Source organism: Paenibacillus sp. CCS19 (assembly GCF_033239625.1).
Classification (GTDB): Bacteria; Bacillota; Bacilli; order Paenibacillales; family Paenibacillaceae; genus Paenibacillus_T.
Genome location: NZ_BTCK01000046.1, coordinates 1 through 51,240, shown reverse-complemented (window position 1 = coordinate 51,240; position 51,240 = coordinate 1). Strand labels below are relative to the sequence as shown.

The 51,240-nt window shown below is 53.0% G+C and carries 38 protein-coding genes; 36 read left to right on the top strand and 2 right to left on the bottom strand.

Annotated elements, in window-relative coordinates; all coding sequences use genetic code 11:
• Positions 1-670: 670 nt before the first annotated feature.
• The 27 genes from SBI19_RS24195 to SBI19_RS24065 all read left to right on the top strand — a co-directional run bounded on the left by SBI19_RS24195 (position 671) and on the right by SBI19_RS24065 (position 39,225).
• Positions 671-2,242 carry a DUF2339 domain-containing protein gene (locus tag SBI19_RS24195; protein ID WP_317972093.1) on the top strand — a complete coding sequence of 524 codons (1,572 nt, stop codon included), beginning with the start codon at positions 671-673 and terminating at the stop codon, positions 2,240-2,242.
• 120 nt (positions 2,243-2,362) lie between these two features.
• Positions 2,363-3,442 carry a 3-isopropylmalate dehydrogenase gene (leuB, locus tag SBI19_RS24190; RefSeq protein WP_317972092.1) on the top strand — a complete coding sequence of 360 codons (1,080 nt, stop codon included), beginning with the start codon at positions 2,363-2,365 and terminating at the stop codon, positions 3,440-3,442.
• Between the two features lie 112 nt (positions 3,443-3,554).
• Positions 3,555-4,103 carry a peroxiredoxin gene (locus SBI19_RS24185; RefSeq protein ID WP_317972091.1) on the top strand — a complete coding sequence of 183 codons (549 nt, stop codon included), beginning with the start codon at positions 3,555-3,557 and terminating at the stop codon, positions 4,101-4,103.
• A gap of 219 nt (positions 4,104-4,322) precedes the next feature.
• Positions 4,323-4,736, top strand: a complete 414-nt coding sequence (locus tag SBI19_RS24180; RefSeq protein WP_317972090.1) for a hypothetical protein — start codon at positions 4,323-4,325, stop codon at positions 4,734-4,736.
• A 160-nt stretch (positions 4,737-4,896) separates the two neighbouring features.
• A complete protein-coding gene (gene sigI / locus SBI19_RS24175) occupies positions 4,897-5,727 on the top strand; it encodes an RNA polymerase sigma factor SigI (protein WP_317972089.1) in 831 nt (276 codons plus the stop codon).
• Positions 5,721-7,193: an anti-sigma factor domain-containing protein gene (locus SBI19_RS24170; protein WP_317972088.1), complete on the top strand. Its 1,473-nt coding sequence runs from the start codon at positions 5,721-5,723 to the stop codon at positions 7,191-7,193. The genes sigI and SBI19_RS24170 overlap by 7 nt, the downstream gene beginning before the upstream one ends.
• Positions 7,194-7,436: 243 nt before the next feature.
• Entirely contained in the window at positions 7,437-7,841 is a 405-nt protein-coding gene (locus SBI19_RS24165) for an ATP-binding protein (RefSeq protein WP_317972087.1), read from the top strand.
• Positions 7,842-7,843: 2 nt separating this feature from the next.
• A complete protein-coding gene (locus SBI19_RS24160; RefSeq protein ID WP_317972086.1) occupies positions 7,844-9,217 on the top strand; it encodes an ATP-binding protein in 1,374 nt (457 codons plus the stop codon).
• Between the two features lie 333 nt (positions 9,218-9,550).
• Positions 9,551-11,062 carry a leucyl aminopeptidase gene (locus SBI19_RS24155; RefSeq protein ID WP_317972085.1) on the top strand — a complete coding sequence of 504 codons (1,512 nt, stop codon included), beginning with the start codon at positions 9,551-9,553 and terminating at the stop codon, positions 11,060-11,062.
• Between the two features lie 242 nt (positions 11,063-11,304).
• Complete coding sequence (locus SBI19_RS24150) at positions 11,305-12,636, top strand: MDR family MFS transporter (RefSeq protein WP_317972084.1); 1,332 nt, start codon at positions 11,305-11,307, stop codon at positions 12,634-12,636.
• Positions 12,637-12,760: 124 nt separating this feature from the next.
• Entirely contained in the window at positions 12,761-13,762 is a 1,002-nt protein-coding gene (locus tag SBI19_RS24145) for a LacI family DNA-binding transcriptional regulator (RefSeq protein WP_317972083.1), read from the top strand.
• Positions 13,763-14,268: 506 nt separating this feature from the next.
• Positions 14,269-15,657 carry an extracellular solute-binding protein gene (locus SBI19_RS24140; protein WP_317972082.1) on the top strand — a complete coding sequence of 463 codons (1,389 nt, stop codon included), beginning with the start codon at positions 14,269-14,271 and terminating at the stop codon, positions 15,655-15,657.
• A 137-nt stretch (positions 15,658-15,794) separates the two neighbouring features.
• Positions 15,795-18,731, top strand: coding sequence for an extracellular solute-binding protein (locus SBI19_RS24135; RefSeq protein WP_317972081.1), 2,937 nt, complete (start codon positions 15,795-15,797; stop codon positions 18,729-18,731).
• A 117-nt stretch (positions 18,732-18,848) separates the two neighbouring features.
• The gene (locus SBI19_RS24130) at positions 18,849-19,721 is read left to right on the top strand and encodes a carbohydrate ABC transporter permease (protein WP_317972094.1); all 873 of its coding nucleotides are present in this window, start codon (positions 18,849-18,851) and stop codon (positions 19,719-19,721) included.
• A 4-nt stretch (positions 19,722-19,725) separates the two neighbouring features.
• The gene (locus SBI19_RS24125) at positions 19,726-20,598 is read left to right on the top strand and encodes a carbohydrate ABC transporter permease (RefSeq protein ID WP_317972080.1); all 873 of its coding nucleotides are present in this window, start codon (positions 19,726-19,728) and stop codon (positions 20,596-20,598) included.
• A gap of 18 nt (positions 20,599-20,616) precedes the next feature.
• Positions 20,617-22,080 carry an NHL repeat-containing protein gene (locus tag SBI19_RS24120; RefSeq protein ID WP_317972079.1) on the top strand — a complete coding sequence of 488 codons (1,464 nt, stop codon included), beginning with the start codon at positions 20,617-20,619 and terminating at the stop codon, positions 22,078-22,080.
• Positions 22,070-22,690 (top strand): Yip1 family protein, encoded by a 621-nt coding sequence (locus SBI19_RS24115; RefSeq protein WP_317972078.1) that lies wholly within the window; start codon positions 22,070-22,072, stop codon positions 22,688-22,690. The genes SBI19_RS24120 and SBI19_RS24115 overlap by 11 nt, the downstream gene beginning before the upstream one ends.
• Positions 22,691-22,711: 21 nt before the next feature.
• Positions 22,712-25,285 carry a DUF5696 domain-containing protein gene (locus tag SBI19_RS24110; protein WP_317972077.1) on the top strand — a complete coding sequence of 858 codons (2,574 nt, stop codon included), beginning with the start codon at positions 22,712-22,714 and terminating at the stop codon, positions 25,283-25,285.
• Entirely contained in the window at positions 25,282-26,184 is a 903-nt protein-coding gene (locus tag SBI19_RS24105; RefSeq protein WP_317972076.1) for a carbohydrate ABC transporter permease, read from the top strand. The genes SBI19_RS24110 and SBI19_RS24105 overlap by 4 nt, the downstream gene beginning before the upstream one ends.
• 29 nt (positions 26,185-26,213) lie before the next feature.
• Positions 26,214-27,242 (top strand): carbohydrate ABC transporter permease, encoded by a 1,029-nt coding sequence (locus SBI19_RS24100; RefSeq protein ID WP_317972075.1) that lies wholly within the window; start codon positions 26,214-26,216, stop codon positions 27,240-27,242.
• A 39-nt stretch (positions 27,243-27,281) separates the two neighbouring features.
• On the top strand, positions 27,282-29,543 hold the full coding sequence (locus tag SBI19_RS24095) for a DUF5060 domain-containing protein (protein WP_317972074.1): 2,262 nt from the start codon (positions 27,282-27,284) through the stop codon (positions 29,541-29,543).
• 32 nt (positions 29,544-29,575) lie between these two features.
• Positions 29,576-30,673, top strand: coding sequence for an SGNH/GDSL hydrolase family protein (locus SBI19_RS24090; RefSeq protein WP_317972073.1), 1,098 nt, complete (start codon positions 29,576-29,578; stop codon positions 30,671-30,673).
• Positions 30,674-30,732: 59 nt separating this feature from the next.
• Complete coding sequence (locus tag SBI19_RS24085; RefSeq protein ID WP_317972072.1) at positions 30,733-33,171, top strand: beta-mannosidase; 2,439 nt, start codon at positions 30,733-30,735, stop codon at positions 33,169-33,171.
• A 234-nt stretch (positions 33,172-33,405) separates the two neighbouring features.
• A complete protein-coding gene (locus SBI19_RS24080) occupies positions 33,406-34,371 on the top strand; it encodes an aldolase catalytic domain-containing protein (RefSeq protein WP_317972071.1) in 966 nt (321 codons plus the stop codon).
• Positions 34,372-34,570: 199 nt separating this feature from the next.
• Entirely contained in the window at positions 34,571-34,750 is a 180-nt protein-coding gene (locus SBI19_RS24075) for a hypothetical protein (RefSeq protein ID WP_317972070.1), read from the top strand.
• Positions 34,751-35,286: 536 nt separating this feature from the next.
• Positions 35,287-37,032, top strand: coding sequence for an ABC transporter ATP-binding protein (locus tag SBI19_RS24070; protein ID WP_317972069.1), 1,746 nt, complete (start codon positions 35,287-35,289; stop codon positions 37,030-37,032).
• A gap of 93 nt (positions 37,033-37,125) precedes the next feature.
• On the top strand, positions 37,126-39,225 hold the full coding sequence (locus tag SBI19_RS24065) for an ABC transporter ATP-binding protein (RefSeq protein ID WP_317972068.1): 2,100 nt from the start codon (positions 37,126-37,128) through the stop codon (positions 39,223-39,225).
• A 49-nt stretch (positions 39,226-39,274) separates the two neighbouring features.
• Here the strand turns inward: SBI19_RS24065 and SBI19_RS24060 are convergent, their stop codons facing one another.
• Positions 39,275-40,813, bottom strand: coding sequence for a hypothetical protein (locus SBI19_RS24060; protein ID WP_317972067.1), 1,539 nt, complete (start codon positions 40,811-40,813; stop codon positions 39,275-39,277).
• Between the two features lie 225 nt (positions 40,814-41,038).
• On the opposite strand from SBI19_RS24060, the gene SBI19_RS24055 reads away from it, so the two are divergent.
• Positions 41,039-41,389: a winged helix-turn-helix transcriptional regulator gene (locus tag SBI19_RS24055; protein WP_317972066.1), complete on the top strand. Its 351-nt coding sequence runs from the start codon at positions 41,039-41,041 to the stop codon at positions 41,387-41,389.
• Between the two features lie 106 nt (positions 41,390-41,495).
• Here the strand turns inward: SBI19_RS24055 and SBI19_RS24050 are convergent, their stop codons facing one another.
• The gene (locus SBI19_RS24050; RefSeq protein WP_317972065.1) at positions 41,496-41,804 is read right to left on the bottom strand and encodes a hypothetical protein; all 309 of its coding nucleotides are present in this window, start codon (positions 41,802-41,804) and stop codon (positions 41,496-41,498) included.
• Positions 41,805-41,920: 116 nt separating this feature from the next.
• On the opposite strand from SBI19_RS24050, the gene SBI19_RS24045 reads away from it, so the two are divergent.
• The 8 genes from SBI19_RS24045 to SBI19_RS24010 all read left to right on the top strand — a co-directional run bounded on the left by SBI19_RS24045 (position 41,921) and on the right by SBI19_RS24010 (position 50,291).
• Positions 41,921-43,222, top strand: a complete 1,302-nt coding sequence (locus SBI19_RS24045) for a VWA domain-containing protein (RefSeq protein WP_317972064.1) — start codon at positions 41,921-41,923, stop codon at positions 43,220-43,222.
• A 162-nt stretch (positions 43,223-43,384) separates the two neighbouring features.
• Entirely contained in the window at positions 43,385-44,110 is a 726-nt protein-coding gene (gene pxpB, locus SBI19_RS24040) for a 5-oxoprolinase subunit PxpB (protein WP_317972063.1), read from the top strand.
• Positions 44,111-44,356: 246 nt separating this feature from the next.
• Entirely contained in the window at positions 44,357-45,436 is a 1,080-nt protein-coding gene (locus SBI19_RS24035; protein ID WP_317972062.1) for a 5-oxoprolinase subunit C family protein, read from the top strand.
• Positions 45,437-45,510: 74 nt separating this feature from the next.
• The gene (locus SBI19_RS24030) at positions 45,511-46,278 is read left to right on the top strand and encodes a LamB/YcsF family protein (RefSeq protein WP_317972061.1); all 768 of its coding nucleotides are present in this window, start codon (positions 45,511-45,513) and stop codon (positions 46,276-46,278) included.
• A gap of 24 nt (positions 46,279-46,302) precedes the next feature.
• The gene (locus tag SBI19_RS24025) at positions 46,303-46,722 is read left to right on the top strand and encodes a gamma-glutamylcyclotransferase family protein (protein ID WP_317972060.1); all 420 of its coding nucleotides are present in this window, start codon (positions 46,303-46,305) and stop codon (positions 46,720-46,722) included.
• A 287-nt stretch (positions 46,723-47,009) separates the two neighbouring features.
• Complete coding sequence (locus tag SBI19_RS24020) at positions 47,010-48,671, top strand: copper resistance CopC/CopD family protein (protein ID WP_317972059.1); 1,662 nt, start codon at positions 47,010-47,012, stop codon at positions 48,669-48,671.
• A gap of 50 nt (positions 48,672-48,721) precedes the next feature.
• Entirely contained in the window at positions 48,722-49,570 is an 849-nt protein-coding gene (locus SBI19_RS24015) for a sensor histidine kinase (protein ID WP_317972058.1), read from the top strand.
• A complete protein-coding gene (locus SBI19_RS24010) occupies positions 49,560-50,291 on the top strand; it encodes a response regulator (protein WP_317972057.1) in 732 nt (243 codons plus the stop codon). The genes SBI19_RS24015 and SBI19_RS24010 overlap by 11 nt, the downstream gene beginning before the upstream one ends.
• Positions 50,292-51,240 lie beyond the last annotated feature (949 nt).

Sequence of the window (51,240 nt, the reverse complement as noted above, 5' to 3'; positions counted from 1 at the left end):
GGACGGCCTACATAATCAAGGCTGCGTCCTTGTGAGGAGTCCAGAGGTCACACGACCTTTGGGACCCTCCCTTGCAGGGAGGGATTGGGTTGTAGAAGAAACGAAAGCTGTGCCCGATTATATTATCCCATGTGTGCCTCTCATCGGCGTAACATCAATGGGCGGTGACAGGTGAACACGTGCGAAATAAGTATGCATTCGATTGACCGTATCTAGGTACAGTGAACAAAAGCTTTGCCGCGGATGCGGCAAGAGCGAGCGGACGGCCTACATAATCAAGGCTGCGTCCTTGTGAGGAGTCCAGAGGTCACACGACCTTTGGGGCCCTCCCTTGCAGGGAGGGTTTGGGTGGGTAGAAAATCAACGGTAGGAAGTCGGGGTGAAAGGGGCAGCGCCCCAACGTCATTCATCGGGGTCCCAGGGGCAGCGCCCCATAGTCACTTCGGGGTGATAGGGGCAGCGCCCCAATATCAAACTCCGGGGTGTAGGGGCAGCACCCCAATGTCTAACCTAGGGGTCCCAGGGGCAACGCCCCTGGAATCCTCCTGAAGGAAGGACTTAGTAGGGTACCATACAAAGATGGTACTATTCCGTCTCGCTTGCGTGAGTAGAATTAAGGTTGTTAGGACCTGATCCTAAACAATCATCCCAAGTAGGGGGCGCTTGCGTAATGGAAGCATGGAAGAAGCATTGGACGACGGTGCTGGGCGTAATCTTCGTTCTAGTATCCTTTATAACGTTATTGAAATATGGTTCGGATCAAGGCTGGCTGAACGATCCGATCAAGATTGGCGCTGGGCTTCTGGTAGGCGCGGCAGCCGGAGCAATCGGCCTAGCTCTTCACAAACGGGGCGGTACGGCGGCATTGGCAGGTGAGATCGGCGCCGGCTTCGGCGCTGCGGTGTGGTATACGACATCGGCTTATGCTGGCATCTATACGACGCTGTGGGAGCCGATGCTCGTATTGGTCGTTATGTCGGTTATTACTGCAGCGATTGCGGTCTACGCTTATGTTCACAATTCCCGCATGCTCATGATTGTCTCGCTCGCAGGCGCTTTGCTGGCGCCGCTCGTTATGCGGCCGGAATCGGATCAAGTGCTGCAGCTGTTCTTATATTTGCTGGTCATCAACACGGTTATGTTTGCTGTAAGCATCGCTAAGAATTGGGTAGAGCTTCGCTGGACGTCGTTCGGATTTACCTGGCTGCTGTACGCCGTCTACTATGTCCACTTCGATCCGATTTCGGACGGCTGGTGGAGCATGCCGATGCGTTATTTGATCGCAGCATTCGTTTTCTACCTTATTGCCTTCTATGCCGCTGCTTGGCGGACGCGCAACAGCTTCTTATGCACCGATGTGTATGTCAGCTTCGCGAATACCGTCATGTTCGGCGCATGGGCGGCCGGATTGCTGCACAGCAGCTCAAGTATGACGATTCTAATGCTTGTAATCGGGGCAGCGTATAGCTTGTTGGCTCTGCTGTTGCACCGCATGAGGGGCGCTGTGGCGAAGCCTGCAGCAGCCGGTTATATCCATGGAGCGCTTGGCGCTGTCGCGCTGCTCATCGGAGCTTCCGGGCTTGGTACAGGTTCGGTGTACCGTCCGCTCGCTGCCGTATTCATCTGGGTTGGTATTGCGGCAGCTGCCGTATGGCTGGGACGCAGACTTCATAACAATTGGCTGCTTTCCTCCGGTTCTTTCATCTGGCTAATGACGGGCGTTTACTGGTTCGGCAAAGCTTGGGATGTTCCGCGGCTGAATTGGTTCGGCGATGTCTATGTACCTTTTATTAACGGAGGAGCACTGGCATGGGTCGCACTTGCAGCACTTGGCTTCTACATGTCGAGGAAGGTGATATTCAAATCCCTTTCGCAATTTGACCAGTCGCTTGTCTCTGTTCTGTATGCGATCGCGAGCCACTTGATTGTAGGCGGACTGCTTACGATTCAGGTCATGGATTGGTTTGACGAGAATCATTGGTCGGGCCATGCCGATTTGTTCCTGTCGGTCGTATGGGCGATTCATGCGCTGCTGCTCTTCGTCTGGGGCGCGTACAGCAGCCAACGCGTTTTCCGCTGGTTCGGGTCGATCGTGCTGATCATTGTCGCCTTGAAAGCGGTACTGCTTGATCTGAGCGGCGAAGATACCATCTACAAAATCATCGTATTCCTGCTTCTCGGACTGATCTCGATGAGCATTAGCTGGATAAATGCGAGATGGAGCACGAAATCGAAAGCGTGATAGGCGTAGACTATAATCCCGATAGCTTTTATATCTTTCCTCCGAGCAGCGGTTTAGGGTAAACTGTAGGGAGCATGAAATTTTCATAGTGTATATTAGAAGAGGAGTGTCTATACGATTATGGCAGACGTGAAAAAAATCGCGGTTATCGCCGGTGACGGCATCGGACCAGAGGTTGTCGGCGAAGCGCTTAAAGTAATGAAGAAGACGGAGGAGCTGTTCGGCTACCAATTCGAGTTCGAACACGGCCTGTTCGGCGGCATCGCGATCGACGAGAAAGGCACGCCGCTTCCGCAAGAAACGCTTGATATTTGTAAAGCAGCCGACGCTGTTCTTCTCGGTGCGGTTGGCGGTCCTAAATGGGACAACAACCCGAAAGAGCTTCGTCCAGAAACAGGTCTGCTCGGCATTCGCAAAGCGCTCGGCCTGTTCTCCAACATTCGTCCAGCTAACGTATTTGACTGCTTGATGGATGCTTCGACGCTGAAACCAGAAGTTCTCGAAGGCACGGACCTGATCGTTGTTCGTGAGCTGACTGGCGGTATCTACTTCGGCGAGAAGTTCCGTCGTGAAGGCGCTAACGGCCAAGAAGCAGTCGATACTTGCGTATACAATGTACAAGAAGTTGAGCGCATCGTTCGCCAAGCGTTCGAAATCGCACAAACGCGCCGCAAGAAACTGGCGTCGGTTGACAAAGCGAACGTACTCGAGACGTCCCGCCTGTGGCGTGAAGTGGTTATCCGCATCGCTCCCGAGTATCCGGACGTTGAGCTTGAGCATGTACTCGTAGACAACTGCGCAATGCAATTGCTGCGCCGTCCTGCAAGCTTCGACGTTATCGTAACGGAGAACATGTTCGGCGACATCCTGAGCGACGAAGCAGCAATGCTGACGGGTTCGATCGGCATGTTGTCGTCCGCATCGATGGGCGAAGGCAGCTTCGGTCTGTACGAGCCAGTACACGGCTCCGCTCCTGACATCGCAGGTCAAGGCATCTCCAACCCAATCGCAACGATTTTGTCGGTTGCACTCATGTATCGCCTGACGTTCGGCTACCATGAAGCAGCACAACTGATCGAAGACGCTGTTAAATCGGTTCTCGATGCAGGCCACCGCACGGGCGATATCGCTGTCGATAAGAGCAAAGCGATCGGCACGACGGCAATGGGCGATCTGATCGTTGCTGCAATGGTGAAGTAGTTTACGCCAGTTAATCATCAATTCGTACTAGCAGTCGCATTGACCGGCTTCCAATCGTGATGATACCATTCTTGTTGACGGGAATTCGCGGCAGTAGGGAGGTTGTTCGATTATGGCGGAGCGCATGGTAGGCCGCCAGGCGCCACCTTTTATAATGGAAACGGCGTCTGGCGATGGCGAGCGATTCGGCAAAGTATCCTTAACCGATTACCGAGGCAAATGGCTCGTATTTTTCTTCTACCCGCTTGATTTTACGTTCGTATGTCCAACGGAAATTAAAGCTATGAGCATGGCTTATCCGCAATTCCAGAGTCTGAACACAGAGGTGCTTGGTGTCAGTACGGACAGTGTCCACAGCCATCGCGCCTGGATTCGTACAGACCCTAGCGATAACGGAGTGGGTAAGCTGAACTTTCCGCTCGCCTCGGACATTACGAAGAATGTTGCCCGTGCGTATGGGGTGTTGATTGAAGAAGAGGGGGTCGCGTTGCGCGGCCTGTTCATCATCAACCCGGAAGGCGAGCTTATGTACCAGGTTGTGAATCATAACAACGTGGGACGCAGCGTCGATGAGATCTTGCGGGTGCTGCAAGCTTTGCAATCCGGCGGCCTATGCCCGATCAACTGGAAGCCCGGTCAGAGTACGATAAGTACGAATTAATGGTTTGAATGAGTCGAAGGCATTGTCCATTTAACGATGGATAATGCCTTTTTTTGTATGCAAAAAGCCGTCTTCAGCGACTTCCAACAATTGCAATTAAGATTTGGCAGGAATTTCGTGTGGTGGAAGCGAATACGTTTAGGGTAAGTTTCAATTTGCGCAACCTTAAAGCCTTAATGATCGTCCAATAATTGGACGAACGCGAAGAGGTGAGAGTCGATGAGTTTTTGCTGTGGAGCAAGCATGATCGGCGCGAAAGGAACACTCAAACATTTCCGCACACACATTCATAACGTTCCGATTACGTTCTGTCCGGTATGCCAGCGTGTTGAAGTTCATCATATGGTAGAGAATGAGTACGAGGTGTTGGCTGATTTTGCACACGGTGATGGAGCGTCCGAAATCGATTTCCAGGATTATGTCGACAAAGACCCGAAGGTACTCTTCGAGAATTGCGTAAACAATGAGAATGAAGATCCACTCGACATTGTAATCAGTCAGATTGATATGGCGCTCGATCTTCTATCCGTTGCGAAGCAAATCGACGATTCAGATTGGGAAAACGACCTGAAGAAGCGGCTCAGCATCCTAAGCGAAAGACGCACGAAGCTGCGTCAACGGCTAACGTCTTAACGGATAAGTTGTAAGTTGGATCGCGAGCCTCCGTTGCCGGGGGCTCTTTTCATTTCAAATCGCAGAGAAGAGCTTAAGGATAAAAAGGTTTTCTCATTTTTACATAAATAAGATTAGAACCCCCTAATTATTTTGATCATAAACGAATGATGTAAGTGAGGTGACACGGTTGCTGCTTGTTCTCTTCCGTAGGTTCATCAGCAAAGTAAGCGGCGAGAAGTCTTCTAAGAAACAGGAGACAGATCTGCCGGAACAAACAATCGAGCGGATTCGCAATGGTGATGAGCACGCGCGTGCGGAGCTTATTGCCCAATACGAGCCCTACATCCTCAAAGTAACGAGCAAATTTAGCAAACGTTATATCAATCCGCAGCAGGATGATGAATACAGCGTTGCGATAATTGCTTTTAACGAAGCGATCGATGGCTTCTCGGCATCTGCAGGCCGGTCGTTTCTGGGCTTCGCCGAGACGGTCATTCGCAGACGTCTGATCGACTATGTCCGCAAGGAACAGCGTCATACCCAGTCCGTGCCCTACAGCGCATTCGATATGGAGGACGACGAGCAGACCGTCACGAACAAGGTCGAGACGAGTCAGGCCCAGCAGCAGTTCTCTCGCGATCGGGAGAAGGAAGAGCGGAAACAGGAAATATTGGAGTTGTCGGCTAAGCTAGCGCAATTCGGTATTTCGTTCTCCGATCTGGTCGATCAAGCTCCGAAACATACGGATACGCGGTCGATGCTCTTCGGTATTGGTCGGATGGCCACGGAAGCTCGTTTCTATGATTCCATAATGGACAAAGGGAGGCTGCCGGTTACAGAGCTGGCTGAACAGGCTGGCGTATCGCGCAAGACGATTGAACGCAATCGCAAATACATTATTGCACTCGCCATTATTCATAAGGGCAGCTATCCATATATTCAGGCTTATGTTCAACAAATGCCACCACAGGCAATCAAGCAGCATACAGCGCAGGAGGTGAAATGGTGAGCAGACGAGCGATCGTAATGGAGATGAGCGAGAAGCATCTCATCGTTCTAACGCCAAGCGGCGAGTTTCGGCGCGTGCCGCGTTCCGGTCGAGCAGAGGTCGATATCGGCGAAGAGATTGAGCTTGCAAGCAGGCGGAGACGTTTGCCGCGCCGTGCAGGGGCATGGACAGCGGCAGCGTTGGTTGTGCTGCTCCTGTTTCCAATCGTTATGGTGCCAACTTCGAAGGCGGCGCCAATCGTTGCTTATGTCACGCTTGATGTCAACCCGAGTGTGGAATTAGGGATTAACGATGAGGAAGAAGTGCGGGAGCTTCGTGGGCTTAATGAAGAAGGCAAGGAGCTCGCGAGCGGTATCGACTATAAAGGGAAGCATGCTGCAGATGTTGTGGCATCGCTGGTGGAGAAAACTTCAGAAGCCATCAGTACGCTGGATGCAGCGGACCATGATATTGTCATTGCAAGCGTTGTTGTCGGCGATAAGCTGGATGATCCGGATCAGTTCGAAGTGCAGCTGGAATCGGAAATTCACGAGGCGGTCACGAAGGTGGTACCTTCCAATGATAACGTAACGGTGCTGTCCGTTCCGAAGGAAGTGCGGGACGAGGCGGAGAAGAGCGGTGTATCGACGGGTAAAATGGCAGTGTATTTGATGGCCAAAAGCAAAAACCCGAAGGTGAAGCTTGACTCGTTGAAAGATCAATCGATTCACGATTGGACGGCATCGGAGGGCGGCATCCAGTCTGTTGTGCCTTCGGACGATAAAGCTGCAGCTGCAGCGTCATCGGCGCCTGCATTGAAAGCGGCGGATGCAGCAGATACAGATGCAGCAGCCGATAAGGACAAGGAGCTGAAGAACAAGGCAGCTTCTAATAAACAAGCAAAAGAAGCGCTGAAGGAGCTGCTCGAACGCGAGAAGCGAGCTAAAGCGAAGCGCACGGAGAAACATCAAGGCGGCAAGCGTGAAGACGATAAGTCAGCTGCATCTAATACTAATCCTACAGGAACCACGCCATCGGGGCAGAAGCAAGGTGAAGCCGAAATAAATAATCGTCCGAACATGGTTAAGCCTGGCGCCAATAAGGGTAATAGTAATGGGAATGGCGGAATTAACAATAAGTGGAATGACGGAACTCGCTGGAATCCTAATAAACCTACAATGAATAACGGTGTTAACAATAGCAGCCAGCAGGGCAATAACAGCTCTAAAGGCGGTAAACAAAGCAGTAATAACAGCGGCAATAAGAACGGCAATAGCAAAGAAGAAGACGGTAAGTATAGCGGCAATGACAAGGGCTCTGGCAAGAGCAATACGAGTAACAACGACAAAGACAAGAGCGATAACAATAAGAACGGCGGCAATAGCAAAAATAACGATAGCAAGTACAACGACAGTAAGAACAACAGCAGCAACAGCGACAAAAATGACAAAGGGCAGAGCACAAGTCATTATAACAGCAGAGATTGAAGCAGCATAAACGAGACTTTATTGCTCGGTTGCAACAACGGCGAGCAGCAGTAGCGTTTCCTCCACCGAGGAGGGCTGCTGCTTTTCGTTTTGCTGCAGTGCATGAGGCCATCATTTTTCGACAAGATCTCCGATTGACAACTATTCCAGTTTCATACATCATAAAAGTTACAAGTCGCACAATGTAATCATCTGTCTGAAGCGGTGCAGGAGTGACGAATAAGACGGGAGCGCGATGCCAGGATGGACATGTTCCTCATGAACGAGCTGACAGATGCTATCAAAGCTAGACAGCAGGGGAGAGAGCTTGCCGTAAGCGTTGGGTTCTCCATTGTAGACCAGACTCGCATTGCATTCACGATCTCAGAGTTAGCCTATCAATTAATCGAATCCATGCATCATGGACATATGGTTATGAAGTCGATTCATCGGAACTGGTTCGAGACAGGAATCGAGGTTCGTCTCTATGACCATTCGACAAATGCCTGTAGGATCAATTCGAACTGGCTGCAGCATTGGGTGGATGATTTTGAAGTGCACTATCACGATACCAGAGGAACGATAATTGTATTTCGCAAATGGCTGATATCTTCTAAAGGGTCGGAGAAACAGACTGATCCGTATGTTCTTGCTGTCGGGGAGGAATAAGTATGCAGGCGATTCGTAGGCGCTATTTTCCGGCGCTTGCCGAATATATACGCAGCGAGAGTGAAGCTTCCCTGTTCCAAGCAACCGAGCTTGGCAAGATGTTGGGGAACATTCATCCAGAAGAGATTGTCGCGGTTCATGCCGAATGTGTACAAGCGCTGGCGATGAACATGGAGCAGGAGGATGTAGGCAAGCTCCATAATCGAGCATTCAGCTTTTTGATCGAGTTAATGGTCGCTTATCGGTTCCGCAACGATACCGAGAAATCAACCGAGCAGAAAATTACTGAAATGAGGGAAATGCTGTTCAAGTCTCACCGATCATCGGAAAGAGTAAGAAGCAAATATGAGAATGTGCTTCAGCATATGGATTCCGGCATTGCGTTATTCGATAGCAGCGGTACGCTGACCTTCGTTAACTTGATGCTTGCCCGTATGCTCGATTTGCCGCGTAAAGCGTTGGTTGGCTGCACGCTTCGCGGACTTATGCTGCATCCGAAGTTGAAGCGCAGCATGCGTAAAGTGATCATTCGTCTTTACAAGGAAACGATTATGCGGCGCAATCCGTATTTTGAGTTTCAAGACAATAAAGGACGACATTTTCTGACAACGATTACATACGGGGATCAGCTCGAAGGCGATTTTCTGATCAGCGTTAAGGATGTCTCCGAATATAAAGCGATCGAACATACCGCCTATCAGAACGATAAGCTTGCTATGCTTGGCAAAATCGCAGCGGCGATCGCGCACGAGATCCGCAACCCGTTAACTTCGATCCGTGGATTTATCCAGCTTCTGCGCCCTCATCTGCTCCAACTGGGCAAGGATGAATATGCGCGCATCATTGTGGCGGAGATCGACCGCGCTAATGATATTATTTATGAGTTTCTTAATTCATCCAAACCGACTGCGCCAATGAAGCAAGAGATATCCATTACGGCGCTGCTGAAGGAAGTTATTCTGCTCACGGAGAGCGAAGCGTTGATGCGCGGCTGTATGATTCAGCTCGAATCGTACGAAGAATCGATGATGGTGTCGATTGATGTGAAACAGGTCAAGCAGGTCATATTGAATATTGTCAAAAATTCGCTGGATGCGATCGAAGAGGTAAGCGGCGACCGCAACGGGCGTATCGATATTGTCGTTCATCGATCAAGCAGCGGCGTTGAAATAATCGTCCGTGATAACGGTAAAGGAATGGACCGCTCGACACTGAATCGGTTGTTTGATCCATTCTTTACGACGAAGGAAGCAGGAACAGGACTAGGTCTGTCTGTCAGCTATCGAATTATACGGAATCATGGCGGTTCCATTGGCGTAGACAGCAAGCCTGGCGAAGGAACCGCGTTCACGATTCATTTGCCATTGGTCGGATAAAGCTTTAGAATCGGGATAGATGTATCCCGATTCTTTTTTTTATAGTGCGTGTTCACAAAAGTTCGGTTGTCAGCACCGAGAAGATTGCGAGAACAGAAGTTATTTGCTCACAGGCAGTAACACTTGAAATATCGCAAATAACTTCAGGAGGAACGGAGCGTAGGCAACGCCTACATGTACAAGGTTTCCAGCGGAAACCTACATCGGAAGCATAACCTCCGGACTCCGAAGGTGAACGCAAGCTTCGACGTCGAATACACTTCCTGACTTACTTCGTGATCACAAGCGGACTTTTTGAACAACCTCTTATTGGGAATGAAAGGATGATAGAGAATGATATTTCAGTTTACATACGGGGCGAATCCGGGGCAAGCGGCGGACATAGTCGTGAAATTTGTATCGCGGGCACAGCTTGAGAATAATGCTTCGCTCATTCAGCCGCAATTGGATGCAGAGCTGAGAAGACTGCATGCTAGAGGGCTGTTTACGGGAGAGAAAGGGCAGAAGGAAACGATCGCTACGCTCGGTCTCTACGAGGGAAGCAGTGTACTGGCACTTGGCTATAGCGGCAGCGCTTCTGCCGATGAACTGCGCGATGCGGGCGCATCTGCGGCAAAGAGTCTGAAGAAGCTTCGTACACGTTCCGTGAAAGTGCTGCTGCCTGAAGCGCTGCTTCAAGGGACGGCTGATTGCCAGCCGGAGCGTTCGTCGCAATCGTTCGTTGAAGGGCTCGTTCTCGGCTGGTATGAACGTCCGAAACGCAAAGGGAAACATGACAGCGCGGATACCGAGCCGGTTGTTGTTCAGTTCGTGCCGGAGTCCGGCGTGAATGAGGACGATTCGGCGGCAGCGCGCTGGTCAGCTGGCATGAAGCGTGGCGAGCTGTTCGCGGATGGCGCGATATTCGCGCGGGATCTCACGAATCTGCCGGGTAACGAGCTGGTGCCAGAAGGGCTGGCGGAGTATGCGGAGGAGATCGGTCACCGTTACGATTTCGATGTAGAGATTATGGATGAATATACGATTATCGATCAAGGGATGGGCGGTTTGATTGGCGTAGGCAAAGGCAGTGCAAACCCTCCGCGGATGATCGTTCTGCATTACGAAGGAGCTCCGGACAATAAGGATGTGTGGGGGATCATCGGCAAAGGCATTACGTTCGATACAGGGGGCATCTCGCTTAAGCGTGCAGAAGGCATGGAGGAGATGATTGGCGATATGGGCGGCGCTGCTGCCGTTCTTGGCGCTATGCGCATTCTCGGCGAGCTGAAGCCGAAGGTGAACGTACTTGCTGTTATCGCGGCAGCCGAGAACATGCCGTCGGACCGTGCGCTGAAGCCCGGAGATGTTATCGTGACGATGAGCGGCAAGACGGTCGAAGTCGTTAATACGGATGCGGAAGGTCGTCTCGTGCTTGCAGATGCGGTAACGACGGCAGTTCAACGTGGTGCAACGCATTTGATCGATGTGGCAACCCTAACAGGCGCCGTAGAAACAGCGCTCGGCAATGTCGCGACGGGTGCCGTCGGCAACAATGAGCTGCTTATTCAGGACGTTATTCGCGCGGGCCGACAATCCGGCGAACGGATCTGGCCGCTGCCGTCGTATCCGGAATATCGGAAGCAGCTGGATAGCGACGCAGCAGATTTGAAGAACAGCGGTGGACGTCTTGGCGGTGCGATTACGGGCGGTTTGTTCATCGGCGCCTTCGCAGAAGATCGTCCTTGGGTCCATCTCGATATCGCAGGTACGTCGTGGCTCAAATCCGCTCGCGGATGGGAGTCCAAGGGAGCAACAGGCGTTATGGTTCGCACGCTGGCTGAGCTGCTCTCGTCCAGAGTCTAGAACTGACCATTCATCGCAGCAGATCGGTCGAACGGGGAGGTCGCGAGAGCGGCCTCTTCGCTTTATTGGGATGCTTCGTGATGAGAAAACCTCGATCGAGGCCTTTCGAAGATGAGCGACCGCGTTTAGAGGTAGGTTTTATCGCCAATAAGAATCTGTTCTTTCGAGAGACTCGAAAACTTATTGATTCTTATGTGGTCAAAAGCGGACTTTTTGAACGACCTATAAAGGAGAGAGAGGCATTGAGAGGAAAGTATAGTGTCATGGCCAGCATTGTAATGGCGATGTTAGTCGCCTCGATGGACAGCACGATCGTGAACACGACGATGCCGGTCATTGCCAAGGAGCTGGGAAAGCTGGAGCTGTACGCCTGGACGTTCGCCAGCTATATGATTTTCTCGACCGTGCTTGCGCCAGTAGCAGGCAGGTTGTCTGATATATTCGGACGCAAGCGCGTATTTGCGGTAGGCATTATTTTATTTATGATCGGTTCCGTTCTTTGCGGCAGCGCGAACACGATGATTATGCTCGTTATTTATAGAGCGGTGCAGGGGATAGGAGCGGGTGTCATGAATCCGTTCCCCGTTATTATCGCAGGAGATTTGTTCTCGGTAGAGAAGCGCGGCAAGATTCAAGCGCTCTTCACTGCAATGTGGGGCTTGTCCGCGATTATGGCGCCGCTTCTCGGCTCGGTTTTCGTTGACTATTGGAACTGGCGTTATGTATTCTACGTCAACGTACCGATCTGTTTGTTGTCACTGTTTCTTCTGATGCCCTACAAGGAGCAATACGAGCCGAAGCGGGCGAAGGTCGACTACGGCGGAGCGCTTATTTTTACAGCTGGCATAAGTCTTCTGCTTATACCGACTGTCGTTGACAGCGGCGCGTTATGGTATGCGTTAGGCGGCGCGCTGCTGCTGGTCTTGTTCTATTTGTTCGAGAAACGTCAAACCTCTCAGCTTGTGCCGCTGCCGCTGCTTCGCAATCGACAGGTAGCTTGGATGAATGTGAACTCCTTGCTTGCGTATGGCGGCTTGTTCGGGGCATCGAGCTATCTCCCGATGTTCCTGCAGCAGCATGGTTACTCGTTGTTCATGAGCGGCGTGGCCATGCTCGGTATGTCGATCGGCTGGATGGCCTGCAGTGTGCCGGCGGGGCGTTGGATTGGGAAGTATGGATATCGCAAGCTGATTGTGATCGGTGATGTTTTGCTCGTTGCATCCGGTGTATGGTTCATGTTCCTGTCGGACTCGACAGGCTTCTGGTTCGTATTCTTCGGTTCGATCCTTTTCGGACTGGCCTTCGGAATGCTTTCGACGGTTTCGGTTATCGGCTCGCAGCAGCTTGTAGCGGCCACGGAGAAGGGCATCTCGGCATCGCTCCAAATGTTCTCGCGCAACATCGGTACAGCAGCGGGCGTGACGATCATGGGGGCGTTCCTAACACAGGAAGCGGCGCCGTTAGGCGGTTTCCGCGATATGTTTATTTACGGGTTGATCATTAGTTTATTTGCGCTGCTCAGCTCGATGTTTATCCGTGAGCGTGTAACAGAAGGTGCACTAAGCAAGGCTTAAACCAGACCTCTGGCCGCTTTATCCGAGCGGTTGGGGTCTTTTTCACATTTTTTGTTTTGAATATACCTAAAAGTTATGCTAAAGTGTTATTTGAGTTATTATACTGTTTACAGGACGAGTGAAGATGCGGGAAAAAGTGACTATTCAGCAAATAGCCGATTTCGCGGGCGTCTCCAAATTCGCAGTGTCCCGCGCGCTGGCGGGGAAGTCCGGCGTCAGCGAAGGCACGAAGGACCGGATATTGAAGGCGGCAGGGCAGCTTGGTTATTTTCGGACAAGAGTTTCGAATGTTTCGGAAGAGCTGCAGGATCCGGAATCGGCACCTATTGCGGGTACGATCGTCGTGCTGTTCCCGAATATACGGTTCCAGAACAAGGACTCCTTCTATTGGGGGCCGGTGTTTGATGGCATTAGTACAAGATTGAATCAGAAGAGCTTAGATATTCTGACGCTGACTGAACCGTCGAGCGATCGGGTATTTACGCTGTTGAACCCGGATGCCATATTGGGCATTGTTACAGTCGGCACCATCTCTACGCAAATTCTGCTGGAGATCAAACGGCTCGATATTCCGGTTGTTATGGTTGATCATTTCGACCCTGCAATTCATTGTGATGCGTTGTTCACAGACAACTTCATGTGCATGCGCGAGCTGACCACGAAGCTGGTGAGCCGTGGTTATCGCAAGTTCCATTTTGTCGGCGATATCGATTACGCGCACAGCTTCTATGAGCGATGGCTTGCGTTCCGGTCGGTGTTGGATCAACACCAGATCGAATTCGATCCGGTGAAAGGACTCATCAAGCAAGAGGATTCGACGGTGAGCGACTATATCGAGCAGATGGACGAGTCCGAGCTGCCTGATGTATTTGTTTGTGCGAACGATTTTATTGCTGATAACGTAATCATTGGTCTTCAGGCTAAAGGGGTTCAAGTGCCAGAGCGCTGCAGTGTAACCGGTTTTGACAATACATCGCCTACGATGACGACCGTGAACGTAGACAAGGAACTGCTTGGCATGCGTGCAGTCGATAAGCTGTTATGGCGGTATGCCAACCGCAACTCGAATGCTGAACGGCTGCTGATCCAAGGCGATGTGCTCATGCGTGAGACGACGATAAATTAGCGATTAGTTCGTTAGAGGGATATTTTCCTTAGGGAGAATGTCCCTCTTTTTTTGTATGGTTATAAAATAACAAAATAATAAATGAAATAACAAACATACAAATTGATTGCGTTTTCAGTTATGCTCTATGGTTTCTGGTTGATCGTGATAAAAAAACGACAAATATCCTATGAAGTCTATGTGAAAGCGTAACCATTACTATAAATCCTAGTGTTGACGGAGGAATAACAAAGCGCCAAAGAACCAAACAAAATATAAAAAACAGATTGACGATAATTCGAATTGAATGCTAATATTGTTTTGCAAATGTTTTTATTTCCAATCACAAAATTAGGAATACAATATTTTGTGAAGGCATTTGCGTTAGTGCGCCGACCACTGTGAGGGGGCAAGCCCGGCGTTGTTTCGCAAGTCATCACACATCATGCGTCTACAGAAACGGTTTGAGCCGCGTCGCGATGGATGGTTGTAATTGCTGCGCAACACTTATGAGGGAGGAAGTTGTAATGAAAAAAATGAAAGTGCTTTCAATCTCGGTAATGTGCTTGTTGCTTGTATTGCTTGCTGCTTGTTCGAGCAGCAGCAAGGATGACGGCACCAAGGAAGAAACGAAACAAACGGATACGGCAATAACAACGACAGAGCCGGCTAAAGAAGAAGCAGTTACGGATGAGCCTGAAGCGGTTGTTGAAGATCCAATCGATCTCGGCGGTCGTACGATTACGCTTTCTGCTTGGTGGGATCTGACGCCAGCAGGCGACACGGCTTCCAGCAAAGCGCTTCTTGATCAGAAGGCTGCAGTAGAGAAGAAGTACAACGTCAAGATCAACTACCTGAACGTTCCTTACGGCGACTATCAGAAGCAGTATACGGCTGGGATCATCGCAGGTACGCCTATGGCGGACGTAAGCATTGTTGAGGCGAAGGATGCGCTCAACTCTGCGCTGTCGGGTCAACTATATAAATTGAGCGAGTTCACGACGAGCGACAGCGACATTAACAATGCTCACAAGCTGATGCAAAAAATGAAACCGATTGCGGGCGAAGAGTACATGTTCAATACGCCAGGCAATGTAGGCTGGGGCCTCATGTACAACCGCGCCATCTTCAAAGAGCTTGGCCTTCCAGATCTGCAGCAGCTGTATAACAACGGCGAATGGAACTGGGACAAATTCCTCGAGGTTGCTAAGCTCGCAACGAAGGATACGAACAACGACGGCAAGATCGATCGTTGGGGTTATGCAGGATGGTCTTCCGAGCTTGGACGCCATCTGGCATCGACGAACGGCGCCAAAATCGCGGATGATGCAACGGGCAAAGAAGGCCTGACGGATCCGAAGACGATAGCCGCACTCGAGCTGATTAACAAAATGTGGAACGTAGATAAAGTTGTTAAAGTGAAAAGCGGCAAGAAAACGGAATGGTCAGAGCGCGACACGTTCAAAGACGGCGACTCCGCAATGTGGGCGGGCGCTGAATGGATGATGGGCGACACGACATTGGACTTCGGTATCGTACCGTTCCCGATTGGACCTAGCGGCACGAAAGAAGCTACGTTCTCGGATAATGCGAGTAACGGCTATGTAATCCCTAAAGGCGTTAAAGACCCAGGCATCGTATACCAAATCTTCGAAGAGCTGTACAACATTCCGCCAATCGAAGAGTATCCAAGCCAAGATTATCTGGAAAGCAAATACAAAACGCAAGAAGACATCGATATGGTAGTTCAACATATCGCGGGTACGGGCATGGTACAGCTTGACGAAGCGTATGCAAACTACCCTTACTACACCGTTATGGAAGAGATTCTGAATAACAATGTGTCGGTAACTGCAGCAGTTGAGAAGCATAAGCAGGAAGCGCAGGCGGCGATGGACGCCCTGGGTAAGCAATAAGGCTTAAGAGGTAGTTCAAAAAGTCCGCCGTAAACCGAACCGAACTTTTTGAACACGATTTCTAAGACAATTCCATGAGGATGATTGGGACCTCCATCCGTGATGGGGGTCTCAGTCATAATGGGGGGCTGATCGGAATGGGCAAGGATATACGGCGAGTTAAAAAATGGATGTGCAGCGCGGTTGCTGTTCTGTTGGCTGGATCTGTTGCCATATCGGCAGCGGCCTTGCCAGCATCGGCCGAAGCGAATGGGGCGCAAACAGAGGTCGCAGCGGATGCGGACTCGCTTGATACGCTCGCTTCGTTCGATGATCGACTGCCATATAACGAATACATAGACAGTTATTCGAATGATACGAATCCGTCCACCCCAATTGTTATACCGGCTTCCTCCTACTCGAAGGCGGAAGGGATGACGGTAGAGAAGCGGGATAATTACGAAGGGATGCAAGGTGCCTCGATCGTTACGGCCGAAGAAGGAACGATTGAATGGACGTTCAACGTTCCGGAGACAGGCCAGTATAACTTGTCTGTCGATTATTTTCCGATTGAAGGCAAAAGCTCCGCGATTCAGCGTTCGATTCTAATTGACGGTAAACTTCCGTTCTACGAAGCGACCTATGTGAAATTCGATCGTACATGGGTCAATGAGTTGAAAGAAGTTCGGCAGGATAATCAGGGCAACGATATCCGTCCGGAGCAGGTAGAGTCGCCAATCTGGCAATCGACGCTTGCGCAGGATATGGACGGTAAGTATGACCAGCCGTTCGCGTTTCATTTGACAGCGGGCACTCATACGCTCTCCTTCGTCTCGCAGCGAGAGCCGATGGTAATACGAGAATTATCGTTCGTGCCGATTGAACAACCTCGAACGTATGCGGACGTCAAAGCGGAATATGAGAAGCAGGGCTACCGTGCAGCGGAAGGTCAGCTTATTGAAATACAAGGTGAAGCAGCCGCCTACAAATCTTCGCCAACGCTGTATCCGGTAAGTGAACGAGCGAGCGCGTCCGTTTCTCCGTACAGCGCATCGAAGGTGAAGGTCAATACGATTGGCGGGTACAACTGGCGTCTGCCGGGGCAGTGGATTTCCTGGGAAATAGACGTTCCGGAGTCGGGACTTTATAAAATCGGCATGCGGACGCAGCAAAATTTTGTGCGCGGCACTTATGCCGTGCGGCGGTTGTCCATCGACGGCAAGGTGCCATTCGCAGAAATGGAAGAGATTCCATTCAAGTATAAGAACGGCTATCGGATGGATGTGCTTGGCGGGGATGAGCCGTATGAGTTTTATCTCACGAAAGGCAAGCATGAGCTCCGGTTGGAAGACCGGCTGGGCCAATTCGCACCGTTTATTCGTGAAGTTGAATCAAGTCTGCTCAACCTGAACGCGATGTACCGCAAAATACTGATGATCACCAGCAGTTCGCCTGACCCGTTCCGCGACTATAAAGTGGAAGAGAAAATTCCGTCGCTGCTTGAAGTATTCAAAGAAGAGAGCGAGCGTCTCTCATCGATTGCGAAGCAGTTGAAAGAGATGTCGGGCGGACAGAGCGACGCGGAAGCGCTGCTCAAGACGATGGCGGATCAGCTTGACGATATGGTCGATCGGCCGGACTACATTCCGAAGCAGTTAACCTCATTCAAGACGAATGCAGGCGGTCTCGGCACTTGGATTCAACGGGCCAGAGAGATGCCGCTGGAGATCGACGCCATCTATGTTGCTTCGCCAGATAAGAAGCTTCCGAAGGGCGGATCTTCATGGTGGCGCAAGCTGCTGCATGAGCTGATGACCTTCTTGTACTCGTTCTTTATCGACTATAGCAAAATCGGCAGCGTCGCTGCGGCAGGCACGGATCGCTCCATAACGGTATGGATCGGCAGCGGACGAGATCAGGCGCAAACGTTGAAGTCGATGATCGACGACAGCTTCACGCCGAAGACAGGCATCAGCGTCAATGTGGAATTAGTTAATATGTCGACCTTGCTGCCTGCAACGTTAGCGGGGCAGGGACCGGACGTTGCGATGCAGGTAGGCAGCGACATTCCCGTTAACTATGCGATGCGTAATGCGGTAGAAGATTTAACGAAGTATGCAGGCTTCGATGATGTCATGAAGCGATTCCGAGACAGTGCGATTACCCCATATCACTATGAAGGAGGTACTTTCGCGCTGCCGGAGACGCAAACCTTCAACATGTTGTTCTATCGCAAAGACGTGATGCAGGAACTGGGGTTGAAAGTGCCGCAAACTTGGGACGATGTGTACAGCCTGCTGGCGGTGCTGAATAAGAAGCATATGGACTTCGGCCTTCCGCTCACGCTGACGCCGGCTTTCCCAGGCGAGAACATCCCGCCGAACTCGATCTACACGCTGCTGCTCTACCAGCACGGCGGACAATTCTATCGCAATGACAGCAAACAGTCGGATCTGGACTCGAGAACAGGTATCGAGGCATTCAAACAGTGGACGGAGTTCTATACCGACTACAAGCTGCCGAGAGAGTTCGATTTCGCGAACCGCTTCCGTACGGGCGAGATGCCGATCGGAATAGCTGATTATACGATGTACAATACGCTTTCTGTATTCGCGCCGGAAATCAATGGATTGTGGCAGTTCGTCCCTGTGCCGGGAACGGTGCAGGCTGATGGGTCGCTCGACCGCACCGTTCCGAGCGGCGGCAGCGGCGTTGTCATGATGCAGCAGGCGAAGGACAAGGAAGCCGCATGGGAGTTTATGAAATGGTGGACCAGCAGCGAGGCGCAAACCAAGTTCGGCCGTGAGATGGAAGGTCTGATGGGCGCTGCTGCGCGTTATCCGACGGCGAATATTGAAGCGCTCGATGAACTGCCTTGGCCGATTACCGACTACCGCAATCTGTCGGAGCAATTCGCTACGGTGAAAGGCGTGCCGGAGGTTCCGGGCGGGTATTTCACAGGACGCCATCTGGTCAACGCATTCTATCAAGTCGTGAACGGCAAGACGGAAGCGAGAGAGTCGCTCATGGATTACGTGCAGTACATTCAAGACGAAATCCGCACGAAGCGGACCGAATTCGGACTGCCGAATTAGAAGGAGGATGCCGGAATGACATCTTTGTCTAAAGTAGAGACGGGCTTGCAGACGGAACGGTCCTCTTCCGAGACGCAGCGCGTCAAACGGACGAAACTGGCAGAGCTCAGACGGCAAATGAAGACGAGCAAGCATTCGTATATTTTGCTCGCGCCTTACATGCTGCTCTTCGCCTTATTCACTGTACTCCCGGTCGTCATGTCAGTGCTGATCAGCTTTACGTATTTCAACATGCTGGAGTTTCCGCGTTTTATCGGGTGGCAGAACTATTCACGGTTGTTCCTGGATGATGACGTTTTCTTGATCGCGATTAAGAACACGATGCTCTTCGCAGCCATTACCGGACCGCTCAGCTATATTGCCTGCTTCGTCTTTGCATGGATTATTAACGAAATGTCGCCGAAGGTGCGCGCGCTCATGACGCTCATCTTCTACGCGCCATCGATCTCAGGCAACATTTTTTTCATCTGGCAGATCATCTTTTCCGGTGACCGTTACGGTATTATGAACGGCCTGCTCATGAAATTCGGATTCATCTACGAGCCGATTCAATGGCTGAAGACAGAACAATATATTCTGCCGATTCTGATTCTCGTACAGCTGTGGTTGTCTCTTGGCACCGGATTCCTTGCCTTCATTGCCGGTTTGCAGACAGTTGACAAGACATTGTACGAAGCTGCTGCGGTCGACGGAGTTCGCAACCGCTGGCAGGAGCTGTGGTATGTTACCCTTCCATCGATGCGTCCGCAGCTTATGTTCGGCGCCGTTATCCAGTTGACGACCTCATTCGCCGTAGCTGATGTTTCGATTTACTTGGCGGGCTTCCCGAGCGTTAACTACGCCGGCGAGACGATCGTTACCCACTTGATCGACTTCGGTACGATTCGTTTCGAGATGGGGTACGCTTCGGCGATCGCTACCGTTCTGTTTATGCTGATGGTCGGCACGAACTTGATCGTGCAAAAACTGCTGCGGAAGGTTGGTGAATGAACGGATGAATATGACGTTAAGGCTGCTGCCGCGGAAGAAGCGGGTAAACCGTTCATTCGCAGGAACCGTATCGCTATTTGTTCTGCTGGCGGGCTTCGGCGCCTTCATGGTGCTGCCGCTCATCTATGCGATCAACAATGCATTCAAACCGCTGGACGAGATATTCTTGTTCCCGCCGCGGTTGTTCGTTCGCAATCCGACGATGAGCAACTTTACAGATCTGATCAACTTGCTCGGCAACTCGTGGGTGCCGTTCACGCGTTACATTTTTAATACGGTTTTTATTACGGGAATGGGCATCGTCGGGCACGTTCTGCTTGCGTCCGCAGCAGCGTATCCGCTTGCGAAGCACCGTTTTCCAGGCAAAGGGATCATGTTCACGGTTGTTGTCTTGTCCCTGATGTTCACGCCGGCGGTTACAGCGATTCCGAACTACATGATTATGTCCTGGCTCGGCATGATCAACACTTACTGGGCGGTTATTGTACCTGCATTCGCTTTCCCGCTTGGACTCTATTTAATGAAGCAATTCATTGAACAAATTCCGGATGCGCTGCTGGAGGCAGCGAAGATCGATGGAGCAAGCGAATATCGGATCTGGTGGTCCATCATAATGCCGAACGTCAAACCGGCATGGCTCACGCTTATTATTCTGCTGTTCCAGCTGCTGTGGGGCTCGGACGGCAACGGCTTTATCTATAGCGAGCAGTTGAAATCACTGCATTACGCTTCAACCCAGATCATTCAAGGCGGTATCGCCCGGGCAGGCGTAGGCGCTGCCGTCGCACTGCTGCTGATGAGCGTGCCGATTACCTTGTTCATATTCTCGCAGAGCCGAATCATCGAGACGATGGCTACTTCAGGTATGAAAGACTAAAGAGCTGGAGGAATGTTCATGCGTTCAAGACGAATGCTGATCGTCCTTGCGGCGATCGTCATGCTTGTAACGGGCGCTGCGCCGGCCGCCGAGGCGTCCGCCCCGTACGAGAGTTACAACTATAACTATTGGCGAGATGCGGTTCCTTCGCCTGAAGCCTATATGCCATCCCGTTCGATCACAGGAGAAGCGCTAGGCATCGGTAATTTCCTTGAGCCGTCTGATATGTACGCGGCCGAGAACGGCAACGTTTACTTGCTGGACAGAGGCAATAATCGAATCGTCGTGACGGACCGTAACTGGAAGCTTAAGAACGTCATTGCCGGATTCGATAACAACGGCAAGCAGGATAGCTTCAACAAACCAGAAGGTTTGTTCGTAGCAGCAGACGGAACGATTTATGTCGCAGACACGGAGAATAAACGTGTCGTTATGCTTCATGCGAATGGCCAGCTGGCCGGCATCATCGAGAAACCCCAATCGGATATTCTTGCATCGAATTTCGAGTTTGTGCCGCTCAAGCTGACCGTCGATCGTGCGAAGCGCGTTTATGTCGTTACCCGAGGCGTCTTTGAAGGTATCGTTCAATTCGACTCGGACGGCACTTTCATCGGATTCGTCGGAACGAACAAGGTCCAGCCGAACGCCGCCGATTACGCATGGCGGCTGTACGCGACCAAGGCGCAGCGCGCGAAGATGGTGCTGTTCATTCCGACGGAGTTCTCGAACGTCGATATCGACAGCAAAGGCTTCGTATACGCAACGAACATCGACCCTGGCTCCGACACGCCTGTGAAGCGGATCAGCCCTTCCGGCGACGATGTCCTGAAGCGATACGGGTATTTCCCGGTCAAAGGCGATATTCGATATCGGCAGATGGGCAATGACGGAGGACCGTCGCAGCTCGTGGATGTCAAGGTTCGCGATGCCGGCATGTACAGCGTGCTGGACTCGTTTCGTTCCCGCATCTTCACCTATGACGAGGAAGGCAATCTGCTGTACGAATTCGGGGGTAAAGGCAACCAATTAGGTACATTCAAGCTTCCGGTTGCGATCGAAGCGATCGGAGATCGAGTGGTCGTATTGGACCAAGGCCGCGGAAGGATCGTGGAATTCCGGCCAACTGCATTCGGCAGCGCGGTCAATAAGGCGGTTGCGCTCCATAATGATGGGCAGGACCAAGAGGCGGTTAAAGTGTGGCAGCAGGTTCTGAAGCTGAACAGCAACTACGATATCGCCTATATCGGAATCGGCAAATCGTATTTGATGGAGAAGCGCAATAAGGAAGCGATGACGTACTTCAAGCTGGGGATGGATCGCAAGGATTATTCCGTTGCCTACAAGAGGTATCGTCGCGAAGTGATCAAAGAGCATTTTGGCCAGGCAATGACCGTGGTTCTAGTAATAGCGCTAACGTCATGGACGGCTTGGATGGCGGCCCGTTATCGCAGACGAAGGAGGTTGATTTCACATGAAGGTTGAGTGGCTTCGATTTCCGCTCCATGTCATCGTGCGTCCGTTCGACGGCTTCTGGGATATGAAATACGAGAAGAAGGGCAAAGGGCTTGTCGCGCTGCTCATTCTGGTCCTTCTCATCGTTGCGGTCATTATTCAGAAGCAATTTTCCGGTTTTCTCGTGAACTTCAACGATCCAAGGTACTTGAATAGCATCGATGAGTTCAAATACATTCTGCTGCCTTTCGTCCTATGGTGTCTAGGCAATTGGTCCGTTACGACGCTGCTCGACGGGGAAGGCAGACTGAAAGAAATTATGATTACGACGGCATATGCACTGACGCCGCTTGTCCTAATTTATTATCCGACAACGCTGATGAGCAACTTCTTGACGAACGAGGAGTCGTCTTTCTTTTACCTGTTGAATTCGTTCGCCGGACTGTGGTTCATATGGCTCCTGTTTGTCGGGATGATGACCGTCCATCAATATACAGCGGCTAAGACGATCGTGACGATGCTGCTGACGATTGTGGTCATGGCGATTATCGTTTTCCTCGGCATGTTGGTGTTCAGTCTCATTCAACAAATTATCGGGTTTGTTTACAGCATCTACTACGAGCTAATATTCCGGAACTAGAAGGGGGCGGCACAGTCAGTTATGCGTAAAAAAACGATCTATTCACTGCTTGTCGTCCTAGTCCTGATCGGGCTGTGCTGGGGAGGCTACAAGCTGCTTAACCGAGGAGCGCCTGTAACGGCGGCTATAGCCAATGTAGATGCAGCAGCGCCTGAAGCTGGAACCGCATATATGCCTCTGAAAGACTCGACTGGCGGGGTGCCGGGCATGTCGCTGGCCGCGCAGGATGATGAGCTTGGCTTATATTTCAATCCTGACAATGCGCAAATTGCAATCAAGCAGTTGAAGAGCGGGCAGGTGTGGTACTCCAATCCTACTGGAGCGAATGAGGACAGCAAAGCTCAACCGTTCGAGAAAGGAACGATGAACTCGCAATTCATGTTGTCGTTCCGCGACAAAGTCATGAACGAAGTAACGTTCGGCAGCTACGCAGACAGCGTGGAGAAGAAGCAGTTTACGGTAGAGTCGATCAAGGACGGCGTTCGCGTTATTTACACAGTGGGCGACAGCTCCAAAGGGGTTGCCGCTCTGCCGAAGCTGATCAGTAAAACGCGTCTGCAGGAGAAGGTGCTCGATAAGCTGGATGAAGCGACTGCGGGGTATGTGGCGAATCGTTATTATCCATCGAAGTCGAACCCTGAAGTCCTTGAACTGCTCGAGGATCAAGTTAAGAAGGAGCTCGTCCTCAAGAAAATGGTCGACGCCTTCGCCAAGGCCGACTATTCGGAAGAAGATCTAGCTGCGGACAATGCGGAGAACGGTGCAGACGGCGGCAGCGCAAGCAATGCGAAGGCCAAATTCGTCGTAACGCTCGAATATCGTCTGAACGATGGCCGGCTATCTGTCCGCATTCCCGTTGGTTCGATTGAAGAAACGAAAGGCTTCACTTTACGCGCGATCGAACTGATGAATTTCTTCGGCGCGGCGGGTACAGCGGACCAAGGATATATTCTCGTGCCGGATGGATCGGGAAGCCTGATTTATTTCAATAACGGCAAGATCAATGACGATCACTACTCGCAGGTTGTATATGGCCAAGACCATACGGACAATTCGACGCGCAGGTCACAGGTGAGCGAGAGCGCCAGATTGCCGGTGTTCGGTATGAAATCGGGCGATACCGCTTGGTATGGCATTATCGATAAGGGCGAGGCGCTTGCTAGTATTAACGCTGATATTTCGGGCAAGACGAATTCGTACAATCATGCTTATGCGAGCTTCCAAGTAAGAGCGGAAGACAGTCTGTTCATGTACTCGGGCGGCAAAGAAAGCGAAATTCCGATCCTGACCAAATCGTTGTATGCCGGTGACATTCAAGTATCCTATGGATTCCTGAATGGGGCGAATGCGAATTACGCGGGTATCGCCGCCGAATATCGCAGCACGCTGGCAGATGGAGCGGGGTTGCAGCCGCTGACAGCAAGCGATGATAAGCTTCCGTTCTATGTTGACGTCGTTGGCGCAACGACGAAGACCAAATCGATACTGGGCGTTCCATATGAAGCATTGAACGCTGTAACGACATTCAAGCAAGCAGGCATAATGGCGGATGAAATGAACGCGCAGGGCATCAACAATATCCGAATGCGCATGCTTGGATGGTCGGCGGGCGGCGTCTATCACGAGCCTTCGGCTGCGAAGCCGCTCGGCAAGCTGGGAGGCACGACGGCCTTCAAGAAACTAGCTGAAAAGCTGAAGAGCAGCGGGGGCGGTTTGTACCCGGATACGGCATTCCTGCACGTGTACGAGGATACGCTTGGTTTCGCGCCATCTTCCGACGCAGCTCGGTTTACGACGCGGGAAGTTGCGCTGCAGGCGCCGATTAATCGCGCTTTGAATCGGATGGATGAAGATTTGGGCCTCTTCTACTTATTGTCACCGTCGAAGCTGCCGGCCTTCATCGATCGTTTCTCGTCGCGTTATAACAAGCTGGGACTTAGCTCCTTGTCGCTTCGCGACTTAGGAGAAGAGCTGAACGGCGATTATCGCGCCAGTCGAGTGGTGAATCGTCAGACGGCCAAGTCGATCGCTGCTGATGGGTTCAGCTCTCTGCATTCGGAATATGCGGATCTGATGGTGGAAGGCGGCAACAGCTACTCGCTGCCATATGCTTCTCATATTATTGATGCTCCCATGTCATCCAGCGGCTTCAATATTACGGATGAGAGCGTGCCATTCTATGAGCTCGTGATGCACGGTTATGCGGACTATAGCGGCGAGCCTATCAATCAATCGACGGAACAGAATCCATCGAACCAGCTGCTCAAGCTGCTTGAATACGGCGCTTCGCCAAGATTCGTATGGACCTATGAGTCTTCGACGGCATTCAAATTTACGAAGTTTGACTACTGGTATGCGACGCAGTATACCGACTGGTTGAACCAAGCCGCAGACCTGTACAAGAAGGCAGATCAGGTGCTTGCTCCGCTGCGTTCCGTGCCGATGACGAATCATGAGAAGCTCCAAGAAGGCGTCTATCGATCGACGTTCGGGAACGGTACGACGATTACGGTGAACTACAATGATACTGCCGTCACCGTAGACGGCGTTTCGATCGACTCCAATAATTATGTAATGGGCGGTGAAGGCGCATGAAGATGCCTCCAATGACGTTGAAGAGGCGAAGATCAATCCTCGGCTTCGCTTTCGTGTCGCCTTGGCTGATCGGATTCATTTTTTTGTTTGCGGTTCCGTTAATTCAATCGATCAAATTCAGTTTCACGAAGCTTGAGCTTGTACCTGGCGGATTCACGCTGAAGAATGTCGGCTGGAGCAACTTCGATACCGCACTGTTCATTGATGCGAATTTCAATCGTCAGTTAACGGAATCCGTCATCAATATGCTCGTCAACGTCCCGCTTATTCTATTCTTCAGCTTGTTCTGCGCGACGTTGTTGAATCAGAAATTCAGAGGCCGCGGATTAGCCCGCGCCATGTTCTTCCTGCCGGTTATTCTGGCGTCCGGAGCTGTAGCGGCAGCGGAAGCGCAAGGACTTATTAATCTGATCGGCGATTCGACGACCGCGGAGCAGATGGAAGGCGCTTCGGCGATGTTCGATATGATGCCTCTCGTCGATACGTTGTTAGAAGGCGGAGCGCCGTTATGGGCCGTTGATTATCTGCTTAACGCCGTTGACCGGATCTACGAGATTATTACGGCGAGCGGCGTGCAGATTTTGATTTTCCTAGCAGCGCTGCAGTCGATTCCGGGTTCGATGTATGAGGTTGCCAAGATCGAAGGGGCGACGGCTTACGAGACTTTCTGGAAAATTACGTTCCCGATGGTCAGCCCGCTTATCTTAACGAACGTCATCTACACCATTATCGATTCGTTCACGGACAGTACGGTGACGAGGACGATTGTCAGGACGGCGTTCACATCGCAGAACTTCGGCTTGAGCGCCGCGATGTCATGGCTGTATACGCTCGTGGCAGCACTCCTGCTCTTCGTCATCGGATATCTCATTAGCAGAAAAGTATTCTATTACAATTAACGCGATCAGCTTCGAAGGAGGCGTGATTCATGCAGCTGACCAAACGAATTACTCAGCTCAAGGATGGGTTAAGTTCCGACACACTGCTGCACAGCAGTCAGGCCCATCGGGTTCGGACGAGAGCCGGGGAGCTGGTATGGTCGATATTCCGGTATGTGCTCATCATCGGCATTTCGTTCATAATCGTATATCCCCTCTTGTTGAAATTATCCGTAGCGTTTAAGTCGAGAGACGATATTTTCGATCCGACCATCTTTATTGTGCCGAAGCACTTTACGTTCAGTAATATTGAAATTGCGCTTAAAGTATTGAAGTTTTTCCCGACACTCTGGGACACGCTGCTGTTTGTCGTGTCGATGATGGTTCTGACTACCGCTTCCTGCGCGCTTGCGGGATACGGATTCGCCAGGTTCTCGTTTCCGGGGCGCAATCTATTGTTCGGGCTTGTCGTCCTAACGATTCTTGTTCCGGCAGAGACGCTTATGGTACCGACTTATCTCCACTTCCGGAGTTTCGATTTTCTGAACCTTGTGACGCTTATCACCGGTAAGGATGGCATTAACCTGATGAATTCGTACTGGCCGTCTACGATTCTGTCGGCTACGGCTAACGGGTTAAAGGCAGGGTTGTTCATTTATATTTTCCGTCAGTTCTTCCGCGGTATGCCGGCAGAGATCGAAGAGGCCGCGCTGATCGATGGAGCGGGAGGCATTGCGACGTTCTTCCGTATCATGCTGCCGAATGCGGTTCCGCCGCTGATTACGGTTATGTTGTTCGCTTTCGTCTGGCAGTATAACGATACGTTCTACAACTCGATGTTCATGAGCGACATGCATCTCATGCCGTCGCAGATTGCGGCGCTGCCGGGCAACGCAGGGGTGTATATTTCGACCGTCATCTATGGCGGCGCCGACCCTAACGCGAAACCGGATCCGAACTACGTTGCCATGATTGTCGATACCGGATTGCTTATCGCAATCTCTCCGCTCATAGTCATGTACTTGTTCGTTCAGCGGTACTTCGTAGAAAGTGTCGAGCGTACTGGCGTTGTCGGCTAAAACGGTTGCTGTCAGTCAGAAGAGGAGCGAGAGTTCGAGATGAAGCGTAATGTTTGGCGCACAGCCATTCCCGTTACCATCATAGCAGTCGTTGTCGTGATCGCCGCAGTTTCAGCTGCCATGCTGCTGCGCGATCGCGGCAAGGGCGAGGAGGAGTATACGACATTGCAGAAGACAACGGAAGAGAGAGCCGGCATTAAGGATGCTGCGCCGAATGCCGAGCAGGTTGGCCGATATGATAAATTCGAGCTGCTTGTTCATCTGAGCGCAGTGTACAGCAACCCTTACGATCCAGCTGAAGTCGATTTGAGCGCAACTTTCCAATCGCCAAGCGGCATCGATTGGCCGATCAACGGCTTCTATGACGGAAGTGACTGGCTTATTCGCTTCTCCCCTAGCGAGATCGGTGACTGGAGCTATTCGATTCAGTTGAAAGACAGCAGCGGAACGTTCACGCATGATGGCGGGAAATTCGCTGTCACACCATCCGAGCATCACGGCTGGATTGAAGTATCCAAGACGAATAAACGGTTCCTTCAGTATAACGACGGCACATCGTTCTTCGGCGTTGGCGTCGCCTATCCTTGGGGGATTACCGAAACAACGCTGGATGATCTAGTAGACAGCGGCGCCAACTACATTACGTATTGGAATGGCAATTACGATCATTCGGGCAGCGGCGGCGGCAAGGAGCAGCTGGAATCGGTCGCTAGCGGAATTGGTCGTTATGATGCGGCCAAAGGAAGACGCGTCGACGAGCTGCTCGACAGCTTCGAGAAGCGTAATTTGATTATGAATTTCGTTGTATGGCCGCATGATTCGCTTGCTGATAAAATTAACTGGCCTGCGACATGGACGCAGAACGCTTACTCCACGCTTGGGGAAGCCAAAGACTTCTATGCGAATGATGCCGCATGGGCGTATCAAGAGAAGCTGTACCGTTATATGATCGCGCGCTGGGGCTACAGCCGCTCGCTTGGCGTATGGGATCTCGTCGTCGAGATGAACGGGACGGACGGCTGGCAGCTGGGGGATCAGGCGAAAGCGAATGAATGGCTGACCAAGATTCATGCTTATTTTGCAGCAAATGATCCGTACCGCCGTCCGACGAGCGCCTCGATGGCAGGCAACAAAGAGGATTACTGGGATCACGCGTACCAGACCGTCGATGTATCCGACCGTGAGAACTATTACGATATTGGTCACGAAGCATTCGCTGAAGACATCCAGAAGCGTTGGGCGTCCTACGAGAAACCGCTTATTATTGGCGAAACAGGAAATGCAGCAGATGTGAATGCTTATCACAATGCGATTTGGGTCGCGCTTGCGAACGGTCTTGCTTCTTCGCCGGTCTGGTGGGATATTACGAAGGTAGACGATCCGATGTTCGAACAGATGAAGGTGTTCTCGCAATTCGTTCGCCCAATTGACTTCAACGAGCAGAGGGAACCGGTCAAGGCAATCGCCCCAAGCGTAGAAGTGGCGCTGCCGTCGTCCATTGCGCTCATCGGGCAAGAGGGAGACCCGAGTGCTTGGTCTGTACCCGATTGGGCGCCGGCGAACAGGGATGCGCAAGGTGCCTTATTTGCTGCGGAAGTGACGGGCAGCGGAGACGATAGGGTTGCAAGCGTGCCAATGCGATTCGCGACGGGTGAGTTCTCGCAAGGCTACTACGATAATTCCGGCGGATTGTCGGATTGGAGAGGCTACGATACCTTTACGTTCGAAGTGAAGGCGGATGGAACTGGCGTGGATGGTCTGCTGGCGAAAGCTGTGCTGCATCCGTCGGGAAGTTGGACGGAGGCGGACGATGCGCAGTCGGTGAAGCTGAAAGCCGGCGAGTGGACGACGATTACGGTGCCTCTGAAGGATGTGCCCGAACACTACTGGCGTGATGCAGCGATTCCAGAGGAAGCGCTGGATGCGATTGCGCGCTGGGGTGTGAAAGTGTACGCGGGCCAGACACCGAATGAGGCTGATCCGGTCACGATCCGTGTACGGCATCCGATGCTTAGCACGAAACAGCCGCTTACAGTCATGAAGCCGGATAGTCGTGCATGGATAATGGTAGGCGAGAAGTTATCCTATGGCTGGCAGATCGCAGCGGAAGGCAGCGTCGGCGGCCATTCGATTACGATCCCGGAATGGGGCTCGCAAGCTGCAAAGGTAGAGTGGATCGATCCATGGACGGGTGAAGTGTTGAAGAAAGAGAAAGTACAGCCGGATGGTTCCGGCTCACTGCCCCTGACTGCGCCTGCTACGGATCGCAGCGATATCGCTTTCCGTTTAACGGTCCGATGATCATCGAATCAAGATGGAATGAGGTGACGGGAATGGAGCTTCAAATATGGAATCATCGAGGCGATCTAGCCAATACGAAACGGGCGATCGAGGAAGGCGAACTGACGCTTGGATTCATCGGCGGCTCGATTACGGATGCCCGTCCAAGACATAATTGGCCAGAGCCGGTCATCGCATGGTTCGTCGACACCTATCCTGGTGTTCGGATTATCGTCGAGAACGCTGCGATCGGTGCGACAGGCAGCGATCTGGCCGTGTTCCGAGCGAAGCGGGATTTAATCGAACGCGGCTGCGACATCGTCTTCGTCGATTATGCCGTGAACGATAATGACGTCGCCACAGAACGAAGGATGCGGACGCGTGAAGGGCTGCTTCGCCAGCTGCTGGAGGATGGCATGCGTGACGTTGTGCTCGTTCATACCTTCTCGCAGGATATGTGCGAGCCGATGCTGGCTGGCGAGCAGCCTGCTTCGGTAGCCGAGCTGGAAGTGTTGGCGGAGCATTATAGCGTCGGTTCCGTATGGATGGGGCTGTATGCGATGCGTCAAGTGCAGCGCGGGCTTATGCGCTGGGAAGAATGGCTGCCGGACAATTTGCATCCGACGAGCCGAGGAAGTCTCGCATACGGTGAGAGCGTCATTCATTACTTGAAGCAGGAGCTGGCATTAGACACGCAGCCAGTTGAACTGCAAGTGGATCGGCAATTGGCAGCGCCGATGAATCAACTGCACTGGGGGGCTGCCGTCACGCTGCCGCTCACTGAGGCGCAGACGACAGGTCCGTGGACGATTCGTCGTTGGCCCTATTATGAGTGGGTGGATCAGGTGCTCGATACGGCAGCGCCAGGGGCGCGATTGACGATCCCTTTTGTCGGACGCGGCATTGCGCTCGGCATTGATTTCGGTAAAGCAACGGCTGAAATTCGATACCGTCTCGATGGCGGTGAATGGCGTCATTATGAGCTGGAACGTCCAGACTGGAATGGTAATGACGGCTGGCTGCGGCTGCTGACGATTAGCGATGAGTTAGCTTCGGGTTCCCATCAGCTTGAGCTGGAGACGTTCCTAGGTTTCAGCGCGAATAACAAAGGTACGAACCTGCGTCTAGCGATTATTGGTGTCATAAGTTAGGCTTAGCAGACAGATACAATAAATAGAGAAGCATACATGCAATGAGGGTGAGGATAACCATGAAGAAGATAGCACTTAACGGTGAGTGGCGGCTTAACAACGAGCGAACAGGTGAGCAATACGCAGCCCAGGTTCCCGGATTCGTGCAGAAAGATTTGATGAGTGCCGGCGTAATTCCCAGTGAGCAAGAGACGTTGTTCGAGCCGATTGTCGAATGGGTGGAACACGATGATTGGACGTATTGCAGATCGTTCGAACTGTCCGCCGACCAGCTTAGCGCGGACGGATTGACGCTCGTTATGGAAGGTGTCGATACATACGCCGAGGTCGTTCTCAATGGCCGGATCATTGGGCAGACGGACAATATGTTCATTGCCCATCGGTTTGATATTAGCGGCGCTGCACAACAGCAGAATGAGCTTGTTGTACGCCTGTCATCGCCAACGCGGGTGCTGCAAGAGAAGGAGCGGCAGTTCGGCGATCCGCTGCTGCAGTGGAACGGTATTCCGGCTCGTTTGTTCGGTCGGAAGGCGCAATATGGGTATGGCTGGGACTGGGGTCCCCGTCTTGTAACGGTTGGTATTCATAAACCGATTTACATTGAAGTGCAAGAGCGCTGCAGCAGCGATAATCTGACGTATAACATCACGCACCTTAGTGAAGAACGGGCGATTCTTAACGTGACCGTTACGGCCTCCGCTGTTGGCGCTATCAGCCGCGAGGCGAACATTCTCTGTCAGTTGTACGATGGCGATGTGCTGGTAGCAGAAACAGCGGAGCCCTCGGTGCAGCTGTCGCAAGACGGAACGGAGACGACACTGACCCTCGTTGTACACAAGCCTAAGCGCTGGTACCCGATCGGCTACGGCGATCAATCGATGTACACGTTGATGGCCGCGGTAACGGCCGACTGCAAGACGGCTGCGTTGTCGCGTCAGATCGGTCTGCGCGAGGTTACGCTCAAGCAGCCATACGATAAACAGGGACGCAAGTTCATCATTGAAGTCAATGGCATTCCGATGTTGTGCAAAGGCGTGAATTGGATTCCGCTCACGCTCTACCCGGGTCTGGATACCAAGGCGGATTACGCTGCTGAGATTGACGGTATCGTGGAAGCGAACATGAACATGATCCGCATCTGGGGCGGAGGGTATTACGAGAATCCGGATTTCTATGCGGAGTGCGACCGCCGAGGCGTGATGGTCTGGCAGGACTTCATGTTTGCCTGCGGCGACTATCCAGACGATGATGCTTTCTGCGAGCTTGTCCGCAAAGAAGCTCGTTATGTCATCGAAACGTACAATCAGCATCCGAGTATTGTGCTCTGGTGCGGCAATAACGAGAATCAGCATTTCGTCGAGAACAGCCGTAAGAAGCGGAAGAATGGATATGGCGAGAAGTTGTATTTCGAAGTGCTGGCTGATGAGTGTGCACGTGACGCGAATCGTCCGTACTGGCCAACTAGTCCGTTTTCTTATTCGGTCGATGAAGGCCATAATGACAATGACTATGGCGATCAGCATTACTGGCATGTATGGGGTCAGGGATCCCCTTATGAGAACTATCAGACGATTAACGGCCGATTCTTGTCTGAGTTTGGTATGCAGTCCTATCCGTCCATACGGGTACTGGATCAAGTGGACCGCGAGGCCGATCTGCGCCACGCGAAGTTCCAGGTGATTCAGAAAGCGCCGAACGGCACGCAGCGTCTGCTCTATTACACGGTCGGCGACTATCGGCTGCCGTCGAACAAACGGGATTTCGTCTATGTGAATCAACTCATGCAGGCGAACGCGCTTCGTCTTGGCGTCGAGCATTGGATTTCCCGCATGCCGGACACCTCAGGTGCGCTGATCTGGCAGTGGAGCGATCTATGGCCTTCGATCAGCTGGTCGATCGTTGATTACGATAAAGTGAAGAAACCTTCTTATTATTACATGAAGCGGACGTTCCAGACGCCGAACGCGCTGCTGCGTGTCGTACAAGGCGACGAACAAGCTGGCTTGTTCCTTGTTCATGAGAAGGGCGATTTCCAAGGGGAAATCGAGGTATCGTTCTACGATATTATCGATGAACAGGTTGTCCGTACCGACAAGCTGGAGGCCAATGGTTCGGGATACCGTTCGACTCGCGTAAGCACGATACAGCTCGGCGGGCATGATCCAGCGCGCACGGTCGTATTCGTACGGCTGCTGCAAGGCGGTCAGGTGCTGGCGGACAACTCGTATCTGATCGGCAAGCCGTATCAGCTTGCGCTGAAGCCCGCAAGTCTGCGATTGGAGCAGCATGAGGAGGACGGCGTTCTCGTTGCGAACATTACGAGCGATGTGTTCGCCAAGGATGTGTGCCTTCCGAACTTGTCGGCGAAGCTGTCGGACAATTACTTCGACCTGCGCGCCGGTGAATCGAGAACGATTCGAATTGAAGGCTTAAAGGCGGATGAGCGGCTCGTGCCGACCTGTCTGAATGAAGCGGTGCGTTCTGCGGAATATATTTAAGTACGTGTTCAAAAGCGGACTTTTTGAACGACCCCTATAAGGAAGGTTAGGGAGAAACGGCTGTGCGGGCATGTGAGCCTGTGAGGCCGTTTTTCTCTTGCTTCATGCATGCATTTACCCAAGCCGCGCTGTCGGAATACGCGTGAGAAGTCGATTTATGTTTTGCGTTCGAGGGGTATTTCAAGTATGATGGAAAAAAAGAACTAATGCTAAGCGATAAGGAGCATCAAACGTATGAGTGCAAAGAATAACAATTGCAAAATCGTCGACTGCACGATCCGCGATGGCGGACTTGTAAACAATTGGGATTTCAGCGTTGAGTTTGTTCAACATCTGTACAACAGCTTGAACGAAGCTGGTGTCGATTATATGGAGATTGGTTATAAAAACTCGCCGAAGCTGCTCAAAGGCGCAGATTCTGCAGGTCCTTGGCGCTTCCTGGACGATGACTTCCTCCGCAAAGTCATTCCGAACAAAGGCAATACGAAACTGTCGGCGCTTGTCGATATCGGCCGCGTTGATGAGAACGACATTCTGCCGCGCAGCGAGAGCATGCTCGACCTGATTCGCGTTGCTTGCTACATCCAAGATGTGGACAAGGCGCTTGATTTGGTGAAGATTTTCCACGATCGCGGTTACGAGACGACGCTGAACATTATGGCACTCTCGAACGTTATGGATAATCAGCTTATCGAAGCATTCCAACTGATTCGCGAGAGCGTTGTTGACGTTGTTTATATCGTTGACTCGTACGGCAGCCTGAAGCCGAACGATTACGTTTACCTCGTGAACAAGTTCAAAGAGCATCTGCCGAACAAACGTCTCGGCGCTCATACGCATAACAATATGCAGCTTGCGTTCGCTAACACGATCATTGCAGCAGAGAACGGCGTAGAGCTGCTCGACGCTTCCGTATACGGCATGGGCCGCGCAGCAGGCAACTGCAACACGGAACTGCTCGTGGCACACCTGCCGCACGCGAAGTACAACGTTCGCCCAGTGCTCGACATGATCGAGAAATACATGCTTCCGCTTCGCGAGAAAGAAGAGTGGGGCTACATTATGGAATACATGGTTACGGGCATGCTGGACGAGCATCCACGCTCGGGTATGGCACAACGTGACAACAAGGAAGCGCGCGACCGCGTCGTAGAATTCTACGACCGCCTGACGACTCCGGAAATCGCACATAAGAACTAAGATGAAGAGTGGTTGAGCCGATGGGCTCAACCCCTTTTTTCGTTCCAACGATACCTCATCTAATCCGATACCGCGCTGAACAATGCACAGACCAAGGGCAGCATATGTAACGCACCACAGTGACACTAATAGTCTTTTTATTTACTCATTCTTTATCAGATGCAACGGACTCAGGAGGCGCTATTAGGTTGATTTCCGAGTGTTTCGAGCATCAGACGAGCTGTTAAGGTCGTCTGGGTCCGTTAGCGTCTCGGCTGACGTGTGGGCGGCGAATAGCGTCATCACTGTCCGTTACAGCATTGCGTCGTTCTCGCGGCATTGCGCATTCAACAAAGGTAGCCCATGCATCGCTGCAGGCGATGCATGGGCTGCCTACTAGTTAGACCGCTGCAGTATCGGAATCATACCACTTCGACTGCACCTGATACATTTGTTCATACTCGCCGTCGAGACGCAGCAGCTGTTCAATAGTATAAGTTTTGTGTTAATTAATGATAACGAATATTGGAAGCGTTTGCTAGTTTGGACGAGGGAAGGATGGCTTCTTGCATCTTTTCTTTCTGAATACGCTTAAAACGGGTTGACACCCTATTCCTAGGCATGTTACATTGACCAATAGATTTTACCAATCGAAAGGAGGATTACGACCCATGGAACGCAATACAATTAATCATGTACAGCTTCATAACAATCATGACCGTAATCCATCCGCTTAACACGACAATTGCTCGTATAGGCGCATGGTTACGATCACGTAATCGTGCGCCTTTTTTGCAGGCTTCGTTCAGAACGTACGTTCGGAACGGGGCTGGGAGGCGTATCGCACATACTGCTGCGATGCGCCTTTCTTGTTTGTATCAGCGTTAGGTGGATGGCGCACAAGATCTTGTGCAAGGAAAGGATGGACTGCAGTTTATGTTCTCAGTATTACGCAAACTAAGCTGGTTTTTTAAACAATATTGGAGACGGTATTCGATAGCCGTTGTGCTGCTCATTATCGTCGGTATTCTGGAAGTAATTCCGCCTAAGGTGCTCGGCTATGCCATTGATGGCATTACGCAGGGACGGATGGGAGATTCGACGTTTCATTGGATTATCGGAGGATGGATTGGCTTAACGCTCGTCTGCTACGTCATTACGTACATATGGATGTACCAGCTGTTTGGCGGTGCGATCGTGCTGGAGCGTCTGCTTCGGTCGCGCCTCATGCGGCATTTCCTAAAGATGACGCCGACGTTCTACGAACGGAACCGGACGGGCGATCTGATGGCTCGTGCGACGAATGACCTCGGGGCGATCTCCACGACAGCCGGATTCGGCATTCTGACGCTGATTGACTCGACGATCTTCATGCTGACGATTCTGTTCATGATGGTCGTGCTCATCAGCTGGAAGCTGACGCTAGCGGCGTTATTGCCGCTGCCGCTGCTTGCACTGGCGCTGAAGTACTTCGGCGGACGCATTCATGATCGGTTCATGAAGGCGCAGGATGCATTCGGCGAGCTGAACGACCAAGTGCTCGAATCGGTCGCAGGCGTTCGTGTTGTTCGCGCCTACGTGCAAGAGGAGGCAGATCGTGCACGCTTCCAAGCGAAGACGGAGGAAGTGCTGGAGCGCAACATTGAAGTATCTCGTGTCGATGCGTTGTTCGAGCCGACGAACAAAATGCTCATCGGCCTCAGCTATCTGATCGGCCTGTGCTACGGTGCTTATCTCGTGTTCCACAGCGAAATTACGCTCGGCGAACTCGTATCCTTCAACTTCTTCCTCGGGATGCTCATCTGGCCGATGTTCGCCATTGGCGAGCTGATCAACGTCATGCAGCGCGGCAACGCTTCGCTCGACCGTGTAACCGAGACGCTGAACTATTCGCCGGACGTAACCGATGGGAATGATCTGGTAGAGATGCAGGCACCGGAATCGATTGAATTCCGCGATGTGACGTTCCGTTATCCGACTTCAGCCGTGAACAATCTGGAGGAAGTATCCTTCATGCTGAAGCAGGGAGAGACGCTTGGCATCGTCGGGCGGACGGGCAGCGGGAAGACGACGTTGCTGCGTCAGTTTCTTCGGGAATATCCGCTTGGCGTAGGCACGATCGCAATTGCAGACACGCCAATGGATCGGATTGCCGTTGATCAAATGTTGAGCTGGGTCGGTTATGTGCCGCAGCAGCCGATTCTATTCTCCCGTACGATTCGCGAGAATATTATGTTCGGCGCAGAGGATGCGACAGAAGCGGATCTGCAGCGCGCGCTTGACCGCGCGTCGTTCGCCAAAGACATCATGTTCCTGCCAAGCGGACTGGAAACACTCGTCGGGGAGAAGGGCGTTGCCCTGTCCGGCGGTCAGAAGCAGCGGGTCAGCATTGCGCGCGCGCTCATTGCGAATCCGCAAATTCTGATGCTCGACGATGCGTTGTCCGCGGTGGATGCGCGAACGGAAGCTGAAATCATCGAAGGCATCCGCACTGAACGTGCCGGCAAGACGACAATCATCACGACGCATCGGCTGTCGGCCGTGCAGCATGCCGATTGGATTATCGTGCTCGATAATGGACGTATAATCGAAGCGGGCAATCATGAGCAGCTGCTTGAGATGAACGGCTGGTACAAGGAGCAGTACGAGCGTCAGCAGCTGGAGGCGCTGGCTGAAGCGTAAAGTATGGGGTCCAGCAGTCATAATGCGATAAAAGCTACTTCTATATGATGGGTTAGAAGTATTCTCAATAAGGAAATGTAGGTGTAACCAACTATGCATGATGATATACAAACGCAGAAGTCCCCGAGAACGGGCAAGCGTCTGTTCCAATATGCCATGATCTATAAGAGCAAAATCCTGATCGCGCTCATTCTGCTCGGCCTGGCAGTATGCGCCGAGCTCGTCGGTCCGTTCATCGCGCAGCGAATGATCGACCAGAACATTCTGAGCATCGAGAAGCCGTGGCACGAGGTTGCCGCAGGCGCGAGCGGTTCGGCAGAATATGCAGGCAAGAGTTACAAGCGAGATGACCGGATAAGCGAAGATGAATCCGGCGGAGCTATCATTCGAATCATTCAAGTTGAACGCGATTACTACTTCGTCGAAGGCAATATCGCAATCGACGGGGCGCGCAGCGTAGGGGCTGACGGGAAACTGACGATCGTCTCGAAGGAAGGCGAGAACGCGGCTTATCCAGCCGCGAAGCTGACGAAGAGCGAGCTGTACAACTTCTACAAGCCCGAGCTGCCGCGTCTGCTGAAGACAGCAGGCATGTACTTGGGATTGCTCGCCGTAGCGGCAATCTTCACGTACGGACAACGGCTGCTGCTGCTCACGACAGCGAATCGCATCGTGCAGCGCATGCGCGAGGATGTGTTCGCGCACATTCAGCGGCTGCCGGTTTATTATTTTGACAATTTGCCTGCGGGTAAGGTTGTCTCGCGCATTACGAACGATACGGAAGCGGTGCGCGAGCTGTTCGTGGCCGTACTCGCGAACTTCTTCTCCGGCATCGTGTACATGGTCGCCATTCTTGGCGCGTTGTTCTTGCTGGATCCGAAGCTCGCGCTTCTCGCGGTTCCGCTCATTCCGATTCTCGTCGTTTGGATCATTCTATACCGTCGTCGCGCGGGCCGCATCAATGAAGCGATTCGCAGCAAGCTGAGCGATATTAACGGCATGATCAACGAATCGATCCAAGGGATGCCGATCATTCAAGCGTTCCGTCGTCAGAAGAAGACGATCGAGGAATTCGACGAGCATAACAAAGATCTGTTCCGCAATGCGACTAAGCTGCTTAGTCTTAACTCGCTGACATCGCACAATCTTGTTGGTGTGCTGAGGAATGTTATTTTCGTAACCGTGTTATGGGCATTCTGGGGTGGTTCGCTCAGTTCATTCATTACAGTCGGTGTGCTGTATGCCTTCTTCGATTATATGAACCGGATGTTCACGCCGATTGTCGGTATCGTCAACCAGCTCTCGAACCTGGAGACGGCCCGCGTATCGGCAGGCCGCGTATTCCAGCTGCTCGATGAGCCGGGGACGGATGTGACGGTTGGCAGCCTCCCGCGCAGCAAAGGGGAAGTGAAGTTCGACAACGTCTCCTTTGCGTACAAAGAGGATGAATACGTGCTTCGCAACATTACGCTTGAAGCTCGTCAAGGCGAGACGGTAGCGCTGGTCGGTCATACCGGCTCGGGCAAAAGCTCGATTCTGAACTTGCTGTTCCGGTTCTATGATATCGAGCAGGGCAACGGCCAAATTCTCGTCGACGGCGTCGACGTGCGTGACGTACCGAAGCAGCTGCTTCGTCAGCATATGGGCATCGTGCTGCAGGATCCATTCCTGTTCACAGGCACGATCGCTTCGAACGTCAGCCTCGACAATCCAGCGATCAGCCGTGAACGTATTGAGCAGGCGCTGAAGGATGTCGGCGCGTATGATATGTTCATGCAGCTGCCTGGCGGCATCGATGAGCCGGTTGTCGAGAAGGGCGCGACGTTGTCCGCTGGTCAACGCCAGCTGATATCGTTCGCTCGCGCATTGGCTTACGATCCGGCGATTCTCATCTTGGATGAGGCCACGGCAAGCATCGATACGGAGACCGAAGCGATCATTCAAGCGGCGCTGGATGTGCTGAAGAAAGGCCGCACGACGTTCGTCATCGCCCACCGTCTGTCGACGATCCGTCAAGCGGATCAGATTCTGGTGCTTGACCGCGGCCGCATCGTCGAGCGCGGCGACCATGATGCGCTCATGGCGCATGGCGGGAAGTACTTCGATATGTATCAGCTGCAAGCTGGAGCGGGCGCTGGTGAAGGCGTATCGAGGCCGCAGGAAGAGCAAGCTGCAGCTCATTCGATCTCATAACAATAACAAGCCACTGCAGGCTTCTGCAGTGGCTTGTTTGTTGCTCAGGTCAATGGATGAGAAATTTGGCGCCGAATCCTTTGCCTGCTTGGTAGGCTGCATGCAGTTCATTTTCATCAAGATGATCGAGAAGAATGACATTTTCCGGGTAGAGCTTGCCTAACAATGCACGTTGAATCAGCGGATCGCCGCCGGTTGTTATTAGGTGAGTGCCTTTATCAGAGGTTACGAGATCGGGTTGATTCAGAATCTCTTGTGCGGTATGGACGATGAGCGAGACGGGTTCATGAATCGTATTAGGGTCATGTTGTAGATTGATTTGCGCAGTGTAAACGAACCGATGGCCTCTCAGCAGTTGACCGAGATCAATCTTGAAGGAGGTGCCATTAATGTGCAGTTCGTATTGAAGATGGACGCGATCGGGTTGTCCGCCGGTATCTGCAGGTGCTGCTTGAAGGTAAGCTTCGGTGCGGAGTGATGGACGATACGGATCGTTAAGCCGTTCGTTGAATAGTACCGGATCGCCTTGTCCGACTTGGCTCCTTGGGGCAGCGTAGTAATCATCGAAAGCATAGACGAATGCAGCGGATGTGCTCAGCCCGACAGACTCAGAGGAACGAAGCGGAACAGGTGCGGAGGCAATCGATTGGACAGCAGCGGAAGCAGTGCCATTGGCGATGGCGGCTGCGGCCGATGATCGGATTGTACTGGAGAACGTCGTATTCACAGGGTGCCAGCGAAGCAAGTATTTGGGAGCCGATGCAAGGTTGTTGGTTAAGCCGGCAGGCAATACGGTACCCAGATCGTATTGGAAGCCGTAGCCGACAGGAGAGAGCGAAGGGCTTAAGAAAGCTTGTGCCAGACGGACAATAGACTGATGCGATACCTGCTTCAATAGAAGCTCGGTAAGGAATTGGACTCGGGCATTCTCGATATAGCGCAGCCCTTTGCCGCTGCTCCCGGCCCGCAGTTCGATCGGTACCTCCTCCCAATTATCGAACGGGAGAAGCGCATCGCGGAGCAGAACAATTTGATGCAAATATTCGTTGAAAAGCTGCATAACAACGGGGCCGCCTAGCGGTCCCATCAGCAGATCGGTTACCCGTGGCGTCCATAAGTGATGATCGCAGCGGCTTCTGATCTCTAGACTGCTTAACGCGTCGAATTTATAGTGCCCAAGCGCCCAACGCTGCGAGTTGAACTCGCGTGCCCAGCTGCTTAATCGTTGCCCTATCGCTTCAGCCTGTGCCGAGATCTCGGCACGAGATGGGATGTCATTGCTATTCGAGGCAATAGAAAGGACGGACTCGCGTCCGGATAGCGCAAGACTTGCTTCGATATTCCGGAGCAGCGCCTCCGCATCGGCAGCATCGCCAAGCCGTATGGAGATGGCTTCCAACAGCGTATCTAATTGCCGAACAATATCTCGTGCGTAATAGATGCCGGGGCGTAGATCCCAGTCCCATTCCCCTTGATCAGACAAAAATAAGGAGCTTGCGGAATACTTGCTGGCTGCAGCTTTATCAATGTCAATTGGACTTCCCCACTCGAGACGATGCTCGCCGATCGATATACGATAGGATGTCATGGTAAGGATTCCTCCCTTTTTCGTTTTATCTAGGATAGCAATGGGATCAGGCTGTGAATAGTACGCACTTTATAGAATGGAAGTATCCTAGAGGAAAGCAGCTTTCCAAGAGGATAGTGAATCGGACAAGGGAGTGGCCGCAATATCGCTCTTGAGGAGGCTGGTCAGTGCGGGTATAATTCATAGTAAATAACAGTAATTTACTTGGTTTAGGTGAGGTGGAGCATGAAGCTTAGAAACGCAGTATACAGCTGCACATCGGAAGTAACGCTTGAACTCATTAGCGGTAAGTGGAAAATTCCGATCTTAAGTTTATTAGCCTCCCAGACCCGTCGCTATAATGAGCTTCAGAAGCTTATCCCCGAAATTACGCCTAAAGTTCTGACGATTCAGTTAAGAGAGCTTGAATCGAGCGGACTCGTCCATAGGCAGGCGTATGCCGTCATACCGCCCAAGGTCGAGTACATGTTGACAGAGCTTGGCAAGCGTTTAATGCCAGTACTGCTGCAGCTCTGCGATTTTGGAACAGATTATTTGGCTCACGTGCAGAACGAGGAGAAGGTCGTTCAAGAATAATCGTTTATATTGGCGGGAAGCAGCGAGTTGGTCGAGCGTCGCCGAGAAAATCTTCAACAACAAATAGCCGCTTCCCGGGGAGGGAGCGGTTGTTTGTTGTTGGAGATTAAGATACAGTCAACTCGCCGTCACCGCGAAGGACACAAGCTTGACGAGGGACATTGGCATGAACATATGCAGTACCGCTAAAGCTTCGGCCGTCTCTTGCGCGTGCGGTCATGCGGACGGCGATATTGTCGCTGACATAGTAATGGTCAAGCAGATCGGCTGGTCCGGAGTCCGAAGTATCGATGTACCACTGCTTGGAGCCGAATTCCTGAACGATAACAAGTTGCGCGCTGCTGAATGTCAGCCCGGCTGCTTCTATGTCCTTGCCGGTAATGGTAATGTGCTCGAGTTCGATTGTTTCCATCATTGCGGGTTACGCTCCTCTCTAATTGTTTCGATTGTATAAGGATGAGTCCTTACATGCAACATTGAATCGATTGGAAGCGTCTGTATGTGCAGACCATATATAGGGGGATGTTGGATATGATGGCAATCGGAAAGCGGCTAAGTATTGTGCTCATGCTGCTGGCGGTACTGATGCTTCAAGCTTGCGGGTCATCAGACAGAGACGACTCGGAAGCGAGCAGCAACAGCGAGAGCAAAGCAGCCGATCGTTCAACGAAGACAGACGAAGCGGCGACTGCAACAGATGCTGCTGGAGAAGAGACGTCGACAGAATCGAAACCTAGCAAATCGGAAGAGAACCGAAGCGAAGATGTAGCAGAGACTAGCGATAATGGGGATCAAGGGGCACCGGCTGGTACGCTGACGGCTGGCGAGTGGGAAGATAATGCGTTGTGGAGCCGTTGGAAGGAATTGATGGCATCGTACGAAGGCGACCGATATCGGCCATACTGGCAGTTCTATAACTTTCAGCGGCTTGAAGTGAAGGTGACGGCGAACGGGCGGCCGGCCGTTGATGTACAGGTTGCTCTGACCCGCAGCAATGGGCAGGATGGTTGGACGGCGCGTACGAACGCGGCTGGCGTTGCGTATTTGTTCCCGATTTTGTTCGAGGAACAAGGCGGCAGCGCCAAGTATGGACTTACGGTTAAGGCCGGACAGCAGAAGAAGCAGTTCGAGAATGTTGATCTGCAGTCTGGCCGTGCGATGGAGATTGAACTGAATGAACCGACAGATGTTTCTTCGCTTGTGGACCTTATGCTTGTCGTCGATACAACGGGATCGATGGCAGATGAGCTGGCGTTTCTGGAGACGGAGCTTAAGGATGTCGTAAAGCGGGTCGGCGATGCCAATAAGGGGCAGCTTAACATTCGGGTGAGCCCGAATTTTTATCGCGATGTGCATGATGATTATACGGTTCGTTCGTTCCCGTTCACAGAAGATATCGATAAGGCTGTCGGACAGATTGCGAAGCAGGAAGCATTCGGCGGAGGAGACACGCCGGAGGCGGTAGAGGATGCGATCGAGGATGCGATCGAGGATCACGATTGGAGCAAGCAGGCATTGACAAGATTGCTGTTCCTTGTGCTGGACGCTCCGCCGCATCACGAGAAAGACATTATTAAGAAAATGCAGGCTTTGACGGCGCAAGCTGCGGAGCAGGGCATTCGAATTATTCCGATCGCATCGAGCGGTATCGACATTCCAACCGAGCATCTGCTGCGCTATATGGCGGTCGCAACGGGCGGCACCTATATTTTCCTCACGGACCACAGCGGCGTCGGCAATGGACACTTGAAGCCTGCGGTCGGCGAATACGAAGTGCGTCCGCTTAACGATCTGATGGTCGATGTCATTAACCGTTATGTACAGGGGCAATAAGCGTAACGTCAGAAGTTCAGTTGAACATATTAAGGTTATAAACAAACGCTTGCGTGCAGGCTTCCTTCGGGAGGCGGTGCGCAGGCGTTTTGTTTTTAGTAGTTGAAAATGGTCATCGAGCATCACCATAATAGAAGAAATAAGAGAGAGCGGGGGAAAAAGATGGGCTGGACGATAACGCCGCTTGGCGATCGTGCGTTGGCTGCCGAGCTGATCGATGGAGCTGCCGGCGACAGCTGGGCGAAGGTCGGAGCTGCGGCAGAATGGCTTCGTCAAGCGAAAGTGCCTTGGATCGTCGATCTCATTCCTGCCTACACAACGGTGACGATCGTGTATGATCCCGTGTGTGTCTGGAAGGCGAAGGATCCTCGTTGCGGGTTGACGGTCTATGATGTGGTTGTTAGGGAGGTTCAAGAGCTGCTGGATTCCGCTGTGGTAAGTTCGAGGCAGGATGCCCGGTATATCGAAGTGCCGGTCTGTTACGGCGGCGATTATGGACCTGATCTGGAAGCGTCGGCTGAGAGAAGCGGGATAAGCGCCGAGCAGTTCGTGCAGGCGCATGCGGCAGCGGATTATACGGTTGCCTTGATCGGTTTTGTGCCGGGATTTCCTTATTTGTCAGGCCTGCCGTCACAGTTAGCGCAGCCGCGGCGAGGCAATCCGCGGTCGCGGGTTCCTGCGGGATCGGTTGCAATTGGCGGAGCGCAGACGGGGATTTACCCGCTGGACGTGCCTGGCGGGTGGCAAATAATCGGGCGGACGCCGCTTCGATTGTTTGATGCAGGCAGAGCTGAGCCAGCGTTTATGCGGGCTGGCGATGTCGTTCGGTTCATACCAATCGATGAGGAACGATTTCTCGCGTTAGAAGCAGAGGAAGAGCGTTGTTAGGGAGCGGGCTGACTTAGGTAGAGTGATAGCGGGGGAAGTAGGATGGATGAAGGCTGTAAGGCTGTAAGGCGTTATCTAGGAAATGGGTTGAACGGAGGACGTTGGAGCGATAACCAGGAAGCATGCTGGGTGACACTTGGAGCCGTAACGAGGAAGCAATTTGAATGAGAGCGGTTGGAGCAATACGAGGAAGCAGGTATCATCAACTGCTGTGAATACATGCGGATGGGAAGGGGATGACGTGGCATGAGCTTGATCGTTCAGAAGCCTGGTTTGTATACGACGGTTCAGGATCGCGGACGCAACGGCTATCGCTCTGCAGGGCTTACAGGCGGCGGCGCGATGGACGAATACGCGCTGCGCGTAGCGAATCTGCTCGTCGGCAACGAGGAGGGCGAGGCTGGTCTGGAGCTTACGCTTGCCGGTCCGGTACTCCGCGCGGAGGCAGACCTGCTGATCGCCATCACCGGCGCCGATATGACGCCTCGCATCGACGGCCGCGAGCTTGCGATGTGGCGGCCGCTGTATGTGCCGGCGGGCGCGACGATTCGTTTTGGCGTGGCCCGCCTCGGCTGCCGCGCGTACGTCGCGGTCGCAGGCGGCTTCGGCACGGCGGCGGCGCTTGGCAGCCGCAGCACCGACGCGCGTGCGCGTCTTGGCGGCATCGACGGCCGGCCGCTTCGCGCCGGCGATGCCGTTCCCTGCGGCATGGCCGCAGGGGCGGCCGCCCCGTCCCGGTGGGCGGCCGCTTGGCTCGCGGCGCTGGCTGCGCGCAGCAGCAGCGCCGCAGTCGCCGAAGGCGAAGGCCGCCCGCCGGCGTGGGCGGCCTGGTACGCGCCGCCGCAGGCTTACGGCGGCGCGAGCGAAGCTGGCATCGAGCTGCGCGTGATGCCAGGCAGCGAGCACGGGCAGTTCAGCGAAGCTGCCCGTGGGGCGTTCTACAGCGGCCGCTACCGCGTGCAGGCCGCTTCCGATCGCATGGGCGTGCGGCTCGAAGGCTCGCCGCCGCTTCAGCGCATCGCCAAGGACGAGCTGCTATCGCATGGCATCGTCCCTGGCGTCATTCAAGTGCCTGACGGCGGCCAGCCGATCATCCTCGCCGCCGATTGCCAGACGACCGGCGGCTACCCGAAGCTCGCGCATGTCGCCGCCGTCGATATGCCGCTGCTGGCGCAGGCGAAGCCGGGCGACTGGATCACCTTCCAGCCGATCGAGCTCGATGAAGCGCAGCGGCTGTACCTCGCGACGGAGCAAGCGATCCGTGCGCTGGAGTGGGCCGTTCGATGCCGATTGCCGGACGATTCGATAGGCTATCGACAAGAATGACTCGTTCGAGCCATACAATTGGGCAGCACCTTTCATATATAATAATAGAATTGTTGAACAACCGAGGTGACACAATGACCAGCTTCACCGTTGACTTGAATGCCGATTTCGGCGAAGGCTTCGGCGCTTACTCCTTCGGACAGGACGAAGCGCTGCTGCCCTATGTAACGAGCGTGAATATCGCATGCGGATGGCATGCGGGAGATCCGCATACGATGCGGGAGGCGGTCGCGCGAAGCCTAGCCGCCGGTGTTCGGATCGGCGCGCATCCCGGACTGCCGGATCGGCTTGGCTTCGGCCGGCGCGAGATGGCGGTCTCGCCGCAGGAAGCGTATGATTACACGCTGTATCAGGTCGGCGCACTGCAAGCCTTCGTACATGCGGCTGGTGGAAAGCTTGCCCACGTGAAGCCGCACGGCGCACTTTACCATATGGCGAACAGCAGTATGGACATAGCGGATGCTATTGCACGTGCCATTCATTCTCTCGACAACAGACTGCTGGTATACGGTCAGTCGGGCAGCTTGCTGCTTGAAGCGAGCCGCGCACAAGGGCTGCGCGTCGTATCGGAGACGTTCGCCGATCGCACCTATCAACCAGACGGCAAGCTGACGCCTCGATCCAAACCAAATGCTATGCTGCAGGAAACAGATGCCGCGATTGCGCAGGCGATTAGCATGGTGACTCGTTCCGCTGCATTAACAGCAGATGGTGGAGAAGCGTCTGTCGTAGCGGATACGATCTGTCTGCATGGCGACGGACCGCATGCCGCCCAGTGGGCGCAGGCGATAAGGGAAGCACTCGAAGCTGCCGATGTGCGAATTCAACCTCCGACCTACTAACAAGCGAAGGAGGCCGCCGTCATTATGAAGGAAACGATGATTCGTGTTTTTGTTTACGGCTCCTTGCTGCCTGGTGAGCATAATCATCATGTGGTGTCGCCCTATATTGCGCACTCCGTCCCTGGTCGAGTGGCAGGCCGCCTCGTCGACGTTGGTTCTTATCCGGCGTTGGTTCGGGATGCGACAGCCCAACAGCAGGGCAGCATTACTCGTGGACTTTGGTTGTCAATCCCGTCTAAAGCTCTCTCCGTGTTAGACGAGCTGGAAGACTTCTCCGGCTGGGAAGAGTCTAACGATTACGATCGAATCTGGGTGCGAGATGTGGACAATCCCAGCATACAAGGCTGGGTCTACGTGTGGGAGAGCGACCGAGGCTGCCCGTCTGTGGACGGCGTCAATTGGCCGGAATACTACGCTTTGAAGCAGCGGCGAAGTCGATCGTGACTTTGTTTTCATACGCCACCAAGCCCGTCTATTCAACGTTCAAGGCGGGTTTTTCGTTTTAAATGTTAGGGTGCAATCTTACTGGACCTGTTTTATAACATTTGGATAATGTTCAAAATGAGACGAGCATACGTGCTTCGATCTTCAGTACAATGGTTGTGAAACTTAATAACTTTAAATGCAATTTCGCCTCTGATTCATTTTCAGCCATTTTCATTCTTTGCAGTGCCGTGCTGGCATTTCGTTAAAGACGAGTAAACAAGATTTAAGAGAGGACGTGCCCGTTTGTGAACAACATCGCATTCCATCATCCCAGTCATCGTTATAGCCGCTTTATGAAAATATTCACGCTTGGCGTGCTGCTTCTTGCCTGCTGGCTCGTATGGCCGGCGCAGGCCGCCGATGCCCATTCGCAGCTGCTGGAAACTTCGCCGGAGGCTGGCGCGCGTCTGGCGCAAAGCCCGGAAGAAATCCGGCTCACGTTCAATGAGGCGGTCGAGACGAAGTTCGGCGGCATTGAGCTGTTGGATTCCTTATCGAATAAACTCAAAGTTTCGGCAGTAGAGGCATCGCAAGACCGCACATCGCTTGCGGTGAAACCGTCCAAGCTGGATGAAGGGGTCTATACGGTTACATACCGGATCATTTCGGAGGACGGACATCCTGTGAATGGTTCCTATGTATTTGTAGTCGGCAACCCGCCTGCGGCCAAGGATGCGGCTACGTTCGATCTGCACACGCAGCTTGGTCATTCCGGACATGGTTCAACCGCGTCCGCACTCACGTCGTCGGAGCTTGTCCTATATGCTGTTCGTTTCTTCTACTACGCGACGCTTCTGCTAGCGGCAGGGGTCATGCTCTGGAAATCAATGACCCGTTTCGAAGGCATAGCGAAGCAGGCTGCACAGGCATGGTCGTTAGGAACGGTTCGTGCATTCCTGTTCGGCTCGATACTGTACGTATTCTTCCATGCTCGCGAAGTGATGGAGGAGGAGCCGCTGAGCGAATGGCTCAAGCTGCTGTCTCGCACATCGGTCGGCATGGCGTGGCTGGCTACGGTCGTGCTTTCCCTTCTAGGTTTCATCGTATTGCGCGGCGGTAGAGTTGCAAGCATCATTTGGGCGATTCTACTGATTGCAGTCGAGAGCTGGAGCGGACATGCGGAGGCGAACAATCCGAAGGTGCTTACTGTCGGCCTTGACTTCGTCCATCTTGCGGCTGCTGCGCTATGGGCGGGTGGACTTGCGCTGCTGCTCGTACTTTGGTTCAAAGACCGCAAGGAAGCAGGACGCTTCGCCGTTCGTTTCTCGGGCGGTGCCGTGCTGTCGCTCGCTGCGCTCGTATTGACAGGCGTTGGCATGACGCTGTTGTTCCTGCCGAAGCTGTCCTACCTGTGGCTTACGTCTTGGGGCGTCATGCTGACGATCAAGGCCGGCCTCACGCTGCTCGTTATCGTCGTTGGTGCGCTGCTTCGCATTCGGGTAAGACGCGGCGATCTGCCTGCTGCGGGCATTTTGAAAGTGGATGGGGTGCTCATGGCAGTCATCATCGCGATTACCGCATTGTTCACCTACGTCAGTCCGCTGCCGGCGAATGAGCCGGTATCTTATCACCAGATGGGCTCCGAAATGCACGTATCGCTGCGCGTAACACCGAACGTGCCGGGCGATAACAAAATTACGCTCAAAATCTGGCTGCCCGATCAGACCGGCGCACCCAAATCGGTCGTTCTTCGCTTCCGTTCGGAACAGCATCAGGATGCGCCGATCGATATTCCGCTTGAGGCGTACGACGATCAGGAGATCGAAGCGTTCGATGGATACGGAAAATACGCTTATCAGGCGTCAGGTCCATACATTCCGTACCCGGGCCAATGGACGGCTGAAATTCGGGTGATGGATAAGAACGATAACGAGCTGGTCGAAGAGACGACCTTCCGCAACTACTAAGACCAGGTCGTTCATTCACGGAGCCAGTCTGATGAGAGGTTGTTGAACCGATGTCCTATAACAAAATCAAATGGGCGATCCTGCTCATTCCAACGATAACGCTTGGTCTATGGGAATACGTGCGGCACCAGTTTCTGCTGCCGTATCTATCGATGGAGCTGGGCAACTTCTTAGCCCCTCTGCTCGTTCTGCTGGTCACGCTGACGCTGCTGACCAAGCTGTTCCGCATGATGGAAGATACGCAGAGCCTGCTCCAGCGCGAGAAGGCGATGAAAGCCGTATTCGAGGAACGCGAGCAGCTTGCCCGCGAGCTGCATGACGGCATCTCGCAGTCTCTGTTTCTATTGTCGGTCAAGCTGGACAAACTGGAACAAGCAGAGGAAAGCAGCGACCGCGCGTTAGCGACGGAGCAGATACGCGGGACGGTTCGGCATGTGTACGAGGATGTGCGGCAGTCGATCGCGAATTTGCAGGCAGCGCCGGTAACGACGGATGTACCCTGGATGAATGCGATCCGCGAGCTTGCTGAGGACGCCAGAACGAACGGACGGCTGCAGGTGAAGCTGGACTGGCGGTTGTCTGACGGTTTATTGAACGGCAAGGAGCAGGTCGAGCTGCTGTCGATTTTGCGGGAAGCGGTCATGAACGTTCGTAAGCATGCGAATGCTTCGGCGCTGGCAATCGCTAGCGAGCCGCTGGAAGGCGGCTTTCATGTAACGATTCGCGATAATGGGGTCGGGGCAGATACCGATGCGCTGTGGGCGAAGGGGCGGTTCGGCATTCGGATGATGCGCGATCGCGCGCAGTCGATGGGCTGGACGTTAAAGGCCAGCGGGACAGCGGGGCAGGGCACCGTCATTACGATTGAGAAGCTGCGAGGAGGCCGCCATGAACGATAGCAAAAAACCGTCGCATTCTGTAGCTCGGGTCATGTTAGTCGACGATCATCCGCATGGCCGCGAAGGCATGCGAGAGATTTTGTCCGGTGACCGATCTTTCGATATCGTTGCCGAAGCGACCAGCGGTGAAGAAGCGATCGCGCTCATCGAGCAGCAGCAGCCTAATCTCGTTCTGATGGATATTCGGATGCCCGGCATGGGCGGTCTGGAGGCTACGCAGCGCATCAAGTCTCGATGGCCAGCGGTTAAGATCGTCATGGTGACCGTGTCCGATGACATCTCGGATCTGTTCGAGGCGATCAAGCGCGGAGCTCAAGGCTATCTGCTCAAAAATATTACGCCCTCCCAGTGGCTCGAATACTTGCGTGCGGTCGCATACGACGAGGCGCCGATGTCGAAGGAGCTGGCAGCTAGGCTGCTGCTCGAATTCACTGGCGCGCTAGGCCAATCCGGCCGCGCGTCCGCAAGCCCGCTCGGCGGCTCCCCGAAGCCGGAGCCGCGCACGACCGCCCCGTCAGCAACCCCGCTGACGGAGCGGGAGAAAGAAATTCTCGAGCGGGTCGCCTATGGCGATTCGAATCGAGAGATTGCCGCTACGCTGGGCATTTCCGAGCATACGGTCAAGAACCACCTGAAGAACATTTTGCAGAAGCTGCATCTCGACAACCGCGTCCAGCTCGCCCGCTATGCGATTCAGCAGGGAATGAACGATCTTTCCTGAGCCATATAACAAGGAGGCCTATGCGTAAGTGCATAGGCCTTCTTGTTTGTATGGCAGAATAGAAAGCTCAAGCATTGCGATGAGCGAAGTGTGGCAAACCCCCACCTAATTCATCCTGAGCGTAGTCTAGTCCAATTTAAAAGTACCTTTACCACACTTAACTCATCTAATGGCGCCTCAATCAAACGTTGGAAGGGTGATAAGCGTGATAATCCCACGCTTATCGGCACCTAGGCCAGGGATATGCAAGATTAGAAGGGTTACCACCACACCTATTTTTGCTACCAACGCGGCACCTATCCAACCTTATCTCCACAAACAACATTCTCACACAACAAGTAAATAACAGGCTCGAACAAAAGCTGTGCCCCGAACGGGGCACGCGCCCCCCCAGCACTCAACAATCTCACCCCCGCCTCAGTCTCGCCACCATCCCATTCCGGGGTCAGGGGTTGGAAACCCTGGAGGCAAGGAGCGCGGCCCGCAAGCAGCACGCTCTCACAAAAGCTGTGCCCCGACAAGGGGCACGCGACTCCCCGCACGTATCCATCTCACACGCGCCTTAGTCTCGCCACCATCCCATTCCGGGGTCAGGGGTTGGAAACCCTGGAGGCAAGGAGCGCGGCCCGCAAGCAGCACGCTCTCACAAAAGCTGTGCCCCGACAGGGGCACGCGACTCCCAGCACCCAACAATCTCACACGCTCCTCAGTCTCGCCACCATCCCTTCCGAGGTCCAGGAGTTGGAAACCGCGGAGGCAAGAGGCGCAGTCCGAAGGAACACGCTCGAACAAAAGCTGTGCCCCGACAGGGGCACGCGACTCTGAGCACCCAACAATCTCACCCGCGCCTCATTCTCGCCACCATTCCCTTCCGGGGTCAGGGGGGTGGAAACCGCGGAGGCAAGAGGCGCAGTCCGAAGGAACACGCTCGAACAAAAGCTGTGCCCCG

Coding starts and splice junctions, on each gene's coding strand:
- SBI19_RS24120 (WP_317972079.1), top strand. CDS start 20,617: ATGCGTTCAAGACGAATGCTGATCGTCCTTGCGGCGATCGTCATGCTT.
- SBI19_RS24125 (WP_317972080.1), top strand. CDS start 19,726: ATGAATATGACGTTAAGGCTGCTGCCGCGGAAGAAGCGGGTAAACCGT.
- SBI19_RS24010 (WP_317972057.1), top strand. CDS start 49,560: ATGAACGATAGCAAAAAACCGTCGCATTCTGTAGCTCGGGTCATGTTA.
- SBI19_RS24090 (WP_317972073.1), top strand. CDS start 29,576: ATGGAGCTTCAAATATGGAATCATCGAGGCGATCTAGCCAATACGAAA.
- SBI19_RS24015 (WP_317972058.1), top strand. CDS start 48,722: ATGTCCTATAACAAAATCAAATGGGCGATCCTGCTCATTCCAACGATA.
- SBI19_RS24030 (WP_317972061.1), top strand. CDS start 45,511: ATGACCAGCTTCACCGTTGACTTGAATGCCGATTTCGGCGAAGGCTTC.
- SBI19_RS24110 (WP_317972077.1), top strand. CDS start 22,712: ATGCGTAAAAAAACGATCTATTCACTGCTTGTCGTCCTAGTCCTGATC.
- SBI19_RS24195 (WP_317972093.1), top strand. CDS start 671: ATGGAAGCATGGAAGAAGCATTGGACGACGGTGCTGGGCGTAATCTTC.
- SBI19_RS24115 (WP_317972078.1), top strand. CDS start 22,070: ATGAAGGTTGAGTGGCTTCGATTTCCGCTCCATGTCATCGTGCGTCCG.
- SBI19_RS24085 (WP_317972072.1), top strand. CDS start 30,733: ATGAAGAAGATAGCACTTAACGGTGAGTGGCGGCTTAACAACGAGCGA.
- SBI19_RS24135 (WP_317972081.1), top strand. CDS start 15,795: ATGGGCAAGGATATACGGCGAGTTAAAAAATGGATGTGCAGCGCGGTT.
- SBI19_RS24145 (WP_317972083.1), top strand. CDS start 12,761: ATGCGGGAAAAAGTGACTATTCAGCAAATAGCCGATTTCGCGGGCGTC.
- SBI19_RS24095 (WP_317972074.1), top strand. CDS start 27,282: ATGAAGCGTAATGTTTGGCGCACAGCCATTCCCGTTACCATCATAGCA.
- SBI19_RS24035 (WP_317972062.1), top strand. CDS start 44,357: ATGAGCTTGATCGTTCAGAAGCCTGGTTTGTATACGACGGTTCAGGAT.
- SBI19_RS24055 (WP_317972066.1), top strand. CDS start 41,039: ATGAAGCTTAGAAACGCAGTATACAGCTGCACATCGGAAGTAACGCTT.
- SBI19_RS24025 (WP_317972060.1), top strand. CDS start 46,303: ATGAAGGAAACGATGATTCGTGTTTTTGTTTACGGCTCCTTGCTGCCT.
- SBI19_RS24045 (WP_317972064.1), top strand. CDS start 41,921: ATGATGGCAATCGGAAAGCGGCTAAGTATTGTGCTCATGCTGCTGGCG.
- SBI19_RS24080 (WP_317972071.1), top strand. CDS start 33,406: ATGAGTGCAAAGAATAACAATTGCAAAATCGTCGACTGCACGATCCGC.
- SBI19_RS24065 (WP_317972068.1), top strand. CDS start 37,126: ATGCATGATGATATACAAACGCAGAAGTCCCCGAGAACGGGCAAGCGT.
- SBI19_RS24160 (WP_317972086.1), top strand. CDS start 7,844: ATGCAGGCGATTCGTAGGCGCTATTTTCCGGCGCTTGCCGAATATATA.
- SBI19_RS24155 (WP_317972085.1), top strand. CDS start 9,551: ATGATATTTCAGTTTACATACGGGGCGAATCCGGGGCAAGCGGCGGAC.
- SBI19_RS24070 (WP_317972069.1), top strand. CDS start 35,287: ATGTTCTCAGTATTACGCAAACTAAGCTGGTTTTTTAAACAATATTGG.
- SBI19_RS24165 (WP_317972087.1), top strand. CDS start 7,437: ATGGACATGTTCCTCATGAACGAGCTGACAGATGCTATCAAAGCTAGA.
- SBI19_RS24180 (WP_317972090.1), top strand. CDS start 4,323: ATGAGTTTTTGCTGTGGAGCAAGCATGATCGGCGCGAAAGGAACACTC.
- pxpB (WP_317972063.1), top strand. CDS start 43,385: ATGGGCTGGACGATAACGCCGCTTGGCGATCGTGCGTTGGCTGCCGAG.
- SBI19_RS24100 (WP_317972075.1), top strand. CDS start 26,214: ATGCAGCTGACCAAACGAATTACTCAGCTCAAGGATGGGTTAAGTTCC.
- SBI19_RS24140 (WP_317972082.1), top strand. CDS start 14,269: ATGAAAAAAATGAAAGTGCTTTCAATCTCGGTAATGTGCTTGTTGCTT.
- SBI19_RS24130 (WP_317972094.1), top strand. CDS start 18,849: ATGAAGACGAGCAAGCATTCGTATATTTTGCTCGCGCCTTACATGCTG.
- SBI19_RS24170 (WP_317972088.1), top strand. CDS start 5,721: ATGGTGAGCAGACGAGCGATCGTAATGGAGATGAGCGAGAAGCATCTC.
- SBI19_RS24060 (WP_317972067.1), bottom strand. CDS start 40,813: ATGACATCCTATCGTATATCGATCGGCGAGCATCGTCTCGAGTGGGGA.
- SBI19_RS24105 (WP_317972076.1), top strand. CDS start 25,282: ATGAAGATGCCTCCAATGACGTTGAAGAGGCGAAGATCAATCCTCGGC.
- SBI19_RS24185 (WP_317972091.1), top strand. CDS start 3,555: ATGGCGGAGCGCATGGTAGGCCGCCAGGCGCCACCTTTTATAATGGAA.
- leuB (WP_317972092.1), top strand. CDS start 2,363: ATGGCAGACGTGAAAAAAATCGCGGTTATCGCCGGTGACGGCATCGGA.
- SBI19_RS24050 (WP_317972065.1), bottom strand. CDS start 41,804: ATGATGGAAACAATCGAACTCGAGCACATTACCATTACCGGCAAGGAC.